This is a genomic window from Pseudomonas laurylsulfativorans, from assembly GCF_002906155.1.
Taxonomy (GTDB): domain Bacteria; phylum Pseudomonadota; class Gammaproteobacteria; order Pseudomonadales; family Pseudomonadaceae; genus Aquipseudomonas; species Aquipseudomonas laurylsulfativorans.
Window position 1 is genome coordinate 453,791 of the sequence record NZ_MUJK01000004.1, and the last position, 56,906, is coordinate 510,696.

The 56,906-nt window shown below is 61.7% G+C and carries 52 protein-coding genes (2 of these 52 running past the window's edge); 25 read left to right on the forward strand and 27 right to left on the reverse strand.

The window, feature by feature from the left end:
• The 3 genes from B0D71_RS16020 to B0D71_RS16030 all read left to right on the forward strand — a co-directional run.
• Positions 1–1,107, forward strand: partial view of a DUF1329 domain-containing protein gene (locus tag B0D71_RS16020; protein ID WP_103395624.1) — the 3' portion only. Its footprint begins 231 nt before the window's first position; the window shows 1,107 of its 1,338 coding nt (coding positions 232–1,338); its start codon lies beyond the left edge, outside the window; its stop codon occupies positions 1,105–1,107.
• Positions 1,108–1,247: 140 nt separating this feature from the next.
• Positions 1,248–2,597 carry a DUF1254 domain-containing protein gene (locus B0D71_RS16025; protein WP_103395625.1) on the forward strand — a complete coding sequence of 450 codons (1,350 nt, stop codon included), beginning with the start codon at positions 1,248–1,250 and terminating at the stop codon, positions 2,595–2,597.
• Positions 2,594–3,979 (forward strand): DUF1254 domain-containing protein, encoded by a 1,386-nt coding sequence (locus B0D71_RS16030; RefSeq protein ID WP_103395626.1) that lies wholly within the window; start codon positions 2,594–2,596, stop codon positions 3,977–3,979. The genes B0D71_RS16025 and B0D71_RS16030 overlap by 4 nt, the downstream gene beginning before the upstream one ends.
• Before the next feature lie 765 nt (positions 3,980–4,744).
• Here the strand turns inward: B0D71_RS16030 and B0D71_RS16035 are convergent.
• Entirely contained in the window at positions 4,745–6,718 is a 1,974-nt protein-coding gene (locus B0D71_RS16035) for an alkyl/aryl-sulfatase (protein WP_103395627.1), read from the reverse strand.
• 136 nt (positions 6,719–6,854) lie between these two features.
• On the opposite strand from B0D71_RS16035, the gene B0D71_RS16040 reads away from it, so the two are divergent.
• The 4 genes from B0D71_RS16040 (at position 6,855) to B0D71_RS16055 (ending at position 11,755) form a co-directional block, all read left to right on the forward strand.
• Positions 6,855–7,523, forward strand: coding sequence for an ABC transporter ATP-binding protein (locus B0D71_RS16040; RefSeq protein ID WP_103395628.1), 669 nt, complete (start codon positions 6,855–6,857; stop codon positions 7,521–7,523).
• A gap of 1 nt (position 7,524) precedes the next feature.
• Entirely contained in the window at positions 7,525–9,996 is a 2,472-nt protein-coding gene (locus B0D71_RS16045; protein ID WP_103395629.1) for an ABC transporter permease, read from the forward strand.
• On the forward strand, positions 9,986–11,059 hold the full coding sequence (locus B0D71_RS16050; RefSeq protein WP_103395630.1) for a lipocalin-like domain-containing protein: 1,074 nt from the start codon (positions 9,986–9,988) through the stop codon (positions 11,057–11,059). Before B0D71_RS16045 ends, B0D71_RS16050 begins: the two co-directional genes overlap by 11 nt.
• A 117-nt stretch (positions 11,060–11,176) precedes the next feature.
• The gene (locus tag B0D71_RS16055) at positions 11,177–11,755 is read left to right on the forward strand and encodes a hypothetical protein (protein WP_103395631.1); all 579 of its coding nucleotides are present in this window, start codon (positions 11,177–11,179) and stop codon (positions 11,753–11,755) included.
• A 1,253-nt stretch (positions 11,756–13,008) separates the two neighbouring features.
• Here B0D71_RS16055 and hglS read toward each other — a convergent pair.
• From hglS to B0D71_RS16075, 3 genes are all read right to left on the reverse strand, one after another.
• The gene (gene hglS / locus B0D71_RS16065; RefSeq protein WP_103395633.1) at positions 13,009–14,415 is read right to left on the reverse strand and encodes a 2-oxoadipate dioxygenase/decarboxylase HglS; all 1,407 of its coding nucleotides are present in this window, start codon (positions 14,413–14,415) and stop codon (positions 13,009–13,011) included.
• A 114-nt stretch (positions 14,416–14,529) separates the two neighbouring features.
• Positions 14,530–15,486, reverse strand: a complete 957-nt coding sequence (locus B0D71_RS16070; protein ID WP_103395634.1) for an alpha/beta fold hydrolase — start codon at positions 15,484–15,486, stop codon at positions 14,530–14,532.
• 22 nt (positions 15,487–15,508) lie between these two features.
• Positions 15,509–16,963, reverse strand: coding sequence for a flavin-containing monooxygenase (locus B0D71_RS16075; RefSeq protein ID WP_103395635.1), 1,455 nt, complete (start codon positions 16,961–16,963; stop codon positions 15,509–15,511).
• A 199-nt stretch (positions 16,964–17,162) separates the two neighbouring features.
• Here B0D71_RS16075 and B0D71_RS16080 point away from each other — a divergent pair, with 199 nt between their 5' ends.
• Entirely contained in the window at positions 17,163–18,236 is a 1,074-nt protein-coding gene (locus tag B0D71_RS16080) for a diguanylate cyclase (RefSeq protein WP_103395636.1), read from the forward strand.
• Positions 18,237–18,316: 80 nt separating this feature from the next.
• Here B0D71_RS16080 and B0D71_RS16085 read toward each other — a convergent pair whose 3' ends face one another.
• The 3 genes from B0D71_RS16085 to B0D71_RS16095 all read right to left on the reverse strand — a co-directional run bounded on the left by B0D71_RS16085 (position 18,317) and on the right by B0D71_RS16095 (position 21,429).
• Positions 18,317–19,186, reverse strand: a complete 870-nt coding sequence (locus B0D71_RS16085) for an isocitrate lyase/PEP mutase family protein (protein ID WP_007975765.1) — start codon at positions 19,184–19,186, stop codon at positions 18,317–18,319.
• Between the two features lie 142 nt (positions 19,187–19,328).
• Positions 19,329–20,363 (reverse strand): arginine N-succinyltransferase, encoded by a 1,035-nt coding sequence (gene astA / locus B0D71_RS16090; RefSeq protein ID WP_103395637.1) that lies wholly within the window; start codon positions 20,361–20,363, stop codon positions 19,329–19,331.
• Positions 20,364–20,412: 49 nt separating this feature from the next.
• A complete protein-coding gene (locus B0D71_RS16095; protein WP_103395638.1) occupies positions 20,413–21,429 on the reverse strand; it encodes an arginine N-succinyltransferase in 1,017 nt (338 codons plus the stop codon).
• 615 nt (positions 21,430–22,044) lie between these two features.
• On the opposite strand from B0D71_RS16095, the gene B0D71_RS16100 reads away from it, so the two are divergent.
• Entirely contained in the window at positions 22,045–22,617 is a 573-nt protein-coding gene (locus B0D71_RS16100; protein ID WP_103395639.1) for a histidine phosphatase family protein, read from the forward strand.
• A complete protein-coding gene (gene cobF / locus B0D71_RS16105) occupies positions 22,617–23,372 on the forward strand; it encodes a precorrin-6A synthase (deacetylating) (protein ID WP_103395640.1) in 756 nt (251 codons plus the stop codon). Before B0D71_RS16100 ends, cobF begins: the two co-directional genes overlap by 1 nt.
• Before the next feature lie 106 nt (positions 23,373–23,478).
• Here cobF and ftrA read toward each other — a convergent pair whose 3' ends face one another.
• Positions 23,479–24,453: a transcriptional regulator FtrA gene (gene ftrA / locus B0D71_RS16110; protein WP_103395641.1), complete on the reverse strand. Its 975-nt coding sequence runs from the start codon at positions 24,451–24,453 to the stop codon at positions 23,479–23,481.
• A 101-nt stretch (positions 24,454–24,554) separates the two neighbouring features.
• Between ftrA and B0D71_RS16115 the strand changes: the two genes are divergently transcribed.
• Complete coding sequence (locus tag B0D71_RS16115) at positions 24,555–24,989, forward strand: rhodanese-like domain-containing protein (RefSeq protein ID WP_103395642.1); 435 nt, start codon at positions 24,555–24,557, stop codon at positions 24,987–24,989.
• Positions 24,990–25,123: 134 nt separating this feature from the next.
• Here B0D71_RS16115 and B0D71_RS16125 read toward each other — a convergent pair whose 3' ends face one another.
• On the reverse strand, positions 25,124–25,762 hold the full coding sequence (locus tag B0D71_RS16125; protein ID WP_103395643.1) for a type 1 glutamine amidotransferase: 639 nt from the start codon (positions 25,760–25,762) through the stop codon (positions 25,124–25,126).
• A gap of 330 nt (positions 25,763–26,092) precedes the next feature.
• On the opposite strand from B0D71_RS16125, the gene B0D71_RS16130 reads away from it, so the two are divergent.
• The 3 genes from B0D71_RS16130 (at position 26,093) to B0D71_RS16140 (ending at position 29,011) form a co-directional block, all read left to right on the forward strand.
• The gene (locus tag B0D71_RS16130; RefSeq protein ID WP_103395644.1) at positions 26,093–26,872 is read left to right on the forward strand and encodes an ABC transporter substrate-binding protein; all 780 of its coding nucleotides are present in this window, start codon (positions 26,093–26,095) and stop codon (positions 26,870–26,872) included.
• Between the two features lie 127 nt (positions 26,873–26,999).
• The gene (locus B0D71_RS16135; protein ID WP_103395645.1) at positions 27,000–28,112 is read left to right on the forward strand and encodes a succinylglutamate desuccinylase/aspartoacylase family protein; all 1,113 of its coding nucleotides are present in this window, start codon (positions 27,000–27,002) and stop codon (positions 28,110–28,112) included.
• A gap of 182 nt (positions 28,113–28,294) precedes the next feature.
• Complete coding sequence (locus B0D71_RS16140) at positions 28,295–29,011, forward strand: alpha/beta hydrolase (protein ID WP_103395646.1); 717 nt, start codon at positions 28,295–28,297, stop codon at positions 29,009–29,011.
• A 3-nt stretch (positions 29,012–29,014) separates the two neighbouring features.
• Here the strand turns inward: B0D71_RS16140 and B0D71_RS16145 are convergent, their stop codons facing one another.
• The 4 genes from B0D71_RS16145 to B0D71_RS16160 form a co-directional block, all read right to left on the reverse strand.
• Positions 29,015–29,581, reverse strand: coding sequence for a DcrB/PsbP domain-containing protein (locus B0D71_RS16145; RefSeq protein ID WP_103395647.1), 567 nt, complete (start codon positions 29,579–29,581; stop codon positions 29,015–29,017).
• Positions 29,582–29,863: 282 nt separating this feature from the next.
• Positions 29,864–30,535 carry a glutathione S-transferase family protein gene (locus tag B0D71_RS16150; protein ID WP_103395648.1) on the reverse strand — a complete coding sequence of 224 codons (672 nt, stop codon included), beginning with the start codon at positions 30,533–30,535 and terminating at the stop codon, positions 29,864–29,866.
• A gap of 83 nt (positions 30,536–30,618) precedes the next feature.
• Complete coding sequence (gene yddG / locus B0D71_RS16155) at positions 30,619–31,536, reverse strand: aromatic amino acid exporter YddG (RefSeq protein WP_103395649.1); 918 nt, start codon at positions 31,534–31,536, stop codon at positions 30,619–30,621.
• A gap of 58 nt (positions 31,537–31,594) precedes the next feature.
• A complete protein-coding gene (locus tag B0D71_RS16160) occupies positions 31,595–32,392 on the reverse strand; it encodes a hypothetical protein (RefSeq protein ID WP_103395759.1) in 798 nt (265 codons plus the stop codon).
• A gap of 430 nt (positions 32,393–32,822) precedes the next feature.
• On the opposite strand from B0D71_RS16160, the gene B0D71_RS16165 reads away from it, so the two are divergent.
• Positions 32,823–34,145, forward strand: coding sequence for an Nramp family divalent metal transporter (locus tag B0D71_RS16165; RefSeq protein WP_103395650.1), 1,323 nt, complete (start codon positions 32,823–32,825; stop codon positions 34,143–34,145).
• A 267-nt stretch (positions 34,146–34,412) separates the two neighbouring features.
• On the opposite strand, the gene B0D71_RS16170 is transcribed toward B0D71_RS16165, so the two are convergent.
• The 3 genes from B0D71_RS16170 to B0D71_RS16180 are packed head-to-tail and all read right to left on the reverse strand — an operon-like array spanning position 34,413 to position 37,006.
• Positions 34,413–35,594, reverse strand: a complete 1,182-nt coding sequence (locus B0D71_RS16170) for an acetyl-CoA C-acetyltransferase (protein WP_103395651.1) — start codon at positions 35,592–35,594, stop codon at positions 34,413–34,415.
• An 11-nt stretch (positions 35,595–35,605) separates the two neighbouring features.
• Complete coding sequence (locus B0D71_RS16175) at positions 35,606–36,271, reverse strand: CoA transferase subunit B (RefSeq protein ID WP_057399619.1); 666 nt, start codon at positions 36,269–36,271, stop codon at positions 35,606–35,608.
• A 36-nt stretch (positions 36,272–36,307) separates the two neighbouring features.
• Complete coding sequence (locus B0D71_RS16180) at positions 36,308–37,006, reverse strand: CoA transferase subunit A (RefSeq protein ID WP_015094554.1); 699 nt, start codon at positions 37,004–37,006, stop codon at positions 36,308–36,310.
• 265 nt (positions 37,007–37,271) lie between these two features.
• Between B0D71_RS16180 and B0D71_RS16185 the strand changes: the two genes are divergently transcribed.
• Complete coding sequence (locus B0D71_RS16185) at positions 37,272–38,168, forward strand: LysR family transcriptional regulator (RefSeq protein WP_103395652.1); 897 nt, start codon at positions 37,272–37,274, stop codon at positions 38,166–38,168.
• 119 nt (positions 38,169–38,287) lie between these two features.
• On the opposite strand, the gene B0D71_RS16195 is transcribed toward B0D71_RS16185, so the two are convergent.
• Both B0D71_RS16195 and B0D71_RS16200 read right to left on the reverse strand, forming a co-directional pair.
• Complete coding sequence (locus B0D71_RS16195) at positions 38,288–39,130, reverse strand: NAD-dependent protein deacetylase (protein WP_103395653.1); 843 nt, start codon at positions 39,128–39,130, stop codon at positions 38,288–38,290.
• Between the two features lie 125 nt (positions 39,131–39,255).
• Positions 39,256–40,302, reverse strand: coding sequence for a class I SAM-dependent methyltransferase (locus B0D71_RS16200; RefSeq protein WP_103395654.1), 1,047 nt, complete (start codon positions 40,300–40,302; stop codon positions 39,256–39,258).
• A 442-nt stretch (positions 40,303–40,744) separates the two neighbouring features.
• Between B0D71_RS16200 and B0D71_RS16210 the strand changes: the two genes are divergently transcribed.
• Together B0D71_RS16210 and B0D71_RS16215 are read left to right on the forward strand one after the other, a co-directional pair.
• Entirely contained in the window at positions 40,745–41,575 is an 831-nt protein-coding gene (locus tag B0D71_RS16210) for an HvfB family MNIO-type RiPP peptide maturase (RefSeq protein ID WP_103395656.1), read from the forward strand.
• Positions 41,576–41,578: 3 nt separating this feature from the next.
• A complete protein-coding gene (locus tag B0D71_RS16215) occupies positions 41,579–42,334 on the forward strand; it encodes an HvfC family RiPP maturation protein (protein ID WP_103395657.1) in 756 nt (251 codons plus the stop codon).
• Positions 42,335–42,659: 325 nt separating this feature from the next.
• On the opposite strand, the gene B0D71_RS16225 is transcribed toward B0D71_RS16215, so the two are convergent.
• Both B0D71_RS16225 and B0D71_RS16230 read right to left on the reverse strand, forming a co-directional pair.
• Entirely contained in the window at positions 42,660–43,970 is a 1,311-nt protein-coding gene (locus B0D71_RS16225) for an ATP-binding protein (protein WP_103395659.1), read from the reverse strand.
• Complete coding sequence (locus tag B0D71_RS16230) at positions 43,967–44,707, reverse strand: response regulator (protein ID WP_103395660.1); 741 nt, start codon at positions 44,705–44,707, stop codon at positions 43,967–43,969. Before B0D71_RS16230 ends, B0D71_RS16225 begins: the two co-directional genes overlap by 4 nt.
• Before the next feature lie 305 nt (positions 44,708–45,012).
• Between B0D71_RS16230 and B0D71_RS16235 the strand changes: the two genes are divergently transcribed.
• The 3 genes from B0D71_RS16235 to B0D71_RS16245 all read left to right on the forward strand — a co-directional run bounded on the left by B0D71_RS16235 (position 45,013) and on the right by B0D71_RS16245 (position 46,906).
• Positions 45,013–45,276, forward strand: coding sequence for a DUF2790 domain-containing protein (locus B0D71_RS16235; protein WP_103395661.1), 264 nt, complete (start codon positions 45,013–45,015; stop codon positions 45,274–45,276).
• 48 nt (positions 45,277–45,324) lie between these two features.
• Positions 45,325–45,537, forward strand: coding sequence for a hypothetical protein (locus B0D71_RS16240; protein ID WP_103395662.1), 213 nt, complete (start codon positions 45,325–45,327; stop codon positions 45,535–45,537).
• A gap of 157 nt (positions 45,538–45,694) precedes the next feature.
• Entirely contained in the window at positions 45,695–46,906 is a 1,212-nt protein-coding gene (locus B0D71_RS16245; RefSeq protein WP_103395663.1) for a cytochrome c biogenesis protein DipZ, read from the forward strand.
• Positions 46,907–46,923: 17 nt separating this feature from the next.
• On the opposite strand, the gene B0D71_RS16250 is transcribed toward B0D71_RS16245, so the two are convergent.
• Together B0D71_RS16250 and B0D71_RS16255 are read right to left on the reverse strand one after the other, a co-directional pair.
• Entirely contained in the window at positions 46,924–47,385 is a 462-nt protein-coding gene (locus tag B0D71_RS16250; protein ID WP_103395664.1) for a GNAT family N-acetyltransferase, read from the reverse strand.
• Between the two features lie 76 nt (positions 47,386–47,461).
• Positions 47,462–48,439 (reverse strand): AraC family transcriptional regulator, encoded by a 978-nt coding sequence (locus B0D71_RS16255; protein ID WP_103395665.1) that lies wholly within the window; start codon positions 48,437–48,439, stop codon positions 47,462–47,464.
• A 179-nt stretch (positions 48,440–48,618) separates the two neighbouring features.
• Here B0D71_RS16255 and B0D71_RS16260 point away from each other — a divergent pair, with 179 nt between their 5' ends.
• Positions 48,619–48,888 carry a DUF4242 domain-containing protein gene (locus tag B0D71_RS16260; protein ID WP_103395666.1) on the forward strand — a complete coding sequence of 90 codons (270 nt, stop codon included), beginning with the start codon at positions 48,619–48,621 and terminating at the stop codon, positions 48,886–48,888.
• A 44-nt stretch (positions 48,889–48,932) separates the two neighbouring features.
• Positions 48,933–49,745, forward strand: coding sequence for a class I SAM-dependent methyltransferase (locus B0D71_RS16265; protein WP_103395667.1), 813 nt, complete (start codon positions 48,933–48,935; stop codon positions 49,743–49,745).
• Positions 49,746–49,871: 126 nt separating this feature from the next.
• On the opposite strand, the gene B0D71_RS16270 is transcribed toward B0D71_RS16265, so the two are convergent.
• Together B0D71_RS16270 and pcsA are read right to left on the reverse strand one after the other, a co-directional pair.
• Positions 49,872–50,258, reverse strand: a complete 387-nt coding sequence (locus B0D71_RS16270; RefSeq protein WP_103395668.1) for a DUF488 domain-containing protein — start codon at positions 50,256–50,258, stop codon at positions 49,872–49,874.
• A 2-nt stretch (positions 50,259–50,260) separates the two neighbouring features.
• The gene (gene pcsA / locus B0D71_RS16275) at positions 50,261–50,983 is read right to left on the reverse strand and encodes a phosphatidylcholine synthase (protein ID WP_103395669.1); all 723 of its coding nucleotides are present in this window, start codon (positions 50,981–50,983) and stop codon (positions 50,261–50,263) included.
• Positions 50,984–51,241: 258 nt separating this feature from the next.
• Between pcsA and B0D71_RS16280 the strand changes: the two genes are divergently transcribed.
• Positions 51,242–51,970: a tellurite resistance TerB family protein gene (locus B0D71_RS16280; protein WP_103395670.1), complete on the forward strand. Its 729-nt coding sequence runs from the start codon at positions 51,242–51,244 to the stop codon at positions 51,968–51,970.
• 268 nt (positions 51,971–52,238) lie between these two features.
• Entirely contained in the window at positions 52,239–54,245 is a 2,007-nt protein-coding gene (gene ligD / locus B0D71_RS16285) for a DNA ligase D (protein WP_103395671.1), read from the forward strand.
• 136 nt (positions 54,246–54,381) lie between these two features.
• Here the strand turns inward: ligD and B0D71_RS16290 are convergent, their stop codons facing one another.
• The 3 genes from B0D71_RS16290 to B0D71_RS16300 form a co-directional block, all read right to left on the reverse strand.
• On the reverse strand, positions 54,382–55,056 hold the full coding sequence (locus B0D71_RS16290) for a DUF3313 domain-containing protein (protein ID WP_103395672.1): 675 nt from the start codon (positions 55,054–55,056) through the stop codon (positions 54,382–54,384).
• 50 nt (positions 55,057–55,106) lie between these two features.
• Entirely contained in the window at positions 55,107–56,375 is a 1,269-nt protein-coding gene (locus B0D71_RS16295; RefSeq protein ID WP_103395673.1) for an OmpP1/FadL family transporter, read from the reverse strand.
• A 71-nt stretch (positions 56,376–56,446) separates the two neighbouring features.
• A protein-coding gene (locus tag B0D71_RS16300) for an arylsulfatase (protein ID WP_103395674.1) crosses the window boundary here: on the reverse strand, positions 56,447–56,906 show its 3' end. The gene runs 1,154 nt beyond the window's last position; 460 of the gene's 1,614 nt are visible here — the last part of the coding sequence; its start codon lies off the right edge, out of view; its stop codon occupies positions 56,447–56,449.

A 56,906-nucleotide genomic window follows, 5' to 3' on the forward strand; every position in this document is an offset into this window, starting at 1 on the left:
ACTGTCACGGCGAAGAACGTGGCGCAGTACGAAAAGTTTCTCAGCCCCGGGCAAGTCGCGCTGTTCAAGCGCTTTCCCGACACCTACAAGATGAACATCTACCCGACCCATCGCAGCGCCAACCTGCCCAAGGATGTGCTCGCGGCGAGCCGCGACAACGTCGCCAAAACCAGCATGGCCGATGGCGGCAACGGTCTGCATGACTACGCCAGGGGCATTCCGTTTCCGTTGCCCACCGAAGGTCTGGAGGTGATGTGGAACCACATGACCCGTTACCGCGGCGGCAGTTACGAGCGCATCAGCAGTTCGGCGCTGGTGCGTGAAAACGGCGCCACCAGCTACGTGCGCAATCAGTCGCTGATCAACTTCGCCGACACCGTGGGCGGGCTGGAACCCAACTCGAACATCCTGTTCATGTTCAAGAGCCGGGTGCTGGAACCGGCGCGTCTTTCCGGCGAAGCGGTGCTGGTGCATGAGCCGGTCGACCAGGTCGCCGAGCCACGTTCGGCCTGGCAATACCTACCGGGGCAACGCCGCGTGCGCCGTGCACCGATGATCGCCTACGACAACAGCGCCCGTTACAGCAACGGCCTGATCACCGCCGACAACATCGACGGCTACAACGGCGCGCCGGACCGTTTCGACTGGAAATTGGTGGGCAAGCAGGAGCTGTTCATCCCTTACAACAGCTACAAGATCGGTAGCCGCGACCTCAAGTACGACGCCGTGATCCAGCCCAACCACGTCAACCAGGATCTGGCCCGCTACGAGAAGCACCGCGTGTGGGTGGTGGAAGCGACCCTCAAACCGGGTGCCCGGCATATCTACGCCAAGCGCCGCTTCTATGTCGATGAGGACAGTTGGCAGATCGCCCAGTCGGACCAGTACGACAGCCGCGGCGAACTGTGGCGCAGCGGTGAACTGCACGCGATTCAACAGTACGACCATGGCTTCACCTACAACGTGCTGGAAACTTCGTACGACCTGATCTCCGGACGCTACTACGCCGGCGGCCTGGCCAACGAAGAGACCGAGCCGATGCGCGTGGGCTTCGCCGCCAAGACCGACGACTACACCCCGTCGGATCTGCGGCGGTGGGCCAAGTAAACCGTTTTCCCAGGAGCACCACAAATCCCCTGTAGGAGCCCGGCTTGCTGGCGATGGCGATATTGCGGACGCCATCGCCGGCAAGCCGGGCTCCTACAGGGAATGGTGTTTACTGATGTTTATCTGGAAGGAGATCTACCGTGCGCAATTGGATATCCGCACTGGCCCTGGGCGCGAGCCTGGGCACTGTTCACGCCGCAAACCTCGATCAGCAGCAAGCGAAAGCCCTGGCGCAGGAGGCCTATGTATTCGCCTACGCCACCGCCGAGCACGACAAAGTGCTCAGCGCCATCGCCGCCAAACTGCCGTTCAACCGGCTCTACAGCGAGGCGCGCCTGCTCGGGCCGCAAGACACCAAAGTGGTGTCGCCGAACAACGACACCTTCTATTCCCGCGCCTTGCTCGATCTGCGCAGCGAGCCGGTGGTGCTCGACGTGCCGGCGGTGCAGGGACGCTACTACAGCTTTCAACTGGTCGACATGCGCACCGACAACCTCGACTACATCGGCACTCGCGCCACGGGCGATCAGGCCGGGCGCTACTTGATCGCCGGGCCGGATTGGCAGGGTGAAGTGCCGTCGGGTTTCAGCGGTGTGATTCGCTCGCCGAGCCGATTGGTATTCCTGTTGGGGCGGACCGAGGTCAAAGGCGAAGCGGATCAGAAAGACGCCGCGCAAGTGCTGATGGGCTACGCCTTGCAACCGCTGTCAAAAGTGAGCGGCGGCGCGACGCCTGAACCGTTGGCACCGCTGCAACTGCCAGCGTATACGGACACCAAACAAGGGCCGGCGCAGGCGCTGTTCAGCACCTTCAATGCGTTGGCACCGCTGCACCAATGGACCGCCGCCGAGCAGAAAAAACTCGCCCGTTTCGCTGCCATTGGCGTGAAACCGGGCGTCGCATTCCAGGCACCGGCGGATTTGGACGAAGCCATCGCCCAAGGCGCCGAAGCCGGTCGCGAACAGGTGCGCGCAGCGTCGAGCCAGCTGTCGGTGGAGCAGCAGGGCTGGTTCCCGTCACCGTCCAACGTCGGCAAGTATGGCGACGATGACCTCACCCGCGGCGCGGTCGCCTGGCGCTACATCTACGCCAACGATGCGGCGGAGGCGTTGTACCCGATGGCGCTGCACGATACCCGGGGGCAGATACTCGACGGCCAGCACGCCTATCGCCTGCATTTCCCCGCCGGGCAATTGCCGCCGGTGAATGCGTTCTGGTCGCTGACCCTGTATGACGGCAAAACCCAGCTGCTGGCCGCCAACCCGGTCCAGCGGTACGCGTTGGGCGATCGCAGCCCTGGTCTACAATACGATGCCGACGGCGGCTTGACCTTGATCCTGCAAGCCGATGCGCCCAAGGCTGCGCCGCAGGGCAACTGGCTGCCGACGCCGCAAGGTCCGTTCAACCTGCTGTTGCGCCTGTACTTGCCCAAAGGCGGGGCATTGGACGGGAGTTATCAGTTGCCGACGATAACGAGGATCGAATCATGAACCTGATTTTCAGTCGCCGCCGGGTGCTGGGCAGCATGGGGGTATTGGGAGGTGGTCTGATGTTTCCGCGCTGGTTGCTGGCTGCTGATTCCGATGACCCTCGGGCCATTGCGCAGCAGGCGTGGATCTACGCTTATCCGATGCTCATGCATTACCAGACCATGGAAAAACAGGCGCTCAACCCGTCCGCGCCGGAGTACGTTGGCGGCTTTAACCGCTTTCGCCACTACAGCGAGTTGTTCACCCCGAGCAACCGCGACATCGTCACGCCGAACAACGACACGCCGTACTCCTGGGCCTGGCTCGACCTGCGCAGCGAACCGCAGGTGTTGAGCGTGCCGGCGGTCGATGACGACCGCTATTACGTGCTTCAACTGGTCGACCAGTACACCCACAACTTTGCCTATGTCGGCGTGCTCAGCACCGGCCGCGAAGCGGGCAACTACCTGATCGCCGGACCCGGCTGGCAAGGCCCGACACCGGATGGCGTCAAGGCCGTGCTGCGCAGTGAAACTGAAATCGTCATGGTGCTGGGGCGCACGGGCCTGAAAAACGCCGGGGACTTGCCGGCGGTGCGTGCCTTGCAGAAGCAGTACGGTTTGCGTTCGTTGCACGAATACATCGGCAGTGCACCGCCCGTGGCTGCGCCGGCGATTGACTGGCGACCCTGGGACAGCAAGACCGGGTTGGGGCTGGAGTTTATTCCGGCGCTGAATCAGATCCTCAGCCTGTGTCCGACGCAACCGTCCGAGCAAGCCTTGCGTGCACGCTTTGCGCGGATCGGCATCGTGCCCGGCCAGGGTTTCGACCCGACGACGTTGCCGCAAGCAACGCGCCACGCGCTGCTCGCCGGGATTCAGGACGCCCAGGCGCAACTGCAAACCGCGGTGAGCCAGGTACGCACCACCCTCGGCCTGTTCGGCACTCGCCAAGCGCTGAACGGCAATTACCTCAACCGCGCCGTCGCGGCGAATGTCGGCATCTATGGCAACAGCGTGGAAGAGGCGTTCTACACCGGCACTCGCCTGGACAATCAGGGGCAACCCTTGCAAGGCGGGCGAAGCTATCGCCTGCGTTTCGCACCGGGACAATTGCCGCCAGCCAGCGAGTTCTGGTCGCTGACCTTGTATGACTTGCCGGACCGGCAACTGGTGGCCAACCCGATCAATCGCTACTGCCTGAGCAGCCGGGATCAACTGCAGATGGACGCGGACGGCGGGATGACGTTGATCCTGCAGAATACCGCTCCAACTGCGCAGAACAACTGGTTGCCGACGCCGGCAAGCGGGGCGTTCAGCCTGGTCCTGCGCCTGTATGGACCCGGGCAGCGGGTGGTCGATCAACGCTGGCAAATGCCGGTGGTTGAAGTGGTGTCTGCTTAAAGAGCATCGCGAGCAAGCTCGCTCCTACAGAGGATTTGCGCCGGTCAAAATCTTTGTGCACAACGGGGACCCTGTAGGAGCGAGCCTGCTCGCGAAGGTCTGTCATTCGACGCTGGCTTGCGGGTGTCCATATCCATTGCTGCGGTAACGGCCACTTAGGGTTCCGCTCTTACAGCGGGTCACTTTGGAAAAGCCGGAATGCCGGCCCAGCCCAAAGTAACCAAAGGGCTCTTGCCCCTGTCGTTCGGTGCCTCGCCTAGGCTCGGCATGCCCTTGCTCCGGTCCTGCTCCGTGGGCCCGCCGCCATCGGCCATCCATGGCCGAGGGCGGCTAACCCGGCATCCATGCCGGGTTGCCCACTGCGCAGAACCTGCGCTCGGCCTCTCGAGGGGGCAAGAAGATCAAAAGCCAAAGCAAAAGCGAGGCGACCTACCGGTCGGCCTGTTTGCGGGTTTCGTTCGCCCGTGATGTATCGGGGCGGCTGCCAGGCCGCCTTCGCGAGCAGGCTCGCTCCCACAGGGTTCCGGGCTGTTCACAGTAATTGTGAATGACACAGATCCAGTGTGGGAGCGGGCCTGCTCGCGAAGGCGGCATCACATTCAACATCATCGTTGCCTGACACACCGCTTTCGCGAGCAAGCCCGCTCCCACAGTTGGTGTGTGTCGTTCATAAATGCTGTGCACGACATGGATCTTTGTGGGAGTGACGGTGCGGCGATCCGACCTGCTCGCGAAGAAGGCGACGCGGTTTCCCGCGTCATCCGCTCAAGGCGTGACGATATTGAACTGCGGCGAAAAGGTATCGAGGCTGCTCATCAACTCCCCAAGCTTCTTGCCATTGCCTTGCAACTTGATCAGGCCTTTGTGGATCGCCGTCGGGAAGTCCAGTTGCTTGAGGCTGATCTGCTCCAGGGTTGCCTTGCTCATGCTCACGCCGGCATCCGCCTGGGGATTGAGCCCGGTGCGGTGGGTCAGCACGCCATTGCGAAGGGTCAGGTTGAAGTCCTTGTTCTGGTCCTCGAAGGTCCAGTTCAGGGTCAGGTCATGGCCCACGGCCTTTTCACTGTCCAGGCGAACCGCCAGGTAGTCGAAGAACATCTCCGGGCTCATCGCCCGCACCATGTCCACCGACACCGAACTGCCAGAGTGCGGCGGCACGCCGGTGCGCAGTTCCATGGCACCGGTCAGGTACATGTTGCGCCAGGTGGCGTTTTCGCTTTGATAACCCAGTTGCTCCAGGGCCTCGGCCTGGGTTTTGCGCGCATCGCCGTTGTCGGGGTTGGCGAACAGTACTTGATTGCCCAGTTGCGCCGCCCAGCGGTAGTCACCCTGGGTGATCGCCCCACGCATTTTCTCCAGCACCGCCGCTTCACCGCCCATGGCCTCGACCGTGCGCCGGGCTGTTTCCACGGGTGGCAGCGGATTGAGGTTGGCCGGGTTGCCGTCATAGAAACCCATGTAGCGCTGATACACCGCGCGGGTGTTGAAACTCAGCGAGCCGTAGTAGCCACGGGTGTACCACTTCTGGTCCAGGTTGCCGGGCAGTTTCTTGATCGAGTCGGCGATTTCCAGTGGCGTCAGGCCCTGGTTCAGCAGGTGCAAGGTGCGGTCATTGAGGAAGGCGTACATGTCCCGTTGGTCGGCGAGGAAGGTGCGGATGCGTTCGCCGCCCCAGGTCGGCCAGTTGTGCTGGGCGAACAACACGTCGCTCTTGTTGCCGTAACGCGCCAGGCTGCTGTCCAGGTACTCCGCCCAGGCCTTGGCATCACGCACTTGCGCACCGCGAGGGGTGAGGATGTTGTGCATCATTTGCGTGGCGTTTTCCGCCATGCACAAGGCACGCAGTTGCGGCAGGTACAGGTTCATTTCCGCCGGTGCCTCGGTGCCCGGGGTCAGCTGGAATTCCACCTCGAGGCCGGCGATGGTGCGGGTTTCCAGTTCCTTGTCGATCAGGTCGGTGGGCGGGATCAGGGTGACGGTGCCGCCATTGGGCGAGCTTTTGCCCAGGCCGGCATCGACCTGGCCATGATCGCCACGGGGCAGCAGGCTGCCGAACTGGTATTGCGCGCGGCGGCTCATGGCGGTGCCGGCGTAGACGTTCTCGCTCATCACGTGTTCCATGAAGCCGGCGGGAGCGAACACCTTGACCTTGCCGGCCTTGACGTCGGCCTCGTCGATCACGCCGCGCACGCCGCCGAAGTGGTCGACGTGGGTGTGGCTGTAGATCACCGCCACCACCGGTTTGTGCGGGCGGTTCTGGTAGTACAGGTCCAGTGCGGCCTTGGCGGTTTCGGCCACTGTCAGCGGGTCGATGATGATCAGCCCGTCATCGCCTTCGATGATGGTCATGTTCGCCAGGTCGAAGCCGCGCACCTGATACAACCGCGGGCTGACTTCGAACAATCCGGCATGGGCGTTGAGCTGGGCCAGGCGCCACAGGCTCGGGTTGATCGAATCCGGGGCCTTGTCTTTGGCGAGGAAATCGTAGGCCTGGATATCCCAGATGACCTTGCCCGAGGCGTCCTTGACCTGGCCCTTGAACGGCGCGATCAAACCCTTGGAGACCGATTCAAAGTCGGTGCGGTCGGTGAAGGGCAGTTGTTGCAGCACGGCGGCGTTACTCGCCGTGGTCTGCGAGCTGGCCGCGACCGGTGCATCGGCGGCGACTACCGATTGCGCCAGGCAGGCGGTGATCAGGCAAGCGAGCAGCCCACGAGGGCTCAAGGTGAAACGAGGCATGGCGTCTCCGTTTTTATCGTTATGGTTAGACCAGCCTCGAGGGTAGGGCGATGGGCGGGCGAGGCGATGATCGTCACCGGACAAAAACCATTCAGGGCCGCTATCCTTGGGCCACGCATATCCAGCAGGTTGACCCATGCTTGAAGTCCACGGCGTTTTCAAAAGCTACGCCACACCGCAAGGGCCGCTGCCGGTGCTGCAAGGTGTCGACCTCACGCTCAAGCCCGGCAGCAGCCTGGCGCTGATGGGCGAGTCAGGCAGTGGCAAAAGCACCTTGCTGCACCTGATCGCCGGGCTGGACAAGGTCGATCGCGGCAGCATCCGCAGTGGCGGGCATCGCCTGGAACAGATGAATGAAGGGCAACTGGCGAATTGGCGCCGTACGGAAATCGGCCTGGTGTTCCAGCAATTCAACCTGATTGGCAGCTTGCGGGTCGAAGACAACCTGGCGATTCAGGCGCGTCTGGCGGGGCGTCATGATCCGCGTTGGCAGGCGCATCTGGTGCAGCGCCTGGGCTTGGGCGAGCTGCTGCGGCGTTACCCGGAACAGTTGTCCGGCGGCCAGCAGCAACGGGTCGCGCTGGGCCGGGCGCTGGCGTCGCGCCCGCCATTGCTGCTGGCCGACGAGCCCACCGGGAGCCTCGACGAAGCCACCGGTGCCGAGGTGTTGCAGTTGCTCCTGGAGTTGCTCGACGACAGTCCCACCGGCCTGTTGATGGTCACCCACAGTCCCGGTGTGGCGGCGCGGCTGGCGGAAAAAGTGCTGCTGTGCGGTGGTCGCCTGGCCGGTGCGGGTGAGCGCTGACATGCGCATCTTCGGCGAAACCCTGCGCGCGCTGCTCAGCCACTGGCGGCAGCATCCGGTGCAGTTTTTCAGTGTGCTGACCGGGTTATGGCTGGCCACCAGTCTGCTGACCGGCGTCCAGGCACTCAACAGCCAGGCCCGCGACAGCTATGCCCGCGCCAGTCAGTTGATCGGCGGCGAACCTCAGGCCAGCCTCAGTGCGCCCGGTGGCGGCACATTCCCCCAGCAATGGTTTATCGATCTGCGCCGGGCGGGGTGGCCGGTGTCACCGGTGTTGCAAGGGCGGGTCACGCTCAAGGGCCGTGAAGAGCAGCGCCTGCAACTGATGGGCATCGAACCGGTGTCGCTGCCAGCGGGTGCGGCGGTGGCCGGGCAGGCCCTGGCGATTGAACAGGTGGTCGATTTTTTCAGTCCGCCGGGCACTACCTGGATATCGTCGCAGACCTTGCAGGCACTGGGTTTGCGCGAGGGTGAACGGCCACAGAACCTTGCGGGTGTGGCGCTACCACCGCTGCATGTACAGGTCGATATGGCACCCGGCGTGCTGCTGGTGGACATCGGTTTTGCCCAGCGGATCCTGGGGTTGCCGGAGCAGTTGTCGCGTCTGCTGCTACCGAAGGATTTCACCGCGTCGCTGCCGGGCGCGTTCAAGGGGCAGCTGCAACTCAAGCGCGCCGGTGAAGAAAACAACCTGGCGCGCCTGACCGAAAGCTTTCACCTGAACCTTGAGGCCCTGGGGGTGCTGTCGTTCGTGGTCGGCCTGTTTATCGTGCACGCCGCCATCGGGCTGGCGCTGGAGCAGCGGCGCGGCTTGCTCCGGACCTTGCGAGCCTGTGGCGTGAGTGCGCGCATGCTGATCGCTTGTCTGGCTGTTGAACTGGGTGGGTTGGCCCTGATCGGCGGCGTGGCCGGGGTGGTCAGCGGCTACCTGCTGGCCGGCATGCTGTTACCGGATGTCGCCGCCAGCCTGCGCGGTTTGTACGGGGCCGAAGTGGCGGGGCAGTTGAGCCTTAGCCCTTTATGGTGGTTCAGTGGCATCGGCCTGAGTCTGATCGGGGCGCTGCTGGCCGGTGCCAACAGCTTGTTGCGGGCAGCGCGGTTGCCCTTGCTGGCGTTGGCCGACCCGCAAGCCTGGCATCAGGCCCATGCCCGCTGGTTGCGCCGTCAGGGTTGGGTGGCGGCAATGGCCGGGGTGATCGGGCTGCTGGCGCTGATCTTCGGCGACAGCCTGATCAGCGGCTTCGTGTTGATGGCGGCGCTGTTGATCGGTGCCGCGCTGGCGTTGCCGGTGGTGCTCAGTTCGCTGCTCGGTTTCGTTTCGCAGCACAGCCGCTCGGTGCTTGGCCAGTGGTTTGTCGCCGATTGCCGCCAGCAACTGCCGGCCTTGAGTCTGGCGTTGATGGCGCTACTGTTGGCCATGGCGGCGAATATCGGGGCCGGCAGCATGACCGCCGGGTTTCGCCAGACCTTCAGCGACTGGCTCGAACAACGGCTGACGGCTGAGCTTTACCTCAACCCACAGAACCCGGCCCAGGCCCGGGAGCTGCACAGCTGGCTCAACCAGCAGCCGCAACTGGCGGCGGTGCTGCCCACCTGGCAGGTGTCGATCCAGTTGCAGGGCTGGCCGACCGACCTGTCCGGAGTCATCGACCACCCGACCTATCGTCAGCACTGGCCGTTGCTCGAAGCCTTGGGCGACAACCCTTGGGAGCGACTGGCCAAGGACGATGCGGTGATGCTCAGCGAGCAACTGGCCAGGCGCCTGCGCGTGCAACTTGGCGATCACCTGACACTGCCGACGCCCACCGGCCCTTGGTCGCCACGGATCGTCGGGATCTACGCCGACTACGGCAATCCCAAGGGCCATATTCTGGTCAATATCAATCATCTGCTGCGCGGCTGGCCGCAATTGACACCGAACCGCTTCAACCTGCGCATCGAACCGGTGTCGATCCCGGCGTTCGTCACCGCATTGCAGGCGCGGTTTAGCCTGGACGACAGCCGCATCGTCGATCAGGCGCGGCTCAAGGGCTGGTCCACGCAAGTCTTCGAACGCACCTTCGCCGCCACCGCCGCGCTCAACAGCCTGACGTTGTGCGTGGCCGGCGTGGCGCTGTTCATCAGCCTGTTGACCCAAAGCCAGAGCCGTCTCGGGCAACTGGCGCCGCTGTGGGCACTGGGTGTGACGCGTCGGCATCTGATGTTGCTCAACCTCGGGCAAACCTGGTTGCTGGCGCTGCTGACCCTGGTGTTGGCGTTGCCGTTGGGCATCGCCCTGGCGTGGTGCCTGGACACGGTGATCAATGTGCAGGCTTTTGGCTGGCGCCTGCCGTTGCGGCTGTTTCCATTGCAACTGTTGCAATTGATGGGGCTGGCGCTGGTGGCGACGCTGCTGGCCTCGGCCTGGCCGTTGTACCGTTTGTACCGCACGCAACCGGCGGATCTGCTGCGGACGTTTGCCCATGAAGATTAAGGCCTGCGTATTGCTTCTGGCGCTGCTGGCCAGCGGTTGCGATAAACCGGCGCCGGTGGAAAAGGGCTTTGCCGGGCTGGGCAACCAGGCGACTGCGTTCACCCCGGTGGTCCCCGGTCGGGTGTTCAGCTTCCCGGCGGATCACGGCCCGCACGACGGCTTTCGCATCGAATGGTGGTACCTCACGGCCAACTTGAAGGACGATCAAGGGCATGAATTCGGCGCGCAATGGACGTTGTTCCGCAGCGCCTTGAAAGCCACCCCCGAGGTGGTGGGTTGGCAGAATCAGACGATCTGGCTCGGCCACGCGGCGGTAACGTCGGCGACGGTGCATCACGCGGCTGAACGCTATGCCCGTGGCGGCGTCGGTCAGGCCGGTGTCAGCCTCACGCCATTCAATGCGTGGATCGACGACTGGCAGTTGAGCAGCCAGGCGACAGCCGACAACCCGTTGGCCGACGTGCTGCTCAGCGCCCGCGACCAGCGTTTCAGCTACCGGTTGCGATTGACCTCCACAGGTCCAATGGTGCTTCAGGGGGAGCAGGGGTTCAGTCAGAAATCCGAACAGGGGCAGGCCTCTTACTACTACAGCCAGCCGTTTTTCCAGGCCAGCGGCACCGTGGAAATCGACGGCAAGCCCTTTCAGGTCAGCGGCCCGGCCTGGCTCGACCGCGAATGGAGCAGCCAGCCCCTGACGAGCAATCAGACCGGTTGGGACTGGTTCTCCCTGCACCTGGACAGCGGCGAGCAGGTGATGCTGTATCGCATGCGACAAAAGGACGGAGCGCCTTACCTCACCGGCACCTGGATCGACGCCCAGGGGCAGACGCAGTTGCTGCACGCCAGCGACATGAGCCTCACGCCGCAGGACAGCGCCAGCGTGGCCGGGCGCGAAATGCCCGTTAGCTGGTCGATCAAAATCCCTGCCAAACACCTTGATATCACCCTCACCGCACTCAATCCCCAGGCCTGGATGGATTTGCGCATACCGTACTGGGAAGGCCCGGTGCGCCTCAGTGGCAGCCATGCTGGGAACGGATATCTGGAAATGACCGGGTATTAGAAAATCAGCGACTCGCGGCGACCACTCGCCGAACAGCGTCTATGCTCATCGCACACATGGCGTTGAGCCTGTCTTCAACGCCGTCTGTCGCCATCTATCACAGGGAAAGTTCTGCTTATGAAACGCCACGCACTGACCAAAGCCATTACCCTCGCAACCTTGCTGTCTGCCGCCAGTTTTGGCGCGGTTGCCGCCGATATCCCCTTGTCCGAAGTCGTGGTGGCTGATCAGGTCAGCACCACCGTCGTTTCGGTTGATACCGCGAACCATTCCGTGGTCCTCAAAGGCCCGCAGGGTAATGAGTTCCCTGTGCAACTGACCGACAAGGCGAAAAACCTCGGCAATCTCAAGGCCGGCGATACGGTCGACATCACGGTCACCAGCGCCGTTGCGGCCTACCTCGACACCGATGTCGACAAAGGCCTGCCCGGCACCGCCGAAGCCACCGGCGAAATCCGCGCAGCGCCAGGTAGCGCCAACCCTGGCGGCGAAGCTTATCGTCAGGTGAAAGTGCAGCTGAAGATTACCCACATTGACTTGGCGAAAAACCAGGTGACCTTTGAAAACCCGGAAGGCAAGTCCAAGACGGTTGACGTCAAGCGACCTGAAGTCCAGGCCAAGCTCAAGGACTTGAAAGTCGGGCAAAGCGTGAACGTGGTTTACACCGACATATTGACGGTGACCAGCAAGCACTAATATTGAGTATCGGCTCTATACGGGTTGATTGTTTTTGTGCAGGTTTTGTACAGGAATAATCAACTCGTATGTTCGAGCTGGTGAGTTTGTGGTTCGTTGCGGGATTGGATTTGAGTCGACATTTTATTAAATATGGTGTCGATAAATTTCATCTTTAGCGCACGGACATATTTAGCCACTTCTACTAAAATACCCTCCGTTCGCCCAGTGTAAGGCTCTTTACCAGTGCATGGATTGCCGAGGCCAGTGCACTGGGCGAACACTTTCCTGGCTGTATTGAAAGTTTCGGATATAAAAAAAAGGGCGACCTGCAGGTCGCCCTTTTTTTTGGGACTTTCACTGGTTTGGAGGTCACTTCATCTTCAGCGTGGTCACGGTCCCTTGTAGGAGCCGGCTTGCTGGCGATTGTCGTTAACGATAACGCGTGCGAACCGGATAAACGCGGTGCTGTAGGAGCTGGCTTGCCAGCGATGTTCGTTAACGATAACGCGTGCGAACTGAACAAACGCGGCGCACTGGAGTCCATCGCCGGCAAGCCGGCTCCTACAGGTATTGCGTTATCTGTCTCTCCCGGGTTGCGTGATTCTCGACCAGGACGCAGTCCCTTGTAGGAGCTGGCTTGCCAGCGATGGTCGTTAACGATAACGCGTGCGAACCGGATAAACGCGGCGTACTGGAGCCCATCGCCGGCAAGCCGGCTCCTACAAGTATTGCGTTATCTGTCTCTCCCGGGGTTACGTGATTCTCGACCAGGACGCAGTCCCTTGTAGGAGCTGGCTTGCCAGCGATGGTCGTTAACGATAACGCGTTCGAACTGAATAAACGCGGTGTACTGGAGTCCATCGCCGGCAAGCCGGCTCCTACAGGTATTGCGTTATCTGTCTCTCCCGGGGTTACGTGATTCTCGACCAGGACGCAGTCCCTTGTAGGAGCTGGCTTGCCAGCGATGGTGGTTAACGATAACGCGTTCGAACTGAATAAACGCGGCGTACTGGAGTCCATCGCCGGCAAGCCGGCTCCTACAGGTATTGCGTTATCTGTCTCTCCCGGGGTTGCGTGATTCTCGACCAGGACGCAGTCCCTTGTAGGAGCTGGCTTGCCAGCGATGTTCGTTAACGATAACGCGTTCGAACTGAATAAACGCGGTGTACTGGAGTCCATCGCCGGCAAGCCGGCTCCTACAGGTATTGCGTTATCTGTCTTTCCCGGGACTGCGCGAAGAACCCTTTTTTTGCCGAGTGGTGAGAAGTCGTTCAGTCATGCTTTTCATTAACGTGAACAACATCGGCCAATGCGGCGAAACACTGCTCGATCGAACGCCGCTGGCTCTGGGCATACAGTTCCAGTTCATCAATCGTCGGGCGCCCCAGGGCCTTTTCGAATGCCTGCTGATTGGAATGCACGCCATAACGGGTTTGCGCCGTATCCCCCAGGTTTGACTGGAAAATCCCCGCCGCGCTGACCGGCAGGAAATCTTCGTACACCAGCGGTTCAACCCGCAGGTAACCGCCGCTGAGCAGGTCTTCCAGGGCGGCGTTTTCCAGGTCGCCCGCAGTCAGGCCTTTTTCCGTCACAAAGTAGCGAAAGTAAGCCAGTTGCTGTTGGCGCATGCCTTCCCAGCTGTCAGGGAATTCGCTGAAGTGCTGGGCCATGAGCGCGTTGTAACGCGCGGCATTGGCTTCGTTGGGGAAGTCCTTGAGTTCATCCCGCGCAGCATTGAGCAAGCGGTCGTAAAGGGTACGGCCTTTGGGCGTGAGGGCGGCACCGCGCTGTTCTATCTCGCCGAAGCGGGCGCTGTGGCTGCCGCGAGCCTCGTTTTGATCGGTGAAGGCAATCGGCTCGTCCAGGGCCTTGAAACTGGTCTGGCGCAGCAGGATCGGGCACTGGCGGCGGGGCGGGCCTTCGATCACCGCCTTGGGGGTGATGCCATGGGCCGGCATTTGCGCCTGGACGATGTCGATGTCCAGGGTTCGTGGTGTCAGGTGGTTGATGTGCGGGCCCTTGAACGCCACCACGTCGGCGATCAAACGATGCTGGGCGCTGAGCTGCTGATACTGCTCGGCAGTGACGGTGGCGCTGTGGTGCCAGCGAAACGTCTCCAGGGCCTGTTGGACGAACGCCGAGGCTTCCGGCTCGGTCAGGCCGCCTTGGGTTTCAGCACGGTCGATGAGGGTGAGGGCCATGGGCGTGAAGATCGAGCGCCGGTCGAGCATCGACTGGGCGAACGCGCGCAGTTCCAGGTCTTCAATCAATTCCAGGCGCAACAGCGAGGTGAACACCCGGAACGGGCTGACCTGCAACGATGCTTCATGCACCGCGCGAAAAGCCGTGGAGTGCACCGGTACGCCGGCCGGTGTCAGGTCGTAGTAGCCCACTGGTTGCATGCCCATCACCGCAAAAAGGCGGGCGAGGGTCGCCAGTTCATCGGCCGTACCGACGCGGATCGCACCATGACGCTCCAGGTCCAGGCGCTCGATTTCGCCGGTGCTCGTGAGCTGTTGCGCGACTTGCGGGTCGCTGTCCAGTACGTGACGGTTGGTCTGTTCCACCAGTTCCATCAACGCGCCGTACAACGGCACTTCCTCGCGATACATGTCGGACATCGCTTTGGAGAAGCGTTGGCGGATCAGGTCAGGGCTGACGAAGTTCGGGTGGTTCATGAACAGGATTCCTGGTGCGGTGACGTAAAGGATGGACGAAAGATCGCAGCCTTACGCGACGCCGACAAACGAAGTTTCTGACGAACTTCATTCTGCAAAGGACTGCGAACGCCCCTAGTGCAGTCTTTGATCCTGTGGGCTCTCCGAACGCAGCGATGCCAAAAACTCGCGATACAGGCGCGCCGAACCGGTAGGCGCTTCCACCATGGGCATGTGCCCGATGGCGTCCCAGATGTGCACGCGTAGATCAACGATGCCCTTGCTCCAGACCGACACACTGCTGACATCGATCAGCCGGTCCTTGCGCCCCCACAGCAACAGCGCCGGGGCGCTGATGTCGGGCAGGTGCGGTTCCATCGGCGGGCTGGCGCGGAAATCCCGGAAGATTTCTTCCAGCTCCTCGCGGGACTGTTCATAGCGCTGGGCCACGGCATCGAGCACCAGCTTCGGTACCCAGGGTGGCGAAGCCATGGTCATGGCGTAGAAACGCTTGAACTCTTCTCGCGAGTGAATCAGGAACGGATTGTGGCCCTTGGCCAGATGCCGCTCCAGATCACTGGGTTCGGGCGCGGTGACCCCGGCCGGGTCGATCAGCGCCACGGACACAATGCGCTCCGGGTAAGTGGCCGCGAGCCATGCGGCCATGTAGCCACCCATGGAGTTGCCGATGACATGGACTTTCTCGACGCCACACACGTCCAACAGCTGGATCATGCGCTTGGCCTGCAGCGGGATGTCGTAGCCGCCACCTGCCTTGAAGCCGGTTTCGCCATGGCCGGCGATGTCCGGGATGATCACTCGATGGCTGCCGACAAAGTGCCGGGCGAAACGCAGCCAGAGGTTCTTGTCGGCGCTGAAGCCATGGAGCATCAGCACACTGCTGGTGGCTTCGTACGGCCCGCCTTGCCAGGTCGAGACGGTCATCTCGGGGATGGGCACGACGATTTTGTGCAGCCGGTACAACTTGGCCTCGGCTGCCATGTTCAAGTCATAGAGCCAGTAGCCGATGGCCGGGTAGGTCAGCCAGCTCCAGGCGACGAACACTGCGAGAACGACGAACAACAAAAGCATCACGCGTCTCCTTTCTATCTGCTCAGGACAAAATGTGATCGGCGGGTTTCAGCGCTCGGGTCAAACGATGAAAGCTGAAGCTGAACCCTGGAAACATGGCAATCACATGACCGCTCTTGCTTTGATACCAACTGTGGCAACCACCAGACTTCCACACGGTACGTTCCATTTCCCGGTGGATCATTTCAGTGTAGGTACGTTCCGCCTCATGGCGAACTTCGATGCTGCGTAAACCTTGAGTCTTCAAGGTGCGAATGCAATCGAGGATGTAGTTCATCTGGGATTCGATGATGAACAGCGCCGAGGTGTGGCCGATGCCGGTGTTCGGTCCGGTGACGATAAACAGGTTGGGAAAGTCGGGCAGGGCAGTGCCGAGGTAGGCCCGTGGGTACTGTGCCCAGACATCCTTCAGGCGGGTGCCGTTTTTGCCCGTGACCGGGTAGGAAATCACCCCGTCGGTGGCGTCGTAGCCGGTGGACCAGACGATCAGGTCCAGGTCGATGTGCTGGCCATCCCGGGTAACGATGCCGGTTTCGTCGATGGACGCGATGCCTTGTTCGCGGCTGTGCAGCGTCACGTTGCGGCGGGCCAGTGCCGGGTACAGCGTGCTGGACAGAATCACCCGTTTGCAGCCGATGGTGTAGTCCGGCGTCAGTTTGCGCCGCAGTTCGGCGTCCGGTACCTGGCGCTTGAGAAAACGCAGGGCCTGGCGCTGGACCATGTGCACTGCCGGCTTTGAATACTTGAAGGCAATCACCCGGGTTTCGAATTGCCAGTAGATGCCCCAGCGCAGCAGCTTGTAGGCGGGTTTGAGCCCCAGCAGCCAGCGCTGGAAGCGCCCGAAGCTGCGGTCAGCCCGGGGTAATACCCAGTGGGGTGTGCGCTGGAATACATGCAAGTGCCCGACGTCCGGGGCAATGGCCGGAATCACCTGGGCTGCACTGGCGCCGCTGCCGACGATGGCCACGCGTTTTTGCCGATAGTCGTAGCTGTGATCCCAGTTATTGGTGTGAAACGTCTTGCCCCGAAAGCGCTCCAGCCCGTCGAAGTGCGGAACCACCGGCTGGCTCAGCGGCCCGGTCGCATTGATCAGGAACTGCGCGCAAAACGTGCCTTTGCCGGCGGTGTAAACGATCCAGCGCTTGCAGGCGTCGTCCCATTCTATGCCCTCGACATTCGTGTCCAGTTCCACCTTGTCCCGCAGGCCGAAATGTTCCACCACATGGCGGGTGTAGCGGTGCAGTTCGGCCTGTTCGGCGAACATTTGCGTCCAGCGATACGGGGCGAAAGACAAGGAATACAGCGGCGAGGGCACGTCGACTGCCGCGCCGGGGTAGGTGTTCTGGCACCAGGTGCCGCCGAAGAACGCCCGGCGCTCGAGCAGGCGAAAATCGTCGATGCCGGCCTTGAGCAAATTGATTGCAGCACATTGGCCGCCAAATCCACTGCCAATGATCAATACTTGAAAGGTCTGCATGGGCCTCCTCTTATGGTCATCGATCATCCCCTTCTTTCATGTATAGCCGTTTCTGGAGACGAGGCTTTTGCTTTTATACGAGCGTGATGTCGCGATATTCAGCCTGCCAGTCGGTGATGGCTATTTAATCTCGCCCTGATAGACTCCAGCGCAAAGGCACAGGCTGTTATCGCATTTCGTCGAGTGGCACAGAGGCCCTATGACAAAAACGGGAGGAAAGGGTTTTTCATTGGCCAGGAGGCTCTATACATCGCGAATTCTGGGGGTGGCCCTGGGATTGGTGTGCGTGAGCGCGGCGATGTATCCACTCGATCCGGCGCCTTGGGTCTGGGGATTCATGTGGTTCAACGGCCTGATCTGGCCGCACGTGGCTTATCAATGGGCGCGCCGCGCCAAGAGGCCTTACCACGCCGAACACCGCAATCTGCTGATCGATGCCTTTCTCGGCGGCTTCTGGATTGCCGCGATGCATTTCAATCCACTGCCCAGCGCGACCACCATTTCCATGATGGCCATGAACAATGTGGCCATCGGCGGCATGCGCTTCCTGCTGGCCGGGACGGCCGCGCAAGTGCTGGGTGTGGGTGTCGGTTTGCAGATTTTCGCCCCGGCGTTCATTCCTGCCACCAGCCCGTTGCAGCTCTATGCCTGTTTGCCCTTGTTGTGCCTGTATCCGTTGGCGCTGGGCTGGATCTGCTTCCGCCAGGCCCATACCCTCGGCCGTCAGAAGCGTGAATTGCTGGCACTGAGCCGCACCGACAGCCTGACGGGCCTGCTCAATCATGGCGCCTGGAAGGATCAGTTGGAGGTCGAGTTTCAGCGTTGCAAGCGCCAGCAAAAAGGCGGGGCGATTGCCCTGATCGACATCGACCATTTCAAGGCCATCAACGACACCTACGGCCATGTCGCCGGCGATATCGTCTTGCGTCAGTTGAGCAAAATGCTCAGGCAGAACCTGCGGGCGACCGACGTGGCCGGGCGCTACGGCGGTGACGAGTTCTGCGTGATTCTCCCGGACCTGCCCCTGAACCGCGCCGCCGTCGTCATGGATGCCCTGCGCGATCGCTTCGCCACCTTGGGTTACGAGCAGAACCCGGCGCTGAAAGTCAGCCTGAGCATTGGCCTGGCGTCATTCAACCCGGCCCACGCCGACGCGACGCTCTGGCTCAATGACGCCGATCATGCGCTGTACGAAGCCAAGACCACCGGGCGCAACCGCGTGATCTGTTGCGGCAATGGGAAACCCCATCGCGAACTGTTCAACTCGGTGTGACCGTCCACGGCAAAACCTGTGGGGGCGAGCTTGCTCGCGATGGCGGTGTGTCAGGCGATGGCAGTGTGTCGGTTAATTCGTCACTCCTTCACGCTCATGAATTCCTCCGCGTAGCGGATGTATTCCTCGGGTTGCGTGTAGGTGTGAGTCAGCTCGGTCGCGCTCAGGTCCGAGGTCTGGGTGAGGATCTGGCGTTGCTCGCGCAGGCTGTCGTAGGTCGCCTTGATCGCGGCGAAGTACGCGCCATGGCCGTCGATGGTCACGCGCACACCCAGCTCGGCCAGGCGCTTGTCATCGCGTAGCAGCGGGTTGCCGTAGGTCACCAGCATCAGCGGCACGCTCAGGTGCTCGGCGATCTGCTCCAGATGGTCGAAGTCCTTGACGCCCACCATGCAGATCCCGTCGGCCCCGGCTTGCTGGTACTGCCGGGTGCGGCTGATGATTTCCTGCACTGGCAGAATCCCGGCGTGGGTACGGGCGATGATTGCCATTTCCTTATCGCAGCGGGCTTCCAGTGCCGCGCGGATCTTGCCGACGCCTTCGGCGACCGTGATCAGGTCGGTGGATTTGCGGCCGAACTGCGCGGGCAGCAGGGTGTCTTCGATGGTCAGTGCGGCGACGCCGGCACGTTCGAGTTCGACGATGGTGCGCATGACGTTCAGCGCGTTGCCGTAGCCGTGGTCGGCGTCGGCAATCACCGGCAACTGGGCGACACGGCCGATGCGGGTAGCCTGTTCAGCGAATTCGCTGAGGGTGATCAACGCAAAGTCAGGAGCGCCCAGCACTTGCAACGAAGCGACTGACCCACCAAGGATCCCGACTTCGAAGCCCAGGTCGGCGGCGATACGCGCTGACATCGGGTCGAACACCGAGGCCGTGTGGTAGCAGGTGTTTGAGGCGAACAGTTGGCGAAAGTTGCGGCGCAAATCTTGATGGGAAAGCCTGGACATATGAGTTCCACCAATGGAATGGAAGGGCTTGAGCAAAAGTGTCAACGCCGAAGAAATAAAAGGCTATCACGCGGGCAAGGAGAGAATGATGACGAATTTACTGGGTAAGGACGATTGACGTCGCAACGATGAAGCTGATAAGTCACGCGGCCACGGCCTGTTGCCGTTGATCAAGCAGTGGCACGGCGCGCACCGAGTCGCCGGGTTGCAGCTGCAAGCGCTTGGCGGTCAGGCGATCAACCACCAGGCTGTTGCCCATCTGTCTGGCCGGGGCGCAGGTGATGCGACAGTTTTCCAGGCGGCGATTATGGATCAGCCAGACGGGCGATTTATCGTCTGGCGAGCCGATGGCCAGCGACAGTGGTTGGCTGTCGCGCACGGTGCGGATCTCGCAAACCGGGGCCTCGATGACCGGTCCGCCGTCGAAGATATCGATGTAGCCCTTGTGGGCAAACCCCTCGGCGCTGAGGATTTTCAGGGCCGGCTCGGTATTGGGGTGAGCCTTGCCGATCACCGCCCGGGCCTGTTCGGTGAGCAGGCAGGTGTACAGCGGCTGGCGCGGCATCAGTTCAGCGATGAACGATTTGTTGCCCAGCCCGGACAAGTGATCGGCGTGGCTGAAATCCATCTTGAAAAAGTGCCGGCCGAGGCTGTCCCAGAACGGCGAGCCACCTCGTTCGTCGGCACTGCCGCGTAATTCGGCGATGAGGCGGTTGCCGAACAGCTGCGTAAACTCGGCCACAAACAGCAAGCGCCCGAGCGAAAGCAAACGGCCGTTGCTGCCCTGGCGCTGATCGGGGCGCAGGTACAGCGAGCAGACTTCCGATTGCCCGGTCAATTCATTGCTCAGGAACAGGGTCGGGATCTGGCGCTGGATCCCCAGGTCCGGTGCCGCGCTGACCGTCAGTCCGAGCCGGTAGTTGTACCAGGGCTCGCGCAGGCCGATGCCACCGGTCAGGGCACTGACGCCCACCACTTGCTGCTCGTCGTCCTCGAGCACGAACAGATAATCGGCATCGGCGCGATCGACCTGCCCGGCGAATGTGCGTTGGGCCCAGCGGATCCGGTGGGCCAGGCGTTCTTCGTCGGCCGGCAGGCTGGTGAGCCCCGGACTGGCCTGACGCACCAGCGTGAACAGGGCGGGCAGGTCGGTGATCTGGACCGGACGGACAATCATGCGGCTGTTCCTTGTTCGCGTGTGCTGGGGCGTTGAATCTGGCGGGCATTCACAGGGCGATCAGCCTGACCGGGCTGCCCTCGGTCACTTTCAGCGCCTTGCACATGGCGGCGTCGAGCGCAACGGGTTGCCCGGTGATGTAATCAAGATCGGCGACGATGGCCCGATAATCCTTCAAGGAATCGTTGCTCACCAGAAAGCTGCCGCGGGCATCGATCACAGGTCCCGGCCGCGTGGCGGCGCACTGGCTGTGGGCGATGGAACGAATGCCCGACGTGCGCGCATACAGGGTTGGGTCGCCATCGAACAGATCGATGTAACTGTTGGTTTCGAAGCCTTCACGTTCAAGGATATCGAAGGCTTCCTGGCCGTCGGGGTGGATGCTGCCGATGCAGTCCTGTGCCGCCTGGGGCAGCATCGGTACGTAAATCGGATACTGCGGCATCAGTTCGGCGAGAAAGGAGCGGCTTTGCAGGCCGCACAGGCGTTCGGCCTCGACGTAGGGCAAATCGAAGAAATGCTTGCCCACGGCGTCCCAAAATGGCGAGTGGCCGTCAGCACTGCTGTAGCCGACGATCTCGGTGATCACGGTTTCGGAAAAGCGCCGGGCGTGGGCGGCGATGAACAACAGGCGCGCCCGGGACAGCAGTTCGGAATGCGCGGTGCGCACCCGCGCGGCATCGATATGGAAGCCCCGCAGCAGGGTGTGGCCACTGAGGTCGTGGCACAACGACAGGGCCGGTACGCCGTGCTCGATGTTCAGTTCCCTCGACGCGCTGGTGAAGTGGCGGTTGCGCAGGCTGTAGAACGGTTCGCTGTACCCCGCCGTGGCGAGGATTTCCGAACAGCCGACCAGGTGTTGCGTCGCCAGGTCTTCGAGCACAAAGAAATAGTTTTCCGGGCCATGACCCTCGACGTCCTTGTCGAACGACGCACAGGAATCGAGGATTTTTCCGCGCAACCGTTCGCTGTCGTCGGGCAGGGATGTGACGCCCACGAGGCTTTCACGAGCCAGCCTCTGCAACTGGGGCAGGTCGGCCAACTCGACTGGACGCAAGACCAGCATGGAGACACCCCTGTATCAAACGATTCGGCGGCTTGAGCCGAACCTGACTATCACTGTCGGTTTTTCCACACATTAAATCGTTGGTCGTCTGAACGTTGTCAGGCGCCACGCTTTTTCTTGTCAGATGCTGCTTGGGATTGACTGCATTAAACGAGGAACGGACGGTTCGGCTGGGGGCGATGCCTGGCCAGACGCATTGATCAGGTGTTCGAGAAGGGGCATCCGGGCTCCTGCTGGATGAGCGGGGGAACAGGTTTTAACAGTCCGTTGAAAGGAGTATTTAATTATCGCGTACTGCCTGTCTAGTTAATTTTTGCGCGGTCTGGCGGTGCCCGAAAAAGGGGCGAAGTGCCTGTGCCAAGGGGCTACGCCGATGTCGTAAAGTCTTGTAGGCAATTACCTTCGTTGCGGTCAGCCATGACAGAAAGCCTGGTAGGAAATGACTGAAGGTATCCGTTTCAAACAAGAAAATTAAACACTCCTCCGGCCTAATGCCTGCCACTTAAACCCCGGACACTGTGGGATTCCCCCCTCGGGCCTGCTTTCTTGCGGCACAATTGCGCAATGGCGCTCGCTTGACGCCAACGTTCCTTTCCACCCATAGAGTGACTCCTGGTGCAGGCAACCCGTTTAACCCTGATTTGCCACGCTCGAACCGTCGCGCAGAAATTGGCGCGTTTTCCTTTGGACGAGCCTCTGGAAATGGATTGGCAAGCGCTCAGGCTTTCCCGTTGCAATCAGTTCAAGGGTACTCCACGGCTTGTTTGTGGTCCGGAATTGCGCACCCGGCAAACCGCTGAGCTTTTCGGCAGCGCACCGGAGATAGTCGATGCGCTGAAGGACTGCGACTTCGGGCGTTGGGGCGGTGTGCGCATCGGTGAGCTACAAAAGACTGAAGCCAAGGAACTCCAGCATTGGTTAGTGGACCCGGCTTCGGCGCCCCACGATGGCGAGTCGGTGCTGCAACTGGAGGAACGTGTGGGGGCGTGGCTGACAACCTTGCAGTCGACGCCAGGGCACATCGTTGCCATTACCCATCCCTTTGTCATCCGCGCCGCGCTGATGCACATCTTGCAGGGGGCATCGTCCAACCTGATCGACGTCGAACCCCTGTCGGCGGTCGAGTTGAGGTTCCATGGCTGCTGGCGGCTGCGGCTGGTTGGCACCGAACCCGAGGACCTGCCGTGATGAAAAAAATCCTGGTTATCGGCATAGGTGCTGGCAATCCCGACTACATCACGATGCAGGCGGTCAAGGCGCTGAATCAGGTCGATGTTTTTTTTCTCATGGACAAGGGCCAGAGCAAGGACAAACTCATCGATCTGCGACGCGAAATCTGCGAGCGCTACATCACCGACCGCGATTACCGTTTTGTCGAAGCCCACAGCCCGGAGCGCGAGCGCGGTGAGGTGGACTACAGGACCAGTGTCGACGACCTGAACCTGGCCAAGCAGCAGACCTTCGAACGGCTTATCAGCGAGGAACTGTCCGACGGCCAGTGTGGTGGTTTTCTGGTGTGGGGCGATCCGGCGCTGTACGACAGCACCATTCGTATTCTTCAGGCGATCCAGTCCTGCGGTGCGTGCGCGTTCGAGTTCGAGGTCATCCCCGGCATTACCAGCGTCCAGGCATTGGCGGCACAGCACAAGGTGCCGCTCAACCAGATTGGCCGCTCCGTTGAAATCACCACAGGCCGGCGTTTGGCGGCGGGGCAGGTGAGCGATGCCGACAGCCTGGTGGTGATGCTCGATGCTCAGGATGCTTACCGTCAGGTGGTGGATCAGGACACCGAGATTTACTGGGGCGCCTATTTGGGGACACCGGACGAAATCCTGATCAGCGGCAAGCTCAAGGATGTGGCGGATGAAATCCAGCGGGTGCGCAAGGCTGCGCGGTTGGCCAATGGCTGGATCATGGATACCTATTTATTGCGCAAGCCTTGAGAGTTGAGGTGACCGGGCTGGCGCCTTCGCGAGCAAGCTCGCACACATTTGAAATGCAGTTCCCTGTGGGAGCGGGCTTGCCCGCGAAGTGGTCCTCGAGAACACCTCAAAAACCAGCACTGCCCCCACGCCCAAACCGCTCCCGATACACCGACGGCGGCACACCGACCACCGTGCGAAACGCCACCCGGAAGCTTTCCACCGAGCGATAACCGCAACGTTCGGCAATTTGCTCGGTGTTCTGGTCGCTGCTTTCCAGCAGTTCGCGGGCGCGACCCAGGCGTTCGTGCTGCAACCAGGTTTTCGGTGACTGGCCACTGGCCTCGGTGAAGCGGCGCAGGAACGTGCGTTCACTCATCGCAGCTTTGTTGGCCAGGTCGCGCACTTCCAGTGGTTCGTGCAAGCGCTCGCGCGCCCACTGCATGACGCGGGAAAGATCGCTGCGCGGTGCTGGACTGACCGGCGTCGGAATGAATTGCGCCTGGCCACCGCTGCGTTGCGGCGACATGACCAGGCGCCGGGCCACGGAGTTGGCCACCTGCGTGCCGAAATCCCGCGCTACCAGATGCAGACAGGCATCGATGCCTGCCGCGCTGCCGGCGGAGGTGATCAATTGGCCGGAATCGACGTACAGCACGTCCGGGTCCACCAGGATGCCGGGAAACCGCTCGGCCAGCTCCGAGGTGTAGCGCCAGTGCGTGGTCGCACCGCGCCCATCGAGCAACCCAGTGGCGGCGAGGACGAAAACACCGGAGCAGATCGACAGCAACCGCGCCCCCCGCGCGTGGGCCTGGCGCAGGGCGGCGATCAGTTCTGCTGGCACCGCGGCACTGCGGTCGCGCCAGCCGGGGATGATGATGGTGCGGGCGTCGGCGAGCATTTCCATACCGCCATCGGCCAGGACCTGGATGCCACCCATGGCACGCATCGGGCCTTGATCGACAGCGACGATACGATGCTCGTACCACGGAAAATCAAACTCAGGTCGTGGCAGGCCGAAGATCTCCACGGCAATGCCGAACTCGAACGTGCAGAGGCCGTCGTAAGCCAGAATCGCGACCAATCCAGGGGGGATGTGCATTTGGCGGAAAGTTCCCGGTGAGTGTCTTGTGCGCCACTTTAGCCGCAAGTGGCTGACGGATAAAGTCTTCCTACACCCACCGATACCTTGGAGTACACAGCATGACCAGTCTGGTTCGCGAAATTCCCGCCGCCCCATCGGCCATCGCCCTGATGCATTTCAGCAACCGTCTGACCTTCGAAACCGATTGTTCCGACGTCCATGCCAGCCAGCAGGGTGGCGAAGTCGATTTCATTCTGGTGGATGTGCGTGGCCCGCTGGCGTTTGAGCGTGGACATGTGCCGGGAGCGATCAACATCCCGGGGCGTTTGCTGACCACCGAAGGTCTGGCCGGTTATCCGAAAAACAGCCTGTTTGTGGTCTATTGCGCTGGCCCCCATTGCAACGGCGCCAACAAGGCAGCGGTGAAACTGGCGGCCCTGGGTTATCCGGTCAAGGAAATGATCGGCGGCGTGACCGGGTGGCTGGATGAAGGGTTTGAGTTGAGTGTCGCCGAGCAGTGCCCGGTGAATGCTGCGATCGGTTGCGAATGCTGATCTTCAAACACCGCTGATCATTGTGGCGAGGGGGCTTGCCCCCGTTCGGCTGCGAAGCAGACGCAGTTTTTGGGGCCGCTTCGCGACCCAACGGGGGCAAGCCCCCTCGCCACAGGAATGTGCTTTGATCTGGATCAGCTGGTGGCGGCCAACCACCACTCATCCAGCGTCGCCTCTAGCCACGCGGCCACCGCTGCGTAATCCGCACTGTCCTGTGGCCCGCGTGGCAACGGCGACTCATCGGCAAAATGCGCATTGAGCATGGCCACCGACTCGGCGTTCCACTCCGGATGAAACTGCAACCCCAGCCGCGCCGGCCCGGCGCGGTACATCTGCTGCGCACAGTGCGCACTGCTGGCCAACAGCTGCGCGGCAGGCGGCAGGTCGATGGCGTCTTCGTGCCACTCCAGCACCTTCAGCGTTTGCCCATCGATAAAGGTCACCGTGGTCCAGCCAGTTTCAGTCTGGTCCATCCGCCGGACATTCCCGCCGAGACTCAACGCCAGCAACTGAGCCCCCAGGCAGATGGCGAACACGGCCCCACCCAGATCCAGATTGCTTCTGAGCCATTGTCGTTCGGCCTCCAGCCAGGCCGGGCCGGCATTGGATTCATAAGGCCCGCCCAGCAGGATCACGGGAGCGGCGCTGACGGGCGGTAACTGGCCGAGGTCGGCGCGAAACACCTTCAGCGTCAGCCCTCGGGACTCGGCCCAAACGGCGATGGCACCCGGACCTTCGGCGCGGTGGTGCTGGATCAAGTTCAACGTGGGCATCGCGCTACTCTCGATAGGACGCAAAGGCGCTCAATGTGCCGTAAAACATCCGGCGTCGCCAGTCGTCCCGTTCTGTCGGATACAGCTGCAAACGCTGTAGGTTTGCTGTGAAAAAGCGGCATGTCCGACAGACTTTGCGCCGTCATGGCCCGTTCACCACATGGGCGCCATCCTGGTGCCACTTTTTTATAAGTAATTGTCGCCTTGGCGTAATTTACCCTCCTGTAGCCGCTCTAGACTGCCGGCCACTTCGGTTTGCGCCCACAAAGCGATGACCGAACGCTGCCAATCGAAGCTGCCAATAAAAGCCTCCGCACACAGGAGTTATAAATGAAGAAGCTAGTGATGTTCGGTGCCCTGGCACTGTCGATGTTGTCCCTGACCGCCGTGGCTGAAGACGCCAAGCCGATCCGCATCGGTATCGAAGCCGGCTACCCACCATTCTCGATGAAAACCCCAGACGGCAAACTCACCGGTTTCGACGTGGACATCGGCGACGCCCTGTGTGAGCAGATGAAGGTCAAGTGCACCTGGGTCGAGCAAGAGTTCGACGGCCTGATCCCTGCGCTGAAGGTCAAGAAAATCGACGCCATCCTGTCGTCCATGACCATCACTGACGATCGCAAGAAGAACGTCGATTTCACCATCAAGTACTACCACACCCCGGCACGCTTCGTGATGAAGGAAGGCAGCGACGTCAAGGACCCGCTGACCGAGCTCAAGGGCAAGAAAGTCGGTGTCCTGCGTGCCAGTACCCACGACCGCTTCGCCACTGAAGTGCTGCAACCGGCGGGGATTGTCCTGGTGCGTTACGGTTCCCAGCAGGAAGCCAACCTGGACATGGTCTCCGGCCGCATCGACGCGCTGCTGGCCGACTCGGTCAACCTGGACGACGGTTTCCTGAAAACCGACGCCGGTAAAGGTTTTGCCTTCGTCGGCCCTGAGTACAACGATCCGAAATACTTCGGTGGCGGCGCCGGCATTGCCGTGCGCAAGGGTGATACCGCCCTGGCCGAGCAATTCAATAAAGCCATCACCGACATCCGCGCCAACGGCAAGTACAAGCAAGTGCAAGACAAGTACTTCAAGTTTGACGTTTACGGCGAGTAAACGAGCGGGCTGAAAAAATGGCAACCGTTGGCGCGGTTGCCATTTTTTTTGTGCAATTTTTTCAGCGCAGAAGAAACCTGTGGGAGCGAGCTTGCTCCCACAGGTTTCTCTGTTTTCAGGAGTTTTTATGCAACGCATCGACCACACACTTCCCTGGAGCCACCTGGGCACCGAACGCACCCTCAGCGTGTTTCGCTATGGCGCGGGCACGCGCAAGGTGTACATCCAGGCCAGCCTGCACGCCGACGAACTGCCGGGCATGCGCACGGCCTGGGAGTTGAAAAAGCGCCTGGCCGAACTTGAGCAACAGGGCCAATTGAAGGGGGTGGTCGAACTGGTGCCGGTGGCCAATCCCATTGGCCTCGACCAGCACCTGCAAGGCAGCCACATGGGGCGCTTCGAACTGGGCAGCGGCAAGAACTTCAACCGCTCGTTCGTCGAACTCAGTGCGCCGGTGGCCGGGTTGATCGGTGATCGCCTCGGCAGCGATGCCCAGGCCAACATCGCGCTGATTCGCCAGGCCATGGGCCAGGTCCTCGACGACTTGCCGGCCGCGACATCGCAGCTCGAAGCGATGCACCGCCTGTTGCTGCGCCATGCTTGCGACGCCGACATCACGCTCGACCTGCATTGCGATTTCGACGCAGCCATCCACATCTACGCGTTGCCGCAGCACTGGCCGCAATGGCAATCCCTGGCGGCGCGCTTGAAGGCCGGCGTGGCGTTGTTGTGTGAAGACTCCGGCGGTAGCTCGTTCGATGAGTCCTGCTCCTCGCCATGGTTGCGTCTGGCCAGGGCGTTCCCGGCGGCGGCGATTCCGCCGGCCAACCTGGCGACCACCCTGGAGCTGGGCAGCATGGGCGACACCCGCGTCGACCAGGCCCAGGCCAATTGCGAAGCCATTCTCGGGTTTCTCGCCGAGCAGGGTTTCATCTCCGGCACCTGGTCGGCGGCACCGGCGGAATGCTGTGAAGGCATGCCGTTCGAAGGCACCCAATACCTGTTCGCACCGCATCACGGCGTGGTCAGTTTCCTGTGTGAAGCGGGGGAGTGGGTGGAGAAGGGCGATGCACTGTTCGAGGTGGTCGACCCGCTGAGCGACAAGGTCACCACTGTGCGGGCCGGCACCAGTGGCGTGCTGTTCGCCATCGACCGGGGGCGCTACACCCAGCCTGGCACCTGGCAGGCGAAGGTCGCCGGGCGGGAGCCGATTCGGGTGGGCAAGTTGATCAACGACTGAGCTGGGGATCTATATCGTCTGTTCGGGCCTCTTCGCTGGCAAGCCAGCTCCTACAAGGTTTCGCATTCTCCTGTAGGAGCGGGCTTGCCCGCGATGACGGCATCCGCCACGCCTGAGATGTTCCTGCCCGATTCACAGTGTTAGGCTCTTGCGCGAATCCTGCATTCCGAGAAGGAAGACTCATGTTAAAGATTCTCGCGCTGCTCACGCTCCTGGCATCCACTGCCGTCCACGCCCAAACCCCACTGCAAACCGACCTGCCGCTCAAGTACCTGGAGCAGGCCAACGCCGATTCGAACCATCAACCCCTGGTGATTTTCCTCCACGGTTACGGCAGTAACGAGCAGGACCTGTTCGGCATCAAGGATGACTTGCCCGCGTCTTACACTTACCTCTCGGTACGGGCGCCAATGGTGATGCAGGAGGGCAGTTACCAGTGGTTTCGCAAGAAGGGCGAAGGGGCCTACAACGGTGAGACCGATGATCTGACGTCCAGCGGCCAGTTGCTGCTGGATTTCGTCGTACAGGCCACGAAGAAATATCACACCGAACCTGAGAAGGTGTACCTGGTGGGATTCAGCCAGGGCGCGATCATGTCCTACGAGGTTGGCCTTCGGCACCCCGAGGCGCTCGGTGGCATCGCTGCGTTGAGCGGGCGGATTCTGCCGGTGCTCAAGGCCGAGCTCAAACCGGATGAAAAGCGCCAGTCGCTGGCGATTTTCATCGGTCATGGCGAGCAGGACAAACGCCTTCCCTACAGCGACGGCACCGAAGCCAACAGCCTGTTGCAGAGCGTGTCACTTGAGCCCGAGTTTCACGGCTACCCCGGTGTCGGCCACAACATCAGCGCCGACGAGATTCAGGATTTGAGCGCCTGGCTGCAGCGTCTGAACCCCTGAGCCTTATTTTCCGCTGACGATCTGTTTGATCAGGGTTTCGTGGGCGGCCATGTCGCCGGGACGGGAGATCACCTGAATCACCGCCATGCGGGTGCCGGATGCCGCCATCAGCGTGGTGGTGAGGGTCATGCCACCGCCCTGGGTGGCGGTGCCGTCGACCTGGCGCAGGCCAAGCCCGGTTTTCTGGGTCAGGCTTTTCTCGCTCAGTTTGTTGTAGTCGGGCAGGGATTTGTGTTGCGCCGAATCGAAGTCAGCCACGGTGCCGTCGAGGAACTCGCCGTCGTTGTCCTTGACGCTGATACCTTTGGGCAGGGTGTTTTCCGCGGCGATCACCACCGTCTTGGTGGTCGCATTGCTGTACAGGGTGCCGCTGGCGCCGTCCGGGCTGGCGGGCAGCGGGTTGGCACTGAAACCCTTGGGCAGGTTGAAGGTGAACTTGCCGCCGAGCATCGAGACTTTTTGAGCCGGCGCATCGCTAGAAGTCGCCGTGGCGGCCTGCGCATTCAAAGCCCCCAGGCCGGTAGCGGCTGCCAGCAGCAGGACAAGGGCTTTTTTACTCAACAATGACATCGGAATCTCCAGGGACGAACGCGCGGTGGGGCGCGATCATCCCACGGAGGTTGTGCTGCATTCCAGCGTGCTCTACCGAGCGGTCACTTCGGCTGAGCAGGGATCTGGGGGGGAGGTGGCTTACCTGTGGCGAGGGGGCTTGCCCCCGTTGGGTTGCGTAGCGACCCTCAAAATCTCGGGAATTGTCGGAGAGCTTGGGAGCGCTTTGCACTCCAACGGGGGCAAGCCCCCTCGCCACATTGGTCACTCATTTCATCACCCTCGAAGGCTGGAACCGGCGGATTACACCTGGTTTTGCGGGAACAGGTTGCGACGGGTTTCTTCGTCGAATTCGGCCTTGAGCACCAGTTTCTCTTTCAGGCGGTGGGCACGCAGGGCGGCCGGGCGGGCGCTGACTTCATCGTACAGGCGCTTGACGTTCGGGTAGGCCGCCAGGCCATTTTCGCCAAGGATGTAGGGTGCGTAGTTGGCCCAGCCCCACAGGGCCATGTCGGCGATGCTGTAGGTGTCGCCGGCCAGGTACTGATGCTTGGCCAGGCGTTCGTCGAGGATGCGGTAGTGGCGTTCCACTTCCTTGAGGTAACGGTTTTTCGCGTAGGGCAGATCTTCCGGTGCGTGGTGCAGGAAGTGCACCGCCTGACCGGAGAACGGCGACAGGCCGGTGCCGATGAACATCAACCACGAGAGCATTTCGGCCTGGCCGGCAGCGCAGGTGGGTACAAAGCGCTGATGTTTGTGCGCCAGGTGCAGCAGGATCGCCTGGGAGTCGAATACGGTGGCATCACCATCCACCAGTGCGGGCACCTTGGCGTTCGGGTTGATCGCCAGAAAGGCGGGCTGGTGTTGCTCGCCCTTGAAGGTGTCGACGCCGATCAATTCGTAGGGCGTTTGCAGCTCTTCGAGCAGCAGGGCAACTTTCATCGGGTTCGGTGATGGGTGGAAAAAGAATTTCATGGTGCAGGCCTCAGTCGGGTAGGGGTTGGAACTGAGGCTGATGTTGAAGCAAAGCCGTTCGATTGACGTGCGAGGTTGTTGTTCTACTCGTGCGAAACCATCGAACGGGTTGCCGGTGCTTTTTCGGGTGCCTGTGCGGTGGCAATCACCGCGCCAGCGATGATCAGTAACGCCGGCACGATCAGGATCGGGCTGGCGTGGCCATGGCCGACGACGATCAGCAGCAAGGTCGAAATCAGGGGCGCCAGATAGGACAACGCCCCCAGCGTCGCCAGGTTGCCGTGCTTGGTGGCGTGGTCCCAGGCAAAAAACGCCAGGCCGGCCGGGCCCAGGCCGAGGACGACAATCGCCGCCCATTGTTTGAAATCGGGCCACACGGTGGTTTCGAAGGCCAGGTGGCAGACCAGCCCGGCGGCGGCCGACATGCCGCAGATTGCGCCGATGATACTGCTCGGCACGGCGCTGAAACGACGGTTGAACACCGAGTAGCCAGCCCAGATCAGTGCGCAGCCGAACGCCGCCAGATAGCCGGCGACCGGCATCGTCGCGGCCGATTGGGTTGCCCGTTGCTGCATGATGAACGCGGTGCCCGCCAGGCCCAGCACCGCGCCGAGCACCTGGCGTTTGTGCAGCTTTTCTCCGGCGGCGAAGGCCGACAGCAGTACCAGCATCAGCGGCCACAGGTAATTGATCAGGCTGGCTTCGGCGGCAGGCGCGACCTTGAGCGCGAAGAAGTACAGCGCGTGATAAACGAAAATGCCGATGAAACCGGTGGCCCACACGGCCCAGGGTTGGCGCCAACTGCTGAACCCGGCCAGACCGTCGCGGCCGAGGGTGATCAGGCTCGCGGCAAAGGCCACGCCGAAACTCAAGGTCAGCAGTTCAAAGGGCGGGATGCCTTCGGTGAGGGTGGTCAACAACGCCAGACAGGACCAGAGGAAGATCGCAATCACGCCCACGGCGGTCGCCGAACGGGCATTGCGCAAGCGAGATACAGTCATGTCTGTTCCTTCAGCGCGTAGAGGCGGGCAACATCCTGGCCCGATGACATCAAGCAGCTTAGCGTTTGATCGCCGTTCCTCCAGTGTCCGTCGTCGGGCTGCCGACTGGCCGCGCCAGCAAGCGTTTGGTCACGCCCAGCATGGCCACCGACACCGCGACACCCAGCACAAACGCGTTCATCCCCAGCGTCGGCAAGGTCAGGGCCAACACCAGGCAGAACGCGGCGAACGAGTACATGCCAGTGGCGGTGGCGCGCAGCAACGCGGCGGTAAAGGCCGGGCCACGGGTTTGCTGGGAGAACACCGCCATCACGCTGCCCAATACCGGGAACACCGCCAGCAGGCCGCTCCAGCGGTCGCCGACAGTACTGGCCAGCAGGGTCACGACCAGCGTGAGCAAGGCACCGGCCACCATGCGCAGCAAGAGCTTGTCAGATTTTGGCGCCGGGCCATTGAGCACCGGTTGCACGGAGGGGAACAGGTACGGCGCGGCGAGCAGCGCGGTGGCGGCGGCGCACACCGAAAACACCAGGGACGTCGGGATCAGCGACAGGACAACCGCCACCGCCGCCCAGACCGACAGCGAGATCAGCAACGCCAGCGGCCATCCGGCCCGTTGTGCGACCTGGGCGTAGGTCACGCAAAACGCAATCATCGCGAACATCGCCGACAGCGCGGCGGTGGCCGATTGCGCGGCGAACACCTCGCCTTGCTCCAGGGCGAGGAATAACAGGATCGGCCCGACCACCACCGGCAACCCCGACAGCCAACCGGCCACGCTCGGCCCCCAGCGTTTGCCAGCCAACGAAATCAGCAGCAGGAAGCCTGGGATCACCAGCAGTTTTAGGATCAACACGCGCATGTCTCCGTCCGATGCGAGGTAGCAACGGTAACATTGCATCGGCTGGATTTTGTATACAAAAATAAAAGCTTCTTCACACAGTCCCGGGAAACACCGATAACGCAATACCTGTAGGAGCCAGCTTGCCGGCGATGGGCTCAAGTGCGCCGCGTTTATCCAGTCCACACGCGTTATCGTTAACGACCATCGCTGCGATGCGGCGACCCGACGAGCCAGCTCCTACAGGAGACCGCGTGTTGATCGAAATGATGTGAGCGCCAAACTGTAGGAGCCGGCTTGCCGGCGATGGACTCCAGTACGCCGCGTTTATCCGGTTTACACGCGTTATCCCTCGAAATTGTACGAAAGGGGCTTTTGCGCCCCCTGAACTTTGCGATGATCGCAACCTGTTTGCGAGCCTTCCCACCTGTTGATGGATCATCGAGTGAAATTCAGTTTTTTGCCCAAGACTGCCACTGCGCCGTTTTGCCCGCCGGAAGTGGCCGGCAGCGTTGCCGTCGACCCTCAAGCATCGTTCTTCAAGCGTGTCCTGCGCTTTGCCGGGCCGGGGTTGCTGGTGTCCATCGGTTACATGGACCCGGGCAATTGGGCTACCGCCATCGAGGCCGGTTCGCGGTTCGGCTACAGCCTGTTGTTCGTGGTGTTGCTGGCCAGCCTGGCGGGGATGGTGGTGCAGTGCCTGTGTTCGCGCCTGGGCATTGCCACCGGGCGTGACCTGGCGCAATTGTCCCGGGAGCGCTACAGCACGCGCACCGCCCGCACCCAATGGTTTCTGGCAGAGATCTCCATCATCGCCACCGACCTGGCCGAGGTACTCGGCTGCGCGCTGGCGTTCCATTTGTTGCTCGGTTGCTCGCTGACCTTCGGCATCGCCCTCACGGCCTTCGACACTTTGCTGGTGCTGGCCTTGCAGAACCGTGGCTTCCGTCGGCTCGAAGCGATCATGCTGGTACTGGTCGGCACCATTGGCGTGTGCTTTTTTGTCGAGTTGCTGCTGATCAAACCCTACTGGCCCGATGTCGCCCGCGGTTTCACGCCGTCGCTGTCGGCCATCGGTGATGCTGCGCCGCTGTACCTGGCCATCGGCATCCTCGGGGCCACGGTCATGCCGCATAACCTGTATCTGCACACCTCCATCGTGCAAACCCGATTGATTGGCAAGGACCTGGCCAGCAAGCAGGACGCGGTCAAACTGGCACGCATCGACACCATCGGTTCCCTGGCACTGGCGCTGCTGGTCAACGCGGCGATCCTGATTCTGGCGGCGGCCGCCTTCCACCAGTCCGGGCACACCGATGTGGTGGATATTCAGGATGCCTATCACCTGCTCGACCCACTGGTGGGTGGGGCCTTGGCCAGTGTGTTGTTTGGCGTGGCGCTGCTGGCCTCGGGGCAGAGCTCGACCTTCACCGGCACCATCGCCGGCCAGGTGATCATGGAAGGGTTCCTCAACCTGCGCATTCCCTGCTGGCAACGGCGCCTGATCACGCGCGGGCTGGCGCTGATCCCGGCGTTCATCGGCGTGTGGCTGATGGGCGATGACGCCATCGGCAAGTTGCTGGTGTTGAGTCAGGTGGTGCTGAGCCTGCAATTGCCGTTCGCCTTGTACCCGTTGATCCGCATGACCAATGATCACTCGCTCATGGGGCCGCTGGTGAACCGGCTGCCGACGCGGGTGCTGGCGTGGGGGTTGTTTGTGGTGATCAGCGGGGCGAACAGTTGGTTGATCCTGCAGTTTGTGGGGTGACAGGTCTGACCCCTTGGCGAGCAAACTCGCTCCCACAGGGGGGACTCGTCTGAAAAAAACTCAGGCAAAAAAGAACCCGGTGTGTGGCGAGGGGGCTTGCCCCCGTTGGGTTGCGCAGCAACCCCAGAATCTCGGCAATAGTCGAGTATTTTGGGAGCGCTTCGCACTCCAACGGGGGCAAGCCCCCTCGCCACAGGGCACCGGGTGTGTTGCCAGACGGCGACAGATCTTCGTGGGTCCCCGCGCCGTCTGTTGAACGCTGTTGGCTTATGCCCGTTCGAGTGCCAGTGCCACGCCTTGACCACCACCGATACACAGGGTGGCGAGGCCTTTCTTGGCGTCACGCTTGAGCATTTCATGCAGCAGGGTCACCAGCACGCGGCAACCCGAGGCACCGATCGGGTGGCCCAACGCAATGGCGCCGCCGTTGACGTTGACCTTGTTCAAGTCCCATTCCAGGTCCTTGGCCACCGCCAGTGATTGCGCGGCGAAGGCTTCGTTGGCTTCAACCAGCTCAAGCTGGTCGATGTTCCAGCCGGCCTTGTCCAGGCAACGACGGGTGGCCGACACCGGGCCGATGCCCATGATCGCCGGGTCGACGCCTGCGTTGGCGTAGGCGGCGATTTTTGCAAGAACCGGCAGACCCAGGGCCTTGGCCTTTTCCGCGCTCATCAGGATCACGGCGGCGGCACCGTCGTTCAGCGACGAAGCGTTGCCGGCGGTCACCGAACCGTCCTTCTTGAAGGCTGGCTTGAGTTTGCCCAGGGATTCGGCGGTGGTGCCGGCCCGTGGTTGCTCGTCGGTGGCGAAGGACAGCGGATCGCCCTTGCGCTGCGGGATCAGGATCGGGGTGATTTCATCGACGAAGCGCCCGGCTTCGATGGCGGCCACGGCTTTCTGCTGCGAGGCCGCAGCGAAGGCATCCTGCTGCTCGCGAGTCAGGCTGTACTTCTCGGCCAGGTTCTCAGCGGTGATGCCCATGTGGTAATCGTTGAACGCATCCCACAGGCCGTCGCTGATCATGGTGTCGACGATTTGCGCGTGGCCCATGCGCAGGCCGGTACGGGCACCGGGCATGACGTAGTTGGCCAGGCTCATGTTTTCCTGGCCACCGGCGATGATCACCTCGGCGTCGCCGCAGCGGATCGCCTGGGCGCCCAGGTGCAGGGCCTTGAGGCCGGAGCCGCAGACCTTGTTCAGGGTCATGGCCGGAACGGCGAACGGCAGGCCGGCTTTGATCGCGGCCTGGCGCGCAGGGTTTTGCCCGGCGCCGGCGGTCAGCACCTGGCCCATGATCACTTCATCGACTTCGGCCGGGTTCAGGCCGGTTTGCGCCAGCAACTGGCGGATCACCGCAGCGCCCAGGTCGACGGCGGACACATTGGCCAGCGAACCCTGGAAACTGCCGATCGCGGTGCGCGTGGCGGCAACAATGACGACTTCTTGCATGGAATGATTCCTCACTGGGCAGCGAACTGCATTTCCGGAACGTGGTCCGGCACGATCAGTTTACCGGCGGTCTTGGCGACGATCTCTTCGACGCTGACACCCGGTGCACGCTCTTTGAGAATGAACGCGCCGTTTTCGATTTCCAGGTAAGCCAGGTCGGTCAATACACGCTTGATGCAACCGGCGCCGGTCAGCGGCAGGCTGCATTGGGACAACAGCTTGGACTCACCGTCCTTGGACGCGTGGGTCATGATCACGATGATGTTGTCGGCACCGGCCACCAGGTCCATCGCGCCGCCCATGCCCTTGACCAGCTTGCCGGGGATCATCCAGGAAGCGATGTTGCCTTGCACGTCCACTTCAAAGGCGCCCAGCACGGTCAGGTCGACATGACCACCGCGAATCATCGCGAAGGACTCGGCGGAGGAGAAAATCGAAGCGCCGATACGCGCGGTCACGGTTTGCTTGCCGGCGTTGATCATGTCGGCATCGATGGTTTCTTCGGTAGGAAAAGGACCCATGCCCAGCAGGCCGTTTTCCGACTGCAGCATGACTTCCATGCCTTCGGGGATGTAGTTGGCGACCAGGGTCGGAATGCCGATGCCCAGGTTCACGTAGAAGCCGTCCTGCATTTCGCGGGCGACGCGTTGAGCCATTTGTTCGCGGGAAAGTGCCATTGTTGTTATTCCTTCATTCGGTCCGGGGGCAGGGGATCACTTACGCACGGTGCGCTGTTCGATGCGCTTTTCGAACGTGCCGCAGATGATCCGGTCGACGTAGATGCCAGGGGTGTGGATCTGCGCCGGGTCCAGCTCGCCGGGTTCGACAATTTCTTCGACTTCGACCACGGTGATCTTGCCGGCGGTGGCCGCCAGCGGGTTGAAGTTCTGCGCGGTATGGCGATAGATCACGTTACCGAAATGGTCGGCTTTCCAGCCTTTGACGATGGCGAAGTCGCCGGTGATGGACTCTTCCATCAGGTACTTGCGGCCATGGAATTCGCGCACTTCCTTGCCTTCGGCAACTGGTGTGCCAACGCCGGTGGCGGTGAAGAAGGCCGGGATACCGGCACCGCCTGCGCGCATTTTTTCAGCGAGGGTGCCTTGTGGGGTCAGGATGACTTCGATTTCGCCCTTGAGCAGTTGCTCTTCGAACAGCTTGTTTTCGCCGACGTAGGAAGCCACCACTTTGCTGATCTGGCGGTCGGTCAACAGTACGCCGAGGCCGAAACCGTCGACGCCGCAGTTGTTGGAGACCACGGTGAGGTCGCGAGTGCCCTTGCGCTTGATCTCGGCGATCAGGTTTTCCGGGATCCCGCACAGGCCGAAGCCGCCAGCGATCACGGTCATGCCGTCTTCAAGACCTGCCAACGCTTGCTCATAGGAACTCACGCGCTTGTCGAAACCTGCCATATGCACCTCTTTTATTCTTTGTGGGCGGCTGGCTAGCCGAATGGGATGGAGTGTCGCGCCGCTGGATTAATTTGTTAAGTTGTTTTTTAAGACGGATTAATTGATAAAGCTCATTAAATGATGGTGTATGTCACCCTGTAGAAGCCGGCTTGCCGGCGATGGCAATGGATCTGATCAATAAAGATATCGACTTTTGTATCGCTATCGCCGGCAAGCCGGCTCCTACAAGGTTCAGTGGTTCATTCATTCTGGAGCTAAGTAACCCATGACCGTCAAGCAGATACGCGCCTTTCTGGCCGTGGCCCAGAGCCTGAGCTTTGCCGTGGCCTGCGAGCGCCTGCACCTGTCGCAATCGGCCCTGAGCCTGACCATCAAGGCGCTGGAGGAGGGCCTGGGCGGGCGCTTGTTCACCCGCAACACGCGCAACGTGGCACTCACCGCCGAAGGCGAATCCCTGGTGCCGCTGGCGCGCCGGTTGATCGCCGACTGGGACAATGTCGAGGATGAACTGCGTCAACGCTTCACCCTGCAGCGCGGTCGCGTGACCCTGGCGGCGATGCCGTCGTTCGCTGGCAACCTGCTGCCGCCGATCCTCAAGACGTTCCGCGCCCGTTATCCGAATGTCAACGTGACGGTCAATGACGTGATCAACGAGCAGGTGCTGGAAATGGTCCGTGACCGCCAGGTGGAACTGGGGGTGGCGTTCGAGCCGACCATGAGTTCGTCGCTGCAATTCACGCCGTTGTACGTCGACCGTTTCGTCGCGGTGGTACCCCTGGATTCGGCGCTGGCCGAACTCGATGACATCGACTGGCAGACCTTGCTCAAGGAGCCGTTCATTACTTTGCAGCGTCCGTCCACCGTGCGGGTAATGCTTGAAGAGCATCTGCAGGCCCGTGGCATGAAGCTGCCGGTGGAGTTCGAAAGCCATCAACTGGCGACGGTCGGGCGCATGGTCGCCAGTGGCCTGGGCGTGAGCGCGGTGCCGGCCCTGTGCGCGGGGCAGATGCGCGAACTGGGGGCGCGTTGCATTACCTTGCGTGACCCGGTGGTGGAGCGGGCGCTGGGGGTGTTGACCTTGCCCGGGGGAGAGTTGTCGGCGGCGGCGCAGGCGTTGTTTGATGTGTTGAAGGAGGAGAACCTTGGGCAGCGATTTTCCTGATTTGAATGCGGGCCACTGTGGGAGCGAGCCTGCTCGCGAAGGCGGTGTGTCAGTCGACATAGAGGTTGAATGTGTGGGCCTCTTCGCGAGCAGGCTCGCTCCCACAGGGATTGGGGCGGTCAGTGGTTCAGGCGCTGAGCCAGTAACGGCAGCAACCGCTCACACGACCCCTCTATCTTCAAATCCAGCATCTCATCCGCCCGGGTCTTGCCCAGGTTGATCGCGATCAACGGCTTGCCCTGGTCCACCACCGCCCGGCACAGGCGAAACGCCGAATAGGCCATCAACGAAGACCCGATTACCAGCAACCCCGCAGCCTGTTCGACGGCGGCCATCGCCTTGGCCGCTGTGGCCTGCGCGACGTTCTCGCCAAAGAACACCACATCCGGCTTCATCCGTTCCCCGGCGCAATGCGGGCAGTGCGGGACCTGGAAGCGTGCCTCGAAGGCCGGGTCGAGCAAGGTGTCGCCGTCCGGCGCCTGCACCGCGTCGACGCCGGCCAGGTACGGGTTCTGTATTTCCATCAAGCGCTGGATCGAATCGCGCTCGCTGCGCCGGCCGCAATCCAGGCACAACACCCGGTGCAAACTGCCGTGGAGTTCGATCACGTCATGGCTGCCGGCCTGGTCGTGCAGGGTGTCGACGTTCTGGGTGATCAACCCACTGATCTGTCGTTTGCCTTGCAAACTGGCCAGGGTGTCGTGGGCTATGTTCGGCTGCGCCTGACGCACCCTCGGCCAGCCGAGCATCGCCCGCGCCCAATAGCGTCGCTGGGATTCCGGGGCCGAGAGAAACTCCTGATACATCATCGGCTGCCTGCCACGGCGCACGCCCTGGTTGTCGCGGTAATCGGGGATGCCCGAAGGTGTGCTAATCCCGGCACCGGTCAGCACGGCAAACGGCGAGTCGGCCATCAGTTGCTGGAGGTGGTCGAGTTGGTCGCGGGTCTGCCGTTCGATCATGCTGGAAAACCTGTAGGAGCGAGCCTGCTCGCGATGATCGTCAACGATAACACTGTAAGCCTGACACCCCGCGGCGTGATTGCGTTTATCGCGAGCAAGCTCGCTCCTACAGAGGGCGGTGTGGGTTATTTACGCGCCTCCAGAATCAGGTTGAACGGCGTTTGCGTGGCCCGGCGAAAACGGCTGAACCCGGCCTCGCTGAACACCTTGCGCAGCCGCGTTTCACCGGCCTGGGCGCCGAGACCGAGGCCGACCTCCTGGGACAGCGAGTTGGGCGTGCAGATGAAGGTCGAGGCGGCGTAGAACAGGCGTCCGACCGGGTTGACGTTGTCGTCGAGCGAGTCGTTGGCATAGGGCTCGACCAGCAGCACCGTGCCGTCGTCTTTCAATGATTCATAAGCATGTTTGGCTGCGCCCACCGGGTCGCCCATGTCGTGCAGGCAGTCGAAGTAGCAGATCAGGTCATAGTCATGGCCTGGGTAGCTTTTGGCCGTGCCCTGAAAGAACCTGGCCCGGTTGGAAACACCGCCTTCTTCGGCGCGCTGGGTGGCGACGGTGACCGATGGCGCGTGGTAGTCGAACCCGACGAAACGCGAATCCGGAAACGCCTGGGCCATGATCACCGTAGACGCGCCGTGGCCGCAGCCGATGTCCGCCACTTTGGCCCCGGCCTCCAGTTTGGCCACCACGCCATCGAGGGCCGGCAACCATTCGGCGATCAAGTGCGCTTTGTAGCCGGGGCGGAAGAAGCGTTCGGTGCCGCTGAACATGCACGGATGGTGATCGCCCCAGGGCAGGGCGCCATTGCCACGCATGGCGTTGATCAGCTTGTCCTTGTCATGGAAAAACGACGCGACCACACCGATGCCCCCGGCGATATAGACCGGTGAGTCTTCGATGGCCAGTGCCAGAGCTTGCTCTTCAGGGAGGCGGAACTGACCGTCACGGTGTTCCATATAACCGGAGGCAGCGTGGGCGCTGAGCCACTCGCGCAGCAGGCGGGTGTTGCAGCCGGTTTTCTCGGCAAGGGTTTCGGGGGTGATGGGCTGGCTGTCGGCCATCGCCCGATACAGGCCGAGCTCTTCGCCTAGGATGACGTTGGCGAGCATCGCCGCGCCGCCCATGTCATTTACCAGTTTGCCCATGAAATCGTTGAGTCTGGCCTCGTCCATCACGTGTGCTCCTTTGGCAGGATCACGGTCCAGAGGCATTGTAGTGGCGAGGCGTTCGCCGCTGGGCGGTGGTCGTGGGAATGTGCAGGACGCTGAGCGGGTCCTGTGTGCAGTAAGTTTAGTCCGGGCCTTGTACCGCGCGGCCTGACGCGACGAAAGCCCCGAGTCTGGCACAACCCTCTGTAGGCGCGAGCTTGCTCGCGAAGGTCGTCAACGATAACGCGCGCTGTCGGGATAAACACGGCGTGCTCGGTTTTTTCGCGAGCAAGCTCGCTTCTACAGGGGTTGGCGTTGTGTATTCCATTGTGTCCAACCCCGGTTTCGATACACAGACACCCATTGTCGCCTCCAGCCGAACACAGTCCCGATACACCCCTTCGATTAACTGTGTCTCAAGGCGGGCACCGGCTCGCGTCCTTGAACCTCTTGTGAGATCGACACCATGCAGACCTCCATTCCCCCCGTAGCCAAGGCCAGCGCAGGGCTTGGCCTGCGTCGCGGTTTACTCAAAGATCTGCAAGCGGCCCCGGCCGGCCATTTCGACTTTCTGGAAGTCGCGCCGGAAAACTGGATCGGCATCGGCGGCGCCCATGGCGCGGCACTGCGGGCCCTGGCCGAGCGCTATCCGTTGTCCTGTCACGGCCTGTCCCTGTCCCTCGGCGGACCGTCGCCGCTGGATGTCGGCTTTTTGCAGGAAGTCCGGGAATTTCTCGATCACTACAACGTGCCGCTGTACAGCGAGCATCTGAGCTACTGCAGCGATGACGGTCACCTGTACGACCTGTTGCCGCTGCCGTTCACCGAAGAGGCGGTGCACCACGTCGCCGCGCGTATTCGTCAGGCTCAGGACATTCTTGGTCGGCGCCTGGCGGTGGAAAACGTTTCCTATTACGCCGCGCCCCAACAGGACATGGACGAGGTGGCATTCACCAATGCGGTGTTGCGCGAGGCGGATTGCGACCTGCTGCTGGACGTCAACAATGTCTACGTCAATTCGATCAACCACGGTTTCGATCCGCAGGCGTTTCTGGCTGGCATCGATGCGGGCCGGGTGGTGGCGATGCATATCGCCGGGCATTTCGACGAGTCCGATACCTTGAAAATCGACACCCACGGTGCCTCGGTCAAACCGGCGGTGTGGTCGTTGCTGGCCCAGGCCTACGCCCGGTTCGGTGCACAACCGACGCTGCTGGAACGCGATTTCAACTTTCCGGTATTCGCCGAACTGGTGGCGGAATTGCAGACCATTCGCCGCCTGCAGCAGGAGGTTTGAACCGTGAGCAAGCCATCGTTGCATCAACAGCAAAGCAGCATGGGCCAGTACTTGCGTGATCCCGAGCATTGCGCGCCCCCCGCGCAAATGGACCCTGCACGGGCGCAGGTTTATCGCGATCTGGTGTTCGCCAACCTGGCGTCGTTGCTCAGTGGCACCTTTCCGGTGCTGGTGAAGATTCTGGGGGATGAACGCTGGCGTTCGCTGGTGCGGATCTTTCTGCGGGACTACCGGGCGCGCACACCGAAATTTGGTGAGATCGCCCAGGAATTTGTCGAGTTTCTCGCCGCCGAGCCTGAGGCGTTGAGCGATGGGGCGTGGCCGCCGTTCATGGTGGAGCTGGCGCATTATGAGTGGGTGGAAATGGTGCTGCAGCAGTCTGACGCAGAACCTTTGTTTGCCGGTGATGTGGCGTTGCTGCTGGATCGGGCCTTGCAGGTGTCGCCGCTGGCCTGGCCGTTGGCGTATGCCTGGCCGGTGCAATTGCTGGGGCCGGATTATCAGCCGGATGCTTTGCCTGATCAGCCGACCCTGTTGCTGGTGCGTCGAGCCCAGGACTGGAGTGTGAGGTTTTCCGGGTTGAGTCCGTTGGCGTGGCGGTTGTTGCAGCGTATTGGTGAGTTTCCCGGGCTGACCGGGCTTGCGCAGTTGCAGGGGTTGGCGGTGGAGGCCGGGATGTTAGGGGCTTCTGAGTTTTTTGAGGGTGGGTTGGTGTTGTTGCGGCAGATGCATGGGGAGGGGGTTGTTGGGGTTGTTTGATCTTTCTATGACTTGGCGGCCTTTGGGCCGACCAGGTTCTTGGTTGATTGAGTACATATCCGTTTTTTCGGTAACGGCGGCTGGCGGTTTCGCCCTTGCGGCATCCCCGGATGAACACCGGAACGAGGCCTCCCGAGGGGGCGGGTGGATCAAGATCAAGAGCTGTAGGCGAGCTAACGCTCGGCCTGATGAGTGGTGAAGAGCGTGGGTGTACGCCGCTCTGCCTTTGCTCTCCTGTGGGAGCGAGCTTGCTCGCGATGACGGCCTACCAGCCGACCATTCTTTATGCCCGGTCCTGCATTCCTCGCCCCTGAACCGAAACGTTCTACCCCGGCAACTTCAACTCCGCACACAACCCGCCACCTTCACGATTGCTCAAGGTCAACGACCCTCCAATCGCGATCGCCAGTTGCTGGGCAATCGCCAGTCCCAGCCCGGTGCCGCCGGTGCTGCGGTTGCGGGAGTTTTCTACGCGGTAGAACGGTTCCATCACTTGCTTGAGTTCTTCCTCGGCGATGCCCGGGCCACGGTCGAGGATTTTGATCGAGAGGTTGCCATTGGCCTGCTTTTCCACCCGCAACTCGGCAGCACCGGCAAATTTCAATGCGTTGTCCGTCAGGTTGACCAGTACCCGGCGCAAGGCGTGTGGGCGGGTGTCGATGACGGCGGCACTCTTGCCTGTGAGCTGAACGTCCTTGCCCACGTCCTGATAGTCGAACACCAGGCTGTCGAGGAATGAGTCGAGGTCGGTGCGGCGGCTTTCTTCGGTGGCGCCGTGGATGCTGCGGGCGTAGGCCACGCCTTCGCGCACCAGGTGTTCCATCTCGCCCAGGTCGTTCCACAGTTTGTCTTTTTCGCTGGAGTCGTCCATGAACTCAGCGCGCAATTTCATGCGGGTGATGGGGGTTTGCAGGTCGTGGGAGATCGCCGCGAGCAGTTGCATGCGTTCTTTCAGGTACGCCGCGATGCGTGCCTGCATCGAGTTGAAGGCTTTGGCGGCGTGGGCGACTTCGGTCGGACCTTTTTCGTCCAGGAGCACGGGATGGGCATTGGGGTCCAGGGTTTCGACGGCACCGGCGAGGCGGGTGAGGGGGCGGATGGCGATTCTGACCGCCAGCCAGGAGCAGGCCAGCATCAACGCCAGTTGCCCGAGCAACACGATGGGCAGCCAGGGCGACAACGGGACCATCGCCGGGCGCACGTCGATGGTCAGCGGGCTGCCATCGGCCAAGTTCAAATGCACTTGAAAATGCTTTTTCGGCCCGGGGATGTCGGTAAAGGTCATCGGGTAATCGTGGCCGATGGCGTCCTTGATCGAGGCAAGGGCAATGGGCGCATCGGGCATGTCGCTGCGTATCGGCGTGCCCGGTGAACCCTCATTGAGCAGGTAACTGTAATTGCGCCGCTCCAGTTGCTGCAGCCAACCGGCGCGCTCATCGGCGGGCAAGCGGTCGAGGATGGCAACGGAGGTGGAAACGTCGGTTTCCAGGTTGCCGAGCATGGTGTTTTTCGAGGATTCGTAACGCTCGTAGTACTGCGCACCGAAGGACAATGCCTGGGCGAGGATCAGGCCGATCAGGAAAATCAGCGACAGCCGCGAGGCCAGGGTCCGCGGCCAATGCAGCGCCAGGGTCATGATTGATCGCCCAGGATTTCCACCGGCAGGGAAAACACATAGCCTTCGCTGCGCACGGTCTTGATGTAGGCCGGTTCGCGGGCGTCGTCGAGCAAGCGCTGGCGCAGGCGGCTGACCAGCAGGTCGATGGAGCGATCGAACAGATCGGCGTCGCGGCCCTGGGTCAGGTTGAGCAATTGATCGCGGTTGAGCACCCGTTGCGGATGATCGAGAAACACCCGCAGCAATCGGTACTCGGCACCGCTCAGGGCCACCATGGTGCCGTCTCCATCGAGCAGGTGACGGGCCGAGGTGTCCAGGCGCCAGCGACCGAAAGCCAGCAGGCGACTGGCTTCGGTCACCACCAGGTTCGGCGGTAGCATGCGGGTGCGGCGCAGCACCGCGTTGATCCGTGCCAGCAGTTCGCGGGCGGCGAACGGCTTGACCAGATAGTCGTCGGCGCCCATTTCCAGGCCCAGGATGCGATCGGTTTCATCGTTGCGGGCGGTGAGCATCAGTACCGGCGTGGCCTTGTGTTTACCCGCGCGCAGTTCGCGGCAAAGCACCAGGCCATCGTCCCCCGGCATCATGATGTCCAGCACGATCAGGTCCACCGGCGTGGTTTCCAGAAACGCGCGCATCTGCCGTCCATCCGCCACGACGGTGGTGCGCAGGCCGTTCTTCTTCAGGTAATTGCCTACCAGTTCGCGGATTTCGCGGTCATCGTCAACGATGAGGATGTGATCAACGTGATCCATTAGGCCAGCCTCTGATAAATGGGGAATGCCACGCAGTCTATCGAGCCCGGGCGGGCTCGCCTGCCGCCCTTTGTATTGCAGTGTATCTGGCTTGCCTGTGGATACACACGAAGGCAAAAAAGCCGGTTTTCAGTGGTTTTGTATTGCTCTGTATCTACGCCCGGTTCTGATACGTACCGATTGATTCGCGCCGATTCCCGACACAGACGAGATACCTCGCAGGCTTTTAATAGGTTCCATCGAGGCAAACCAGACCGCCTCGGCCCAACGAACCAACGACCTGTTGAAACTTTGAGGAATCCGCCATGAACACCAAGTCCATCTACGCCGCTTGCCTGTTTGCCGCCCTGAACATCTGCACCCTGTCGGCCCGTGCCGAAGCCGATGTCGCGCCTAAAACCTACACCTATGGCAGCCACCTTGACATCAAGAAAGTGGTGTCGCTGACCGAGGATGCTACGCCTTCCTGCGGCGTGGTGAATGCCCGGATGACCTACCTCGACTCCCAGTCCGAAACCCGGGTGCTGGATTACAGCAAGTTCGCCGACAACTGCAACTCGCAAAACTGAGTGCTGCGATCAACCACCGCTTAATCCATTTGCAACAGGAAGGACATCATGAACAACGTTTCCCGCTTCTTGACCGCCATCGCCTTTTCCGTCGCCGGTGCGGCAGCCCATGCCAACGCCGCCGTCGAGCAAAGCGCCTGCGGCAGCAACACCTGCTTCCAGCTCACGCCAGTGGCAGAGAAGGGCACCCAGGGCTTCCTGGCGCAAGACGGTGCTAGCCGTACGCCGCAAGGGCAGATGCAGGATAGCCAGACGGCCTGAATTCCAAAAACACGACCGTTTCTTTGTAGGAGCTGGCTTGCCAGCGATGACGGCGGCCCATTCAACATAGATGTGACCGTTAGACCGCTATCGCTGGCAAGCCAGCTCCTACAGGTGTGGGTGGTGCAGACCTCCCCCTATTTTCAAAGGTGATCCCATGTTACTCATCGCTTTTCTGGGCGGCATATTGACCGTCCTCAGCCCGTGCATCCTGCCGGTCGTGCCATTCCTGTTCGCCGGGGCCGACCGCACACGCTCCTCGATCCTGCTCACCCTCGGCGGCATGGTCCTGACCTTCGCCCTGGTCTCGAGCCTGGCCGTGGTCAGCACTGAGTGGGTGATACGGGCCAGCAACACTGGCCGCCACGTCGCCCTGTTCGTGATGGTCTTGTTCGCCCTGTCGTTGATCTCGGCCCGGGTCGGCGACTGGCTGGCGCGGCCTTTCGTGATGCTGGGCAATCGCATTGACCCGGATTCGCGCAAGATGTCCGGACCGCTGGCTTCGATCATGATCGGTGTCGCCACCGGGCTGCTCTGGGCCCCGTGCGCCGGGCCGATCCTCGGGGTGATTCTGACCAGCGCTATGCTGCAGGGCGCGAACGCCGGTACCAGTCTGCTGCTGGTGGCCTATGGCGCGGGCAGTGCGCTGTCCCTGGGCACCTTGATCTTTGCCGGTCGCGGCCTGGTCAATCGCTTGAAACCATCGATTCCGGTCACCGGCTGGTTGCGTCGTGGCGCCGGGGTCGCCGTGCTGGCCGGTGCGGCGGTGATTGCCACTGGCGCCAATGACCTGGTCAATACCTCATCCGAAGGTGTCAGCAGTGTCGAGACGGGCGTGCTGGAAACCGTGCCGAAAGTCGTCGATTACCTGGTCAGCAAGGTCAAGGCCGACAGCACCATGGGCGACGCCCAGGGCGCCATGCCGTCGCTGTCCGGCGCGGTGGACTGGATCAACTCGCCCGCACTGACCAACGAAGCGCTCAAGGGCAAAGTGGTGCTGGTGGACTTCTGGACCTTCGACTGCATCAACTGCAAACACACCCTGCCGTACGTGAAGGACTGGGCGAAGAAGTACGAAAAGGACGGGCTGCTGGTGATCGGCGTGCACACGCCCGAATACGGTTTTGAACGCATCATCGACAACGTCAGGGCCAAGGTGAAGGAATACGGCATCACCTACCCGGTGGCGATCGACAACAACTACGCGATCTGGCGCAACTTCGACAACCAGTACTGGCCGGCGCACTACATCATCGATGCCAAGGGGCAGGTGCGTTACACCCACTTCGGTGAAGGCAGCTACGACACGCAGGAGAAAGTGATTCAACAGTTACTGCAAGAGGCCAAGGCCAGCGCGCCCGCCGCGTAAACCGCTCGATCAATGGCTCACAGGTCTCGCGCCATGAGCCATTGATCTTTGTCCCACGCGCGAAAACGCTCCAGCATCACCCAGCCGCGCCTGGCGTAATAATCGCTCTGGTCCTGGGTGTGCAAGTAGATCCTCGTTTCGCCGCTGGCTTTGGCTTGCGCGCAAATCCCTTCGATCAACCGTTCCGCCAGGCCCTTGCCGCGTGCCTGGGGAGTGACGAACACGCAAGCGAGCCAAGGCCCAAGATCCGGGCGATGGGCCAGGTCGGCCCTGGCCAGTGCCGCGCCGCCCAGCAGTTCATCATGGTCGAGGGCAATCAGGCATTTCCAGTCACCGTTATCTTGGCCTTCGGCGAACTCCCGTTGCCAGTCGGGCAGTGGCTGTCCGGCGTATTCGTAGTGGAACTGCTGGTGGATCCACGAAGCGAATGTGTTGCTGTACTGCATCTGTCGAGCAAGCCAGTCCAGGCGGGGTGTCATGTTGTGAGTCCTTTCAGAGGTCAGTCGCTGGGTAGCGAGAGTAGCGGGCCCGGGTGGTGCTGTCGCCCCCGCTGGCTCAGCGACCGCTCAAGTGATTCGACGCCGCCTGACCGCGCCGCCACGCCGCTGGCGGTGCACCAAACTCGCGACGGAAGGCGCGGCTGAAGGCGGTATCGGTCTGGTAACCGACTTCTTCGGCGATGCGCGTCAATGAGCTGTTGCTGCTGCGTAACAGGTTGGCGGCGAGCAACATGCGCCATTGCGTCAGATACTGCATCGGCGAGATCCCCACCAGTTGCTGGAAGCGTTCGGCCAATACCGATCTTGAGGTGCTGGCGGTGCGTGCCAGTTCGTCCAGCGTCCAGGCGTGGCAGGGTTTTTTGTGCAAGGCGTTGAGGGCGGCGCCGACGATGCGGTCGCGCACACCGGCCAGCCAGCCGGTGCGGCCTTCGCCCTGTTCGTTCATGTACAGGCGCAGCACTTCGATGAACAGCACTTCGGCGAGTTTGGCCAATACCCCTTCGCCACCGGGACGGGGCGAGCGGGCTTCGGCGAGGGCATAGCGCACGGAAGATTCCAGCCAGATACCGGCACTCGAACCGCGCACATTGACCCGCACCACGGCCGGCAAGCCCTTGAGCAACATGCCCGCCAGGCGTGTGTCGCACGCCAGGTAGCCGCACACCAGGCGGGTGACCGCGCCACCGCCGCCATAACTCAGCTGTCGGGGCCGCCGCGCCAGCACCGCATCGAGTCGCGCCCCCGTGGCCGGGGGCAATCCCGGTCGGGAGCACATGCGATGGGCGTCACCCTGGGGGAAGATCACCACGTCGCCCGCACTCAGCAGCAGCGGCGGATCATCGCCCAGTTCGACGTAGCACTCGCCCTCGGTGATCAGGTGAAAGATCACCACCCGTTCCGCATCGGGCTCCAGGAACGGCGCCGCCGTGTCGGCGCTGGGCGACTGGTAGCACCAGGGCGCGGTGAACCGGGCGTTGATGAAAATCGCGCCGACCAGGTGCACGACGCGCAGGGTCTGTGACAGAGCGTCCATAGGGAGCTCCCGTGGAAGGATTCCTGATTGTGAACGCGTCGGCGCGCAACGTGGAATCTCCGGACGATCGGACAGGCTTGGGCGACGATCGGACAGGACGCCAGCGCCCGCCAGGACGATAGTTTGTCTACAGGGTCAGTACCGGTCCTGCCACCCAGAACAAGAAAAGAGAGGTTGCCATGCCGAAGTTCGTCATTGAACGCGAGATCCAGGGCGCCGGAGCTTTGTCCGAAAGGGATTTGAAAGCCGCTTCGCAAAAGTCCTGCCGGGCGTTGCGTGAGTTACCAGAGGTGCAGTGGCTGCAGAGTTATGTCACGGGCGACAAGCTCTACTGCGTGTACATCTCGCCGGACGAAGAGCAGATCAGGGAGCACGCCAGGATCAGTGGTTTTCCCGCCAATCGCATTTCCCAGGTCATGAATGTCATCGATCCGACGACGGCGGAGTAACCGCCGTTAGACCCGACTCGTGTTTCAACCCAGAGACTGTCTTCATGAGTACACCCATTGATCTGACTGCCCTGAAAAACCGCCAGATGGCCTCGTGGGCCAGCGGCGACTACGCCGTGATCGGCACCACCCTGCAAATCGTCGGCGAACAACTGGCCGAAGCCTGCGACCTGTTGTGTGATGAACGCGTGCTGGATGTCGCCGCCGGCAACGGTAACGCGACACTCGCCGCCGCGCGCCGTGGCTGCCAGGTGACGTCCACCGACTATGTCGCGGCCTTGCTGGAGCGCGGCGAAGAGCGGGCCCGGGCCGAACGCCTGAAAGTCGCCTTCCAGGTTGCCGATGCCGAAGCCTTGCCCTTTGCCGACGGCAGTTTCGATGCCGTGCTGTCGACCTTCGGCGTGATGTTCACGCCGGACCAGCCCAAGGCCGCCGCGGAGCTGGCTCGGGTTTGCCGCCCGGGCGGGCGGATCGGCCTGGCCAACTGGACGCCGGAAGGTTTCGTCGGCCAGATGTTCAAGACCCTTGGCCAGCACCTGCCACCCGCGCCAGGCGCGAACCCGCCTTCGCGCTGGGGCACCGAAGCCTGGTTGCACGAGCATTTCGACGAACGGGAATTCCTGCTCCAGGTGACGCGCCGCACCTTCAATTTCCGCTATCGCTCGACGGCGCATTTCATCGACACCTTCCGCAGCTGGTACGGGCCGATGCACAAGGCCTTCGCCGCACTGCCCGAGGACGGGGCCAAGGCACTGGAAGCAGACCTGACCGAGCTGATCAACCGGATGAACCGGGCGGGAGACAAGTCGCTGGTGGTGCCGAGTGAATACCTGGAGGTGGTGATTACGCGGCGGTGATCGACTACGCATAACCCCCTGTAGGAGCGAGCTTGCTCGCGATGGTCTTCCAGTCGCAGCTACTGTGACTGATACACCGCTTTCGCGAGCAAGCTCGCTCCTACAAAGGGCCAGTATTCAGGCCAGTTAAACAACCTCCGCCCCCCGCACCTCCAGCAACTCGCGCAATACCGAACGGTGACAATGCGCTTCATCCTCGCAATAACACCCCACCGCCAGCGAAGTCTGGTGGGACAGCGCCGCCAGCAGGTCCAGCATCTGACTGGCCGCGGGCTGGCCCATCTCGGCCTTGAACTTGCGCCGGAACACCTCCCAGTCCCTGGCATCCTGAGCCGCCTTCGCCTCGGCCATCAACTCCGCGCTGGGTGACAGCAGCGGCTGCCAGACATCATAAAAATCCCGACGGGCGAACTCGGTTTTCGGCACGCCACGGGGAGGGCGGCGTACCGTGCCCAGGCGCAAACCTTCGTCGGGTCGGCGGGGTGAACCGAGTTGAACGATATGGACCGGCATGGCTACTTGAGCCGCGATTCGTCGAGCCACTCCAGCGCCGTGCGCCACAAGCAGATACCCAGGAAGTACGCCGACATCAGTAGCCACAACCCCATCACCAACGGGTTGATCACCGGATGGTTGAGCACCAGCGACAAGCTGCACAGCAACCAGATGGCCGTCACCGCAATGTTGATCGGCATGAACCGGCGCACGCGGAACGGATGCAGGAACTTCATCCGGGTCAGCGTCAGCAGGGCCAGGCCAATGATCGTGATGAAGGTGATCCACGGTGACGGGGCGATGATGTACAGGCACAGGGCAACCACGTTCCAGGCGGCGGGGAAGCCCTGGAAGTAGTTGTCCTTGCTCTTCATGTTGACGTTGCAGAAACAGAACAGCGACGACACCAGAATCAGCGACACGCTCAGCAGCAAGGTGTAGTCCGGCAGTGGAATGTAGCGGTAGATGAACAGGGCCGGGATAAACACATAGGTCAGGTAATCGATCACCAGGTCGAGGATCGAGCCATCGAAGCTGGGCAGCACCGACTGCACATTGACCTTGCGTGCCAGCGCCCCGTCCAGGCCGTCGACGATCAGGGCGACACCCAGCCACAACAGGCAATGGGTCGGCTGATTATCCAGCAGGGACAGGGTGGCGAGGAAAGCGGTGACCACGCCAGTGGCGGTAAAACCATGGGCGCCCCATGCTTTGAGTCTGGCGATGTACAGGGTTGAAATCACAGGGGCGTTCTCCAGTGAATGAAGCAAGCCAGTTGTCACCCCGCGCACGGGGGCGGTGGCAAACCGGGTCGGGTTGCAGGTATCGACCGGGTATCCGGGAATAAGGTTCACCCCTCATGAATTTTAGCTGTGCCGCGAATAAATACCTCGGACAAGTCCTCGTTGGCCCGGGTGCGTCAGCCCAACGGTGCTGGCACATTCGCCTGCGGGGGCTATCGTTGCCTGACTGGATAAACCCCTTCCATAGAGGACAGCGTCATGAACACCAGCGATCTGCTCGAACAATTATTGCGCGCCGGCCAGGGTTCGATGGCGCAACAGGGTGGCGGTGGCGCGTCCGCCCAAGGCGGGCTCGGCGACCTGGGTGGATTGCTCGGCGGGTTGTTGGGCGGTGGCGCCGGTGCCGGTGCTGGCGGTGGTGGCGCAGGATTGGGCGGTTTGCTCGGTGGTTTGCTGGGTGGCGGCTCGCCGATGGGCGGTGCGCCACAAAGCCGTTCCGGTGGCGGCACCCATTATGCGGCGCTGGCGTCCCTCGGCATGATGGCGTTCCAGGCGTATCAGGCGTGGCAACGCAGCCAGGCGTCGGCACCGCAGGAAGCTCCGCGCACGGTGGACTTGCTCGCCGGCCCGGAAGCTGAGGAACACAGCCATGCGATCCTGCGGGCATTGATCGCGGCGGCCAAGGCCGATGGCCGGATCGATGAATCCGAAAAGCAGATGATCAGCACTGAAATCGGTCGTCACACCGACGATCCGCAATTGCAGCAATGGCTGGACGATGAGGTCGCCAAGCCGCTGGACGCCAATGACGTCGCGCAATCGGCCACCGACCCCGGCATGGCCTCGGAGATGTACCTGGCCAGCGTGATGCTGGTAGACGATCAGCAGGACGCCGAGCGCAACTACCTGGATGAACTGGCCGCGGCGTTGCAGATCGACCCGCAGTTGCAATTACATCTGGAGCAACAGGCCAAAGGCACTGCCTGACCGGTTGCATGGCAAAAATCCAACTGTAGGAGCTGGCTTGCCAGCGAAGACGGAGTGTCAGGCGCCATCAATGTTGGAGGTGCCAGCCTCTTCGCCGGCAAGCCAGCTCCTACGGGTTTGATGTAGGGCACATATCCTGCTTATACCCCGCGATACCAGCCCGTCTGTCCGGGCATTTCCCACACCGATTGAATTATTGCGCCGCTCGCCGGCTCTGCTTGGTTAGGAGACGTTTGCATTCGACGTCCTGGCGCGAAGCAGGTGAGCCATGCCCCGCAACTTAGATGACGTGCGCGATTTTTCGGCGACTCGCGAGCCAGCCGCCAAGCGCTCAAGCAAGGAAAAATCATCGCCACTGACCGGTGCGCGCAAAGCCAGGCTGCCGGATCTGCTCAAACCTGAACTGGCGACGCTGGTGGACAAAGTCCCGGACGGCCCGTGGAGTTACGAAATCAAGTTCGACGGCTACCGGATCATGGCCCGCATCGAGCACGGTGAGGTGAAGCTGATGACCCGCAATGGTCACGACTGGACCCACAAACTGCCGGGGCAAGCCCAGGCCCTCGCCGCGCTCGGCCTGGAATCGGCGTGGCTCGATGGTGAAATGGTGGTGGCCGACGATCAAGGTGTGCCGGATTTTCAGGCACTGCAAAACGCCTTTGAGGCGGATCGCAGCGAGGGCATTCTCTACTACCTGTTCGATATGCCGTACCTCAACGGCGTGGACTTGCGCGAAGTCCCGGTCGAAGAGCGGCGGGCCGCGCTTTCGACAGTGCTCAACGCCAACGACCAGCCGTTGCTGCGCTTCTCCGAGTCGTTTGGCGAGGAGCCGCATGCCTTGCTCAACAGCGCCTGCCAGATGCGCATGGAAGGGTTGATCGGCAAGCGCCTGGGCTCGCCTTATGTATCCCGGCGCAGCAGCGACTGGATCAAGCTCAAATGCCAGCATCGACAGGAGTTCGTCATCGTCGGTTTCACCGACCCGAAAGGCTCGCGCCATGCCTTCGGCGCACTGCTGCTGGGGCTGCATGACCGCGATAGTGGCGAGTTGCGTTACGCGGGCAAAGTCGGCACTGGGTTCAACGAGACGACCCTGCGCAGCATCCATGAGCAGCTCAAGCCGTTGCAGGTGAAAAAACCGTCGGTGGTCAATCCACCCGGCGGTTCCGAGGCGAGGGATGTGCACTGGCTCAAACCCCGATTGCTGGCCGAAGTGGCCTTCGCCGAAATGACCAGGGATGGCTCGGTGCGTCATGCCGTGTTCCATGGCCTGCGCAATGATAAACCGGCACAAGGCATCACTGAGGAGCGCGTGAAGACCGTGAAGACCACCACTGGGAAAAAAACCACGCACAAGAAAACCGCGCCCGCACCGTCACAAATCGGCCTGGAGGAGGGCAAGGTGCGCATCACTCACCCGGACCGGGTGATAGACCCCGACAGCGGCACCACCAAGCTGCAACTCGCGCAGTACTACGCAAGTGTCGCCGAGTGGATTCTGCCCGAACTCAAGGATCGCCCGGTGGCGCTGGTGCGTGCACCGGACGGCATCGGCGGCGAACTGTTTTTCCAGAAGAATGCCGAGCACCTGGCGATCCCCGGCATCACCACCCTCGACAAACAACTCACCGGCCAGCCGATGATGCTGATCAACAACGCCGAGGCGCTGATTGGCGCGGTGCAGATGGGTACCGTGGAGCTGCATACCTGGAACGCCACCTCGGACAACCTCGACAAGCCGGATCGCTTTGTCCTCGACCTTGACCCGGACCCGGCGCTGCCGTGGACGCGCATGGTCGAGGCCACGCAACTGACGCTGTCGGTGCTGGATGAGCTGGGGCTCAAGGCGTTTCTGAAAACCAGCGGTGGCAAGGGCATTCACGTGGTGGTGCCGCTGACCCGCAAGCTCGGTTGGGATGAGGTCAAGGACTTCAGCCATGCCATTGTCAGCCACATGGCCAATCTGTTGCCCGAGCGTTTTTCGGCGGTGTCGGGGCCGAAGAACCGGGTCGGGCGGATCTTCATCGATTACCTGCGCAACGGTCTGGGGGCGACCACCATTTGCGCCTACGCCGCGCGCACCCGTGAAGGGCTGCCGGTGTCAGTGCCGATCTTTCGTGAGGAGTTGGCGCAGCTCAAGGGAGGGAATCAATGGAACGTGCACAACCTGCACGAACGCCTTGCAGAAGTGGGGGACGCGCCATGGGCCCAGATGCCCGGGACCCGGCAGGCCATCACCGCCGAAATGCGTCGGCGGGTCGGAATGAAAAAGTAGCCGCAAACGACGACCTCCTGTGGCGAGGGAGCTTGCTCGCGCTCGACTGCGCAGCAGTCGCAAAATGGTCATTGTCGACCGGGTTTTGCGGCTGCTACGCAACCCAGCGCGAGCAAGCTCGCCACAGGGGTGGGTGTTACTTGATGAAGGCCTGGAAGTCGGTACCCAGTTTGTCGATCGCCGCCTTGAAGTCCTTGGCGGTAATCTGCTGGCTTTCGTTTTTCAGTTCGGTGCCGAACACCTTGCGCACCACTTTGGCTACGGTCTGGTTGCTCTTCGCGTCGATGAATTCGGCTTCGATGAACAGGGTGGTTTCCTGGTCACGGTGACCGGTGGCGGCTTGGGTTGCGCCGACTACGGCGGCGATGGGAACCACTTCATACCACTTCATGCCTTCGTTCTCGGCGTTCACCCCGGTAATCGCAGCACGCATGATCAGCGGCCGGGAACCCGCCGGAGCGGCTGACGGGGTGGACACTACGCGGTATTTCTGACCCAGCGTGGTCTTGGCCTTGTTGGTCATGTAGTTCTGAATGTCGGTCAGCGTCTGCTGGTTGACCCGCTCATCGGGCTTAGGCGCCGGGTAAAGCTCCAGTTTGTTGAACACCACCGTGTCATAGGCATTCGGGTTCCACGAAGGGCTGACCCAGCGCATCGCGGTACCGCCGCTCGGCGTTTCCACCTCCTGCAGGTTGTTGTAGTTGGACAGGAAGCCTGAGTACTGCTCCTTCTCCGTCACTTTCGAGGTGCAACCGCCTAGCAGCAGACTGGCCAGCGTGGCGCCGACGAGCAGTTTTCGGGACAGATTCATAGTTGTGTTTACTCCTTGGATGAAATCGTCGTTCTTTTGTCAGCGGTACATCAGAATCGCCAAGTCATGTTCCCGGACAAGGCTTGAATCCAGGCATTATCGAATTGACCGGATACTCGATTGCCCGATACGGATTTGGTTTGCTCGACCGGCATGTCGCCGAGCCAGACCATGGCCCAACTGACGTTGACATCGGTGTCCTTGTTCAGAGCATAGGTGGCTCCTGTGGCAATGCGCCAGGATTCGTTCATCGGCACCACCACACTGCGATTGCTGTCCGAGACGGCGCTGCTGTCGTAGGCCACGCCGAAGTTCCACAACAACTGCTCGGTGGCCTGGTATTGCGCGCCCAGGGAGAGGTGCCAGGTGTCCTTGAAGCCGGCGTCGACAGCTTTTGATTGCGAGCCAAACGCCGTCGTGTCGACCTCTACGGCGATGTCACCGAACTCGGACCAGTCCTGCCAGTTGGCCGAAGCCAGCAGCGCCCATTGCCGGTCCAGTTGCTGGAACAGGCTCAAGGTCACGGTTTGCGGCACCTTCATGTCGAGTTCGGTGTTGGTGTTGTTGATTCTATCGAGCAGACGTCCGTCGCCCTTCACATCGAGACGGTCCTCGAAGTCCAGGTCGACCTGGCTGGTGTAGGTCAGGCCGATGCGCGTGCCGGGTTGCGGGGCGTAGATCACGCCGACGTTGGCGCCATAGCCCCAGTCGTTGTCGCGGTACTTGTACTGGCCGTCAGCGCGGTCAGTGAAGCCGAAAGGAGAGCGATCGATGGCGGTGTCTGCCTTCAACATGCCGTACATGGCCTTGATGCCCAGGCCGACCGACCACTGCTCGTTGAAGCGATACGCCACGCTGGGGACCAGTGACAAACCGAGCAAGCTGGAGTTTTGCGCGAAGTAGCGGCCGGACCAGTCGTTGTCATAATTGAGCGCCAGGCCGAAGTCACCGTATTGGCCGAAACCGACGCTCCAGTGCTCGTCCAGTTCATGGCTGATGAAGAAGCTGCCACCGGGCATTGGATCGAGGGCATTGCCACTGCCGCTGCCCGGGACGTTGGTGCCGGAGTCGCGGTCGAAGCTCAAATCACCGTACAGAACTTGCAGGCCGGCGGTGATTTGCGTACCGGGCAGATAGCTCATGCCTGCGGGGTTGCTGGCGATGGTCGAGGGGCCTTGGGCGCGGGCGGCAGCGCCGGCGTTGGCCAGGCCGGCGTTATCGGTGCCGATTTCATAGAGCATGATGCCACCGGCCCAGGCTTGCTGGCAGCACAGGGCAAGGAGCGTGAAGGTGGGCAGGGCATAGGTTCTTGTCGACATCGAACTACCTCAGCAAATGTCCATTTTTCGAACAAGGGTGGCGTTCACCCGCCACCCGTGAATTCGGCTGACTACTTGGCCATCTCGGCCCGCGCTGCAGCGATCTTGGCTTTGACCGAATCCAGGTTGAAGCTCGCGCCTTTTTGCATCGGCGGAAACTCGATCGCTGTTTCAGCCAGTTTGGCCACCTGTTGCTGGACGAACACGAAGCGCCAGAACTGGAATTTGAACCAGTCGAAGTATTGTTGCGAACCCTGCGCGGCCTGGTTTTCCGGCCAGCCCATACGCTCGAACGGGTCGAGTCGCAGATTGGTCAGGATCGGCACGTCCACAGCAACTTTAGCCCCCATCCATCCACCCGGCTGATCAATGAAGCGATATTTGTAGTCGTCTATGCGCACTGCACCCAGGGCACTCTCTCCAAAGTAGAAGATTTCATGCCGGTTCGACGGACCTTTTCCGGTGATCATTGGCGTTTGATCATAGCCGTCCAGATGAACCTTGTAGGTGGTGTCGCCCAACTGTTTGCCT

Bases quoted from the DNA above. Each gene is read 5' to 3' on its own strand.
- B0D71_RS16170 (WP_103395651.1), bottom strand. From the start codon at position 35,594: ATGCAAGAAGTCGTCATTGTTGCCGCCACGCGCACCGCGATCGGCAGT.
- B0D71_RS16230 (WP_103395660.1), bottom strand. From the start codon at position 44,707: ATGGATCACGTTGATCACATCCTCATCGTTGACGATGACCGCGAAATC.
- B0D71_RS16115 (WP_103395642.1), top strand. From the start codon at position 24,555: ATGACCAGTCTGGTTCGCGAAATTCCCGCCGCCCCATCGGCCATCGCC.
- B0D71_RS16235 (WP_103395661.1), top strand. From the start codon at position 45,013: ATGAACACCAAGTCCATCTACGCCGCTTGCCTGTTTGCCGCCCTGAAC.
- B0D71_RS16135 (WP_103395645.1), top strand. From the start codon at position 27,000: ATGCAACGCATCGACCACACACTTCCCTGGAGCCACCTGGGCACCGAA.
- B0D71_RS16055 (WP_103395631.1), top strand. From the start codon at position 11,177: ATGAAACGCCACGCACTGACCAAAGCCATTACCCTCGCAACCTTGCTG.
- B0D71_RS16200 (WP_103395654.1), bottom strand. From the start codon at position 40,302: ATGGACGAGGCCAGACTCAACGATTTCATGGGCAAACTGGTAAATGAC.
- B0D71_RS16175 (WP_057399619.1), bottom strand. From the start codon at position 36,271: ATGGCACTTTCCCGCGAACAAATGGCTCAACGCGTCGCCCGCGAAATG.
- B0D71_RS16035 (WP_103395627.1), bottom strand. From the start codon at position 6,718: ATGCCTCGTTTCACCTTGAGCCCTCGTGGGCTGCTCGCTTGCCTGATC.
- B0D71_RS16050 (WP_103395630.1), top strand. From the start codon at position 9,986: ATGAAGATTAAGGCCTGCGTATTGCTTCTGGCGCTGCTGGCCAGCGGT.
- B0D71_RS16030 (WP_103395626.1), top strand. From the start codon at position 2,594: ATGAACCTGATTTTCAGTCGCCGCCGGGTGCTGGGCAGCATGGGGGTA.
- B0D71_RS16080 (WP_103395636.1), top strand. From the start codon at position 17,163: ATGACAAAAACGGGAGGAAAGGGTTTTTCATTGGCCAGGAGGCTCTAT.
- B0D71_RS16290 (WP_103395672.1), bottom strand. From the start codon at position 55,056: ATGAATCTGTCCCGAAAACTGCTCGTCGGCGCCACGCTGGCCAGTCTG.
- ftrA (WP_103395641.1), bottom strand. From the start codon at position 24,453: ATGCACATCCCCCCTGGATTGGTCGCGATTCTGGCTTACGACGGCCTC.
- B0D71_RS16045 (WP_103395629.1), top strand. From the start codon at position 7,525: ATGCGCATCTTCGGCGAAACCCTGCGCGCGCTGCTCAGCCACTGGCGG.
- B0D71_RS16270 (WP_103395668.1), bottom strand. From the start codon at position 50,258: ATGCCGGTCCATATCGTTCAACTCGGTTCACCCCGCCGACCCGACGAA.
- cobF (WP_103395640.1), top strand. From the start codon at position 22,617: ATGAAAAAAATCCTGGTTATCGGCATAGGTGCTGGCAATCCCGACTAC.
- hglS (WP_103395633.1), bottom strand. From the start codon at position 14,415: ATGAACCACCCGAACTTCGTCAGCCCTGACCTGATCCGCCAACGCTTC.
- B0D71_RS16225 (WP_103395659.1), bottom strand. From the start codon at position 43,970: ATGACCCTGGCGCTGCATTGGCCGCGGACCCTGGCCTCGCGGCTGTCG.
- B0D71_RS16130 (WP_103395644.1), top strand. From the start codon at position 26,093: ATGAAGAAGCTAGTGATGTTCGGTGCCCTGGCACTGTCGATGTTGTCC.
- ligD (WP_103395671.1), top strand. From the start codon at position 52,239: ATGCCCCGCAACTTAGATGACGTGCGCGATTTTTCGGCGACTCGCGAG.
- B0D71_RS16185 (WP_103395652.1), top strand. From the start codon at position 37,272: ATGACCGTCAAGCAGATACGCGCCTTTCTGGCCGTGGCCCAGAGCCTG.
- B0D71_RS16180 (WP_015094554.1), bottom strand. From the start codon at position 37,006: ATGGCAGGTTTCGACAAGCGCGTGAGTTCCTATGAGCAAGCGTTGGCA.
- B0D71_RS16280 (WP_103395670.1), top strand. From the start codon at position 51,242: ATGAACACCAGCGATCTGCTCGAACAATTATTGCGCGCCGGCCAGGGT.
- B0D71_RS16260 (WP_103395666.1), top strand. From the start codon at position 48,619: ATGCCGAAGTTCGTCATTGAACGCGAGATCCAGGGCGCCGGAGCTTTG.
- B0D71_RS16295 (WP_103395673.1), bottom strand. From the start codon at position 56,375: ATGTCGACAAGAACCTATGCCCTGCCCACCTTCACGCTCCTTGCCCTG.
- B0D71_RS16095 (WP_103395638.1), bottom strand. From the start codon at position 21,429: ATGCTGGTCTTGCGTCCAGTCGAGTTGGCCGACCTGCCCCAGTTGCAG.
- astA (WP_103395637.1), bottom strand. From the start codon at position 20,363: ATGATTGTCCGTCCGGTCCAGATCACCGACCTGCCCGCCCTGTTCACG.
- B0D71_RS16125 (WP_103395643.1), bottom strand. From the start codon at position 25,762: ATGCCCACGTTGAACTTGATCCAGCACCACCGCGCCGAAGGTCCGGGT.
- B0D71_RS16085 (WP_007975765.1), bottom strand. From the start codon at position 19,186: ATGTCCAGGCTTTCCCATCAAGATTTGCGCCGCAACTTTCGCCAACTG.
- B0D71_RS16075 (WP_103395635.1), bottom strand. From the start codon at position 16,963: ATGCAGACCTTTCAAGTATTGATCATTGGCAGTGGATTTGGCGGCCAA.
- B0D71_RS16245 (WP_103395663.1), top strand. From the start codon at position 45,695: ATGTTACTCATCGCTTTTCTGGGCGGCATATTGACCGTCCTCAGCCCG.
- B0D71_RS16265 (WP_103395667.1), top strand. From the start codon at position 48,933: ATGAGTACACCCATTGATCTGACTGCCCTGAAAAACCGCCAGATGGCC.
- B0D71_RS16145 (WP_103395647.1), bottom strand. From the start codon at position 29,581: ATGTCATTGTTGAGTAAAAAAGCCCTTGTCCTGCTGCTGGCAGCCGCT.
- B0D71_RS16070 (WP_103395634.1), bottom strand. From the start codon at position 15,486: ATGCTTTTGTTGTTCGTCGTTCTCGCAGTGTTCGTCGCCTGGAGCTGG.
- B0D71_RS16150 (WP_103395648.1), bottom strand. From the start codon at position 30,535: ATGAAATTCTTTTTCCACCCATCACCGAACCCGATGAAAGTTGCCCTG.
- B0D71_RS16240 (WP_103395662.1), top strand. From the start codon at position 45,325: ATGAACAACGTTTCCCGCTTCTTGACCGCCATCGCCTTTTCCGTCGCC.
- yddG (WP_103395649.1), bottom strand. From the start codon at position 31,536: ATGACTGTATCTCGCTTGCGCAATGCCCGTTCGGCGACCGCCGTGGGC.
- B0D71_RS16140 (WP_103395646.1), top strand. From the start codon at position 28,295: ATGTTAAAGATTCTCGCGCTGCTCACGCTCCTGGCATCCACTGCCGTC.
- B0D71_RS16195 (WP_103395653.1), bottom strand. From the start codon at position 39,130: ATGATCGAACGGCAGACCCGCGACCAACTCGACCACCTCCAGCAACTG.
- B0D71_RS16040 (WP_103395628.1), top strand. From the start codon at position 6,855: ATGCTTGAAGTCCACGGCGTTTTCAAAAGCTACGCCACACCGCAAGGG.
- B0D71_RS16210 (WP_103395656.1), top strand. From the start codon at position 40,745: ATGCAGACCTCCATTCCCCCCGTAGCCAAGGCCAGCGCAGGGCTTGGC.
- B0D71_RS16250 (WP_103395664.1), bottom strand. From the start codon at position 47,385: ATGACACCCCGCCTGGACTGGCTTGCTCGACAGATGCAGTACAGCAAC.
- B0D71_RS16255 (WP_103395665.1), bottom strand. From the start codon at position 48,439: ATGGACGCTCTGTCACAGACCCTGCGCGTCGTGCACCTGGTCGGCGCG.